Source organism: Aeromonas sp. FDAARGOS 1409 (genome assembly GCF_019048705.1).
Lineage (GTDB): Bacteria > Pseudomonadota > Gammaproteobacteria > Enterobacterales > Aeromonadaceae > Aeromonas > Aeromonas sanarellii.
The window spans coordinates 509,330-560,000 of sequence record NZ_CP077395.1; the positions used below are offsets into that span (position 1 = coordinate 509,330).

The following is a 50,671-nucleotide window of genomic DNA, read 5'->3' on the forward strand; positions in this document are numbered from 1 at the left end:
AGGGCGTCGAATCCTATTACCCCATGGTCGAGATCGAGAAACTGAAACGGGGCAAACGGGTGCCGGTGCGGGAGCCCATGTTTCCCAACTACCTCTTCATCTATGTGGATCTGGAGGAGGTGACCCCGGTCACCCTGAAATCGACCCGCGGCATCAGCCGCATCATCCACTTCGGCAAGGAGTGGACCCCCGTCAGCAGCCAGCTGATCTACCAGTTGATGAGCCGGGACGACAGCGACGAGGCCCGCGCCAGCTATGCCCGTTTGCCGACCCAGGGAGACAAGGTGCTTATCGAATCCGGCCCCCTCGCCGGCTTCGAGGCCATCTATCTGGAGCCGGATGGAGAGAAACGGGCCATCCTTCTGGTCACCCTGCTCAATCAGGAGACTTGCAGCAGCTTTGAGAACCAGACCTTCCGCCGTCTGGAGTGACCGCGCAGCGTCTGATTCGCGGCGAGAAGCGCCCCCTTCGCCTTCTGGTCACCCTGCTCAATCAGGAGACTTGCAGCAGCTTTGAGAACCAGACCTTCCGCCGTCTGGAGTGACCGCGCAGCGTCTGATTCGTGGCGAGAAGCGCCCCCTTCGCCTGCTGGTCACCCACTCAATCAGGAGACCTGCAGCAGCGTCGAGAACTAGTCCTTCCGCCGTCTGGAGTGACCGCGTCCCACGGTGATCAACTTCTCCGCGGGTCACCCTGATCAATCAGGAGAACAGTGGCGGCATCGACCACCTGACATGCCGGCCTTGGGGCTGAAAAAAACGGGGCAGACCCGCCGGTCTGCCCCGTTTTGTTGCCGCCCGGTCGGCGTCAGGCATCCAGCGCGAAGCGGCTGATGGCCAAGGTCAGCCTGCCCGTCTCCCGCGTCAACCTGGCGGCGATCTGCTCCCCCTGCTGACTGTGTTCGCTGGACTGATGGCTGAGCCCGGCGATCTCCTCCACCGTGCCGGCGACCGACTGTGCCACCCTGGACTGCTGCTCGGTCGCCGCCGCGATGGCCGCGAGCCGGCCGCTGAGGTCCTGCACCAGCGCCGTCATCGCCTCCAGGGTCTCGGTTACCGAGGACAGGGCCCCCCGTCCCTGCGCCACCAGCCGGGTGCCGTCGCCCACGGTATCGGCGGTCTCCCGGGTCTGCTGCTGGATGCTGGCGATGGTCTGGTTGATCTCCATGGTCGATGCGCTGGTACGACTCGCCAGCTGCCTCACCTCATCGGCCACCACCGCAAAGCCGCGCCCCTGTTCACCGGCCCGCGCCGCCTCGATGGCAGCGTTGAGGGCCAGCAGGTTGGTCTGCTCTGCGATGGTGGCGATCACCTCGGTGACGCGCCCCACCTGTTCGCTCTGGCTGCTGAGCTTCGCCATCGCCTGATCCGCCTGGGTGATCATGGCGGCGATCTGCGCCATGGTGTCCCCCATGCGTCCCAGCACCTGCTCACCCTGCCTGGCCTGCTGTTCGGTCTGGCGGGCCGCCCCGGCGGCGTCGGCAATGTTGCCGGCCACATCCCGGGTGCTGACCGACATCTGCTCGATGGCGGCAGCCACCGAATCCAGCCTCTGGCTCTGGCTCGCCAGGTCGTCCACGATGGCGTTGGTGGTCTGGCCGACCTCGCGGCCAGCCCCCTCCACCTGGCCGACCGCCCCCTGGATCTCCCCCACCAGCTCGCGCAACTGGGCCGACATCCGGTTGATGGAGCCCGTCAGGCCGCCCAGTTCATCCTGGCGCAGCACCGGCAGGGGGGCGAGCGGCAGGCGGCCATCGGCCACCTGACCGGCCCGGTTCACCAGGCTGGCAATCTCCCGGGTCAGACGCCGGCTGAACAGCAGGGCCACCAGGGTGCCGAGCAGGATGACGCTGGTGGTCGCCAGCAGCAGGGTGCGATGAATGGTCTGGCCGGCCGCGGTCATCTCGCCGGCCATCTTGTCCACATCCCCCCGGGTATGGGTCACCTGGGCCGCCAGCTGGTCGGCGAGCCGGGTCAGGGCGGGCTCTATCTCGGTGGCCATCAGGTGGTTGGCCCTGTCCCAGTCCGGCGCCTGGCGCTTCTCGATCACCTGGCCGACCAGCTCGGCGAAGGGGGCGGACATCTCCTCGAACAGCGTCCACAGCCCCTTCTGCGCCTCGGTGAAGCTGGCCTGTTGCTGCTTGATCTCGGCCACCCGCTGCAGATGGAACTGGTAGTAGTCCTGGTACTTGTCGCGATACGCCTTCTCCCCCGAGATGAGAAAATCCCGCAGGGCGGAGAGGGCATTGGCCAGGCCGTTGTAGGCATCCCCCACCTGCTTGAGCAACAGGCGGCGATCCCCCGGCAGCTGATCCTGCGGGGTCGCCACCTCTTCGTTGGCAATGGATTGCAGCTGGTCCAGGGCGGCCTCCGCCAGGGGGCCCGCCTCCAGCAGCATCAGGGTGTGGGCAGGCAGGTTATCCTCGGTATGGGCCAGGGCCCAGACCTTCTCCTGCGCCTCCTTGAAGCCTCTCAGGGAGCGGGTCAGATCCGGGGTGAACGACTGCCGCTCGATGAGCCGCCAGGCCCCTTCCCACTCCTGTTTCAGGCGCGCCGACTGGGCTGGGTCCTTGCCGAGGATGAGGTAGCCACGCAGGGAGGAGACGGTGGCGATCAGCGCCTTCTGGCTCGCCTCGTCCCGCTGCAAGGCGGGCAGGGCCTGGGCCAGCAAGACATCCTGCGAGCCCTCAATCCGGCCGAGCTGATGGTAGACGAGGGTCGACGAGAGAATGATGAGCAGATTGATAAAACAGAAGCTCAACAACAGCTTGCTTGATAGTTTCATGGCCATCCTTGTGTGACTGCGGGCATCCTGCCCTGAATTAGCGCCTGATCAGCGTGGGTAGCCGTGCCAGCCAGCTCTCATGCCAGACGCTCAGCTCCTCGCGGGGCATGGGACGGGCGGAGAAGAACCCCTGGCACTGATCGCATCCGAGCCTCGCCAGCAGTTGCCAGGTGGCCTCGTCCTCGACCCCTTCGGCCACCGATTTCAACCCCAGCTTGCGCGCCAGCTCGATGCTGGATTCGATGATGGCAAGGCGGGAGGGATCCTCGTAGCAGCGATCGACGAAGGATCTGTCCAGCTTCAACTCGGTGAAGGGCAGCAGGGCGAGCTGCTGCATGGAGGAGTAGCCTGTGCCGAAGTCATCGATGGAGAGGCCAAAGCCGTGCATGCGCAGGCGCGTCAGCACCTCCAGCGACTTGCCGAGATCCTTGACGAAGGCGCTCTCGGTCACCTCCAGGGTGATGAGCTCGGGGTTGATGCTCCAGCGCTGGCAGTGGCTGAGCAGGGTGTTGCACAGATCCCCCTCGATCAGCGAGGTGGTGGAGAGGTTCATCGACAGGTTCAGCGAGAGCCCGGTCTGCTCCCAGAGGTGACCATCGCGCAGCGCCTTGCCGATGATCACCTCGGTGAGCGGGTCGATGAGCCCGTTGTGTTCCGCCAGCGGAATGAAACGGGCCGGGGAGATGAGGCCGTAGAGGGGGTGCTGCCAGCGGGCGAGCGCCTCCATGCCGGTCCAGCGCCCGTTGTCGAAGCTCACCTTGGGCTGATACCAGGGCAGCAGCTGATCCTGCTCCAGGGCGCGGCACAGATCGTCCAGGGTGAGCTGGAAGCCGTCCTCCTCCTGACTGCGCACCTGCTGGGGGCGCCAGGCGCCAATCATCTGCGCGATCTGCTGATCGGAGGCGGGCTTGTCGATGCGCCCCAGCACCTGCAGGCCATAGGCCCGGCTCATGCGCAGCACCGCATCCACCACGTCATCCTCTAGGGCGCTGCACAGCACTATGCCGCCGCGAAACCCGCCGAGGGAGAGGCGACGCAGCAGGGCCATGCCATCCATGCCGGGCATGCGCAGATCGCAGAACAGGATGTCCACCTGGTGATGCTGGCACTGGGCCAGCGCCTCCTCCCCGTCCTGGGCCTCCAGCAGGTGGTGGTAGCCAAGCCCGCGGATCTGGTGCATCAGGGCCTTGCGCTGGAAGTTGTGATCTTCCACCACCATGATCACCCACTCATGCCGTGCACTATTCATCGAGCCATAACCCCGTTTCACCTCTGATCCCGTTCATCAATGCCTGTACTGCCAGGGCCAGCTCGTCGAGTCTGTCCCACTGCTTCAACCTGGCCGCCGCCTCCAGCCGGGCGGCCTCCTCTGCCAATGCCTGCTGCCCCACCATGCGGGCGGCGCCCTTGATGCGATGGGCCGTCTCCACCAGCGCCTGGCTATCCTGCCTGGCCAGGGCCTGCCTCATGTCCTCGCTGTCCTGCTCATTGGCTTCCAGGTATTCGGCAGCCATGCTGCGGGCCACCTCCTCGTCCCCGAACAGGGTCAACCAGCTTATGCCCGGCACCTGAACCCAGGCTTGCCGGGAGGCCATTGGCCGGGGCTCGCGGGCCGGCAGCCAGCGCACCAGGATCTGGCGCAACGCATCCAGGCTGTAGGGCTTGAACAGCATATCGTTCATGCCCGCCTCCCGCATCTGCTGGCTGGCCTCCTCCGACGTATCGGCGGTGACGCCTATGATGGGCGTCTGGTCACCAGCTTCGCGCAAGGAGCGTGCCAATGCATAGCCATCCATCACCGGCATGTGGCAGTCCGTCAGCAGCAGGGCAAACCCCTGCCCCTGCCAGGCGAGCAGCGCCTGCTCCCCGTCCTCCACCACCTCGGACTCGAGCCCCAGGATGGCGAGCTGGCGGGTCAGCAGCGCCCGGTTGACGGGGTGATCGTCCGCCACCAGCACCCGTCCCCTGAGCGCCTCCCCCTGAACCCTGGCCGCCTCGCTGGGCCGCTGGCTCGACAGCTGATGGCAGGTCTCCAGCAGCAGGTCGGGATAGAGGGGAGACTGGCCGAGTCGCCACCAGGCGTCGCTCCCCATGCGTCCGCGCAGCGCCTCATGGTGCGAGAGTACTATGCCCTTGAGCGAAGAGCGCTGCAAATGCGCCAGCCAGTCGCTGCCCAGGGCCTGCTCCAGCGTGCGTTCCTGGGCCAGCAGGTAGCCCTCGAGGGGCTGCTGCCACTGGCTGGCCGTCAGCCGGTGCAGCCGGGCACCGAAGCGCTCCATCATGGCCGGCAGCGCCTCGTCCTCACCGAACCACCACCACGCCTGCTCGGCCAGCGGCGGCGCGTCCCACTGGCAGTCGACCAGCGGAATGGCAAAGGTCACCGTGGTCCCCACCCCGGGCTCGCTCTCCAGGGTCAGGCTGCCCCCCATCTTCTGGGTCAGCTGATGACAGATGGCGAGTCCGAGCCCGGTCCCGCCGAAGCGCCGGTTGATGTCTGACTCCACCTGCCTGAACGGGATGAAGAGGTTGTCCTGCTTCTCCCCCGCGATGCCGATCCCCGTGTCCCGCACCCTCAGGGTCAGCCTGTGATCCTGGTAGGCCACCTGGATGGCCACCCCTCCCGCCTCGGTGAACTTCACCGCATTGCTCAGCAGGTTGGAGACAACCTGCCCCACCCGCACCCCATCGATGCTGGCCTGATCCGGCACCTCCCGCCCCCATGCCAGCGTCACATTGAGCCCCTTGCCATAGGCATGGGCGGCATGCCCCCGGATGACGTCGCAGATCACCGAGGTCAGCCGGCAGCGATGGGGATGCAGCTGCAACTGCCCCGCCTCCATCTTGGAGAAGTCCAGGATATCGTTGACCAAGTAGAGCAGGTGGTTGGTGGAGGTCGAGATGTTGCGCAGCATGTAGCGCTGGTCGTCGTCGAGGGCGCTCATCTGCAGCAGCTCCAGCATGCCGTGCATGCCGGAGATGGGGGTACGCAGCTCATGGCTCATGGTGGCGAGGAAGCGGCTGCGCGCCTGGGTCGCCTCCTCCGCCACCCGCCTGGCCTGGCGCAGCTCCAGCTCCTGACGCTTCAACTTGGTGATGTCCTGCACCACCCCGTTCAGCACCACCCCTTCGAGCCCCTCCTGGTGCACGAAGTGCCCCCGGATCTGCAGATAGCCCGATTGTCCCTGGCGCTGGATCTCCACCTCGAGATCCAGCGGCTCCATGACCCTGGCATGGCGCTCCACTGTGGCCACGAACTCCTGATGGGCCTGCCCCGTCAACCCCAGGATGGCGGCCCCGGTCACCTTCTCCCCGACGGGATCCATGTCATAACCCACCATCTCCTTCAGCCCCTGCGAGGTGTAGAGGAAGCGCCCGTTGCCCGGTCCCAGCCAGTGGTATTGGTAGACCAGCCCCGGCATGCTGTCGGTGATCTGGGTGAGCCGGGTCTGCGCCTCCTGGGCCGCGAACCGCGCCTGCTCCAGCTCGGTCACATCGGTCAGCACGGTCAGGATCCCGAGCCGCTTGCCGTCCGGCCCCACGAACAGCCGCTTGGTGTAGATCATCTGGTGCAGGCTGCCGTCATCGCGCAGGAGCTCACCACGGCCATGAAACTCCTCCCCGCTCTCCCACACCCTGGCATCTTCCTCCACGACCCGGGCCCGGATCGCCTCCGGCAGCCGATCCTTGAGCAGCCGCTCATAGGAGCCCATCAGGTTTTCCCCGCCCAGGAACATCTGCCGGTATGCCCGGTTCGTCATCGCGACCTCGTAGTGCTCGTTGGTCAGCACCACCAGGTTTGGCAGGGCGTCGAGCATCATCTGGACGAACGCAAGCTGCTCCTCGAGCCGCCGCTCCACCTCCCGTCGCTGGCTGACCTGACGGCGCAGCGTCCGGTTCCACCCCAGGAACAACAGGAGGCTGAGCAGGAAGAGTCCACCACCGAGGGAAGACCAGAGCAGCACCTTCTGCGGATCCAGCCCCGTCTGTATGGTCAGGGAGAGCCACTTCTTCTCCAGGGCGGTCAGCTCCTCCGGGGGGATGGCGAGCAGCACCTTGGTCAGGATCTGCTGCAGCATGGGATCCTGCCGCTGGGTCGCCATGGCGACGGGCACCCGCAGATCGTTGCCGGAATACACCACCTGATAGCGATCGCTGAATCCCTTCTTCAACGACTGCTCCAGGGTGGTCATCCCCATCAGCACATAGTCGACCTGTTGCCGATCCAGCAGCGGCAGCAGCTCGGGATCGCTGGCCACCGGGACGGAGACGGCCCCCACCTCGGTCAGCAGCATTTTTTCCACCGAGCCCCCCACCATGCCCACGGGGTGCCCTTTCAAATCCTTGGGGCTGGTCAACTCTTCCATCCCCTTCCTGGCCACAACCACCCGGTTGAGGGAGGCATAATTGGGGGTGAAGCGGGCAAACTGCTGACGCTCAGCGGTCGGCGTCATGGCCGGGATGAGATCCAGCTTGCGGGCCTGGAACAGCGCCAGGCTCTGGGTCCAGCTTTCGGTCGGCACCAGGGTAAACTGGAGCCCGGCACGCTGACTCATCATCGCCAGCAGCTCGGCAATGAACCCCTTGAGACGCCCCCGCTCGTCGATCTCGCTCATGCCGGGCCAGTTGGGGGCGACCCCGTACCGGATCACCGGGTGCGCCTGCAACCACGCCTGCTCCTGCGGGCTGAAGACGATCTCCCTGTTTCCTTTGACCAGGGCGTAATCCAGGATGCCTCCCGCCTCCAGGATGCTGCGCCGCTCCAGTGCAGAGATGTCGTCGAGGGCCCGCTCCAGCAATCCCTGCAGGACGTCTCCCTCCGGCGCGACCGCCATGGCGAGGGAGGTATCCCTCATCCAGTCCACCGTGACCAGCGTCATGCCCGCCATGACCTGCAGACGGCTCAGCATGGGCAACTCGGCCAGATAGGCGTCCGCCTTTCCCTCCTTGAGCAGGAAGACCGCCTCGTCCCGGCTGTCGACCGTGACCAGATTCGAGATGCCGAGGCGCTGCAACTCGTCGCAGGCGCTGACGCCGAAGACACAGACCCAGCGCACGCCGTAGGCCTCCTCCAGGGAGAGGCTCTCCCGCCCTCCCGTCAGCAGGATGGCGCGAGGCAGCGCCATCAGCTCGGAGGTGAACCGCATCCGCAGTGTGCGGGTCGGGCTAGGCGCCACGCCGATCAGCATGTCGACCTCGCCGTCCATCAAGGCCTGCTGGAGCCCCGCATTGTTGGCATAGGCCCGGTAGCGCACCCCCAGCCCCAGCCTGCCTGCAATCTGGGAGGCGAACTCATTCAGGGGGCCGGTGAAGTTGCCACGGCCATCGGTATAGACATAAGGGGGCCAGGCCGTCGCCGGCATGCCGATCACCAGCTCGTGGTGGGTTGCGAGCCAGGCCTGCTCCGCCGGCGTGAAGGCGCTTGCGTCCAGCTGCGACGAATGGGCCGTCGCCACCAGGCTCCAGCAGGTCAACCAGCACAACAGGATGAGGCGACAGCAGCGGCAGAACATAATCAGCTCCCTTACAGACTGGAGGGGGATCATAGAGTGTTTGGCCCTGTGTGCGACACATAATTTGAGGCCATTCACGGCAGAAAAGAAAAATGGCAGGCCCAGGCCTGCCATCCGCGGGGTCGGGGGCCGGGCCCCTCCCCTCAGGTTATTCGATTCCCGAGCCGGAAACCGGTTTGAAACTCCCGCTCACGGATGTGGGCGACCTGCACGTTTTGCCCCTCCAGCCCGATGTCTTTGAGCAGGGCCGGGGAGAGATGCAGATAGCTGACGCGACGCTCCAGCCGGGTGATCCGTTTTTGAACCAGGGTCTCGACGTGGCGCAGCAGGGTGAGTTCGATAGACATGATATTCTCCAGTTGAACGTGCGGTTCCCCCGGAGAGAGGTGATCACCCTGCGGGACAACCGCGGGTGATGGAAAAGCAGGTGTTACCTGTTCCCTCCACGCGGCGAATAAAGAGCACGAGTCTTCGCGCTGCCAGAGCAGCGATCGAACGCAACGTTGAACATGGAATGTTGCATATTCGTCTCCTTACCGTGTGAAAGTTGAACAAGTTGCCACAGTGTAAAAAAACACCGAATTTTACGCAATCTCTCCCCCACCCATATGGGTGGGGGGCCGTCCGGGCGAGGCCCCCTCATATCCCGGACAGCAGCCGGAACTCCTCCAGCGCATAGGTATCCGTCATGCCGCTCACATAGTCGAGCAGCAGCCGCACCCGGTAGTACCACTCCTGCTCGGCCCCCTCGTGAAAGCGCGGATCCCGGCTCGCCACCGCCAGCCGGTACGCCTTGAGGTGGCGGGCGGAGAGCCTGTGATACAGGCGGCGGGCGAAGAAGAGCTCGCTCCCGCCGTCGCCGGCCAGCAGCCGCTCGAACTGGCTGGCGGGCAGGGCCAGCAGGCAGGCATAGGTGGAGAGCACGCCGCGCAGGGCGGCATAGCCCTCCAGCTCCAGCTCCTCCACCTCGGGGCGCATAAACACCTGCGCCTTCGCGACTTGTTTGAGCACATCCAGCACCCTGGCCGCCGGGGCCTGGCCGTGCAGCAGCGCCCTGGGGTAGGCACCGCTCAGGATCTCGTCGTGCTCGCTCACATAGGTGTGGGCAGCCAGCGCCACCAGATCCCGGGTCAGCCGATGGCGGAAATGGGGGAAGAAGCCGCGGCCAGAGGCGAGGGCCTCATCGAGCAGGGTGGTCATGTAGTCGCTCTCATCCGCTGCCCTCAGCGCCGCCAGCAGCTCGCCCTGGGTGAGGATGCGCCTGTCCAGCGCATCCTCCAGATCGGCGATGCAGTAGGAGATGTCGTCCGCCGCCTCCATGATGTAGACCAGCGGATGGCGGCATCCCGGCGCCAGCCCCAGACTCTCGCCCAGGGCCCGGTAGAGGGGCTGCTCGCTGAAGAAGATGCCGCGTTTGCTGGCCCAGCCGTGATGCTGGCCATAGCCCTGGGGGCTGTGCAGCCCGGGTTGGGGTTGCTGCGGGTATTTGCACAGGGCCGCCAGCTGGCCCAGGGTGAGGTTCAGCTCGTGCAGGCTGTGCACCAGCCGCAGGCTCTGGGCGTTGCCGTCAAACACCAGCAGATCCTGGCGAAGCGTTGCCCACTGGGCACTCGGCAACTGGTCGTGGGCTCGGGCAAAGAGACTGTCCAGCTCCTGCGCCAGCCACTGGCTCATCACCTGCTCCCCGAAGTGGCCAAACGGCGGGTTGCCGACGTCGTGCAGCAGGCAGGACATCTCCACCAGATTGATGAAGGCCCCCTCGCAAACCGACCCCGAGGGCAGGGCCGCCAGGATGCGCCGGCTGATCTGGCGGCCGGTCTCCTGCACCTCCAGGGAGTGGGTGAGGCGGCTGCGCACCGAGGCCTTCACGTCGAGGGGGAAGACCTGGGTCTTCTGCTGCAGCCGGCGCACCGGTGCCGCCTGCACGATGCGGGCGCGATCCTGCTCGGTCGCCTCCAGCAGGTCGTCATCGCCCCAGGGGTGGATCCGCTCCGGGGTAATCAAACGGCTATACATCTTGTGGCTCCTTGCCCGGTTTTTTTGCCCGCCTCACGACAGCAACCAGCGCCGCAGGCGGGCGATGTCGCCCGGGTATTCCCGGCGCAGCGTCTCAATCCAGTCTTCCACATTCTCCCACCAGGCCGGGTGATCCGGGCTCTGGATCAGCTGGGCCGTCTGCTGCAGCCGGCGCAGGCCGATGGAGCCCGCCGCCCCTTTTATCTTGTGCGCCTCCTCCACCACGCCGGCCTGATCCCGGGCAATCATGTTGGAGTCGAGCACCGCCATGTAGTCCGGCATCATCTTCTCGAACAGATCCACGCTGGAGATCAGCACCGGTTTGCCGACCGTGCTGGCGTAATCGGTGAGGAAGGGCAGGTCCAGCAGCGCATCCTGGTGGTGGGCATCGTCCTGCTCGTCCGCCTCGTCGTCGGCGAGATCCGCAAACAGGTGGCCTATCACCTCCCGCACCGCCCTGGAGCCGAGCGGCTTGTTGATCACGTCCTGCATGCCGTGATCCCGGTAGTACTGACGATCCCCGGTGGCGTTGGCGGTGAGTGCCACCATGGGGGGCAGGCTGTCGCCGTAGCGCGCCAGCAGCTGCTCCGCCACGTCGAATCCGGTCATGTCCGGCAGCTGGATGTCGAGCAGGATGAGGTCGAAGTCATCGGGATTGGCCATGGCCAGCGCCTGGGCGCCGTCCCGCGCCACCTTGACCTGATGGCCGAGCTTGTTCAGCAGGGCGCAGGCCACGGTCACGTTGAGCTCCACATCCTCCACCAGCAGGATGTCGAGGGAGGGCATCTCCGGCTCCGCGGCCGCTGCCTGGGGCTCGACGCACTCCACCTCCAGCTCGGCGGTGAAGCAGGCGCCTTCGCCCGGATCGCTGTCCACATAGAGCTGCCCCCCCATGGCCTGCACCAGCTGGCGGGAGACCGCGAGGCCGATGCCGGTGCCGGTGGCGTGCTTCTTGCCCTGCACCTGATAGTACATGGCGAAGATCTTCTCCTGCTGGGCGCGCGGGATGCCCACCCCGGTGTCCTCCACCTCGAAGTGCAGCGCCAGCTTGCCCGGCACCTCGGCGGCGTGGGCGAGGCAGCGTATGGTCACCCCCCCCTCGTCGGTGAACTTGACCGCGTTGCCCACCAGGTTCCACAGCACCTGGCGCAACCGGGTGCCGTCCGCCATCACGAATTGCGGCATGTCGCCATCCCGGTCGAAGTGCAGATAGAGCCCCTTCTGCTCCGCCTGGATGCGCGACAGCGTCTCCAGCTCATCGAGGAAGGCGGGCAGATCCAGGGGGGCCGGCGCGATTTCCAGCCGGCGCCGGTCGAGCTTGTCGAGATCGATGATGTCGTTGAAGATGTTGCCGAGCGTCACCGCGCTCAGGTGGATGGTCTTGAGCTGCTGTTGCTGTTTCGCATCCAGCGGCGTGTCCATCAGCATCCGGCTCAATCCCACTATGCCGTTGAGGGGGGTGCGCAGCTCGTGGCTGATGGTGGAGATGAAGGTGGTCTTGTCCCGGCTCGCCTTCTCCAGCTTGTCCTGGTACTGCTTGCGCTCTGTGATGTCGCGGCCAAAGCCGAGCAGGCCGAGGCGCTTGCCGAAGCGATCGAAGAAAGGCACCTTGCGCAGCTCGAAGTAGGCCTTGCGGCCGTCCGGGTACTCCAGCCACTGCTCATAGGTGAGCGGCTCGTTGCTGGCGAAGACCTGCTTGTCGGTCTCCACCACCTTGCTGGCGATGTCGTGCTTGTAGACGTCGAACGGGGTCAGCCCGATGAGCTCCGCCTCCACCTTGCCGGTCAGCTCCTCCATGGCCCGGTTGCAGCCGGAGAACTGCTCGTCCTCGTTGCGGTAGTAGACCAGATCCGGCGAGCAGTCGATGAAGGAGCGCAGCAGGGCGGTGCGCTCCCCCAGGTGCAGCTGGGCCTTCTCCCGCTGGAACACCTCGTTCTCCAGATCCTCTATGGCTTGCTGGCGCAGGGTCTCGGCCCGGTTGGTCTCGGCGATCTGGGCGTTGAGGCGGCTGATGTTCTCCTGCAGCTGGCTGTTGAGCTCGAGGTCCCGCTCGCGCATGTCCTGCAGCTTGCGCACCATGCGGGTCAGCCGCTGACGGGAGTCCTCCAGCTGATCCACCACGATGGAGAGGAAGTAGACGGCCCAGGGGGTTACCAGCAGACCGAAGAAGACCGAACGCACCAGGTCGACAACGTCCACCGTGCCGCGCAGAAACAGGGTCACCCCCATCTGGATGGAGACCGCCAGCACTATGATGGCGGTCGCCAGGAACATGCTGAAGCGCACCAGTCCCAGCTTGGTCATCAGGTCGACGTAATATTGCGCCCAGGATTTGATCTGCTTCATCTCGTTGCTTTCCCCTCTCGATTGCGCAAACAGAATACCAGTACGGCGCCCTGAACTCTTGCCCGCCGCATCTTAAATTATTGATTAACGTCACACTCCGGCTGGGGTAGCATGCCTGCCATGAGTCAGTCAGCTCCGGTTCAGCCAACCAGGCCGGACCCCGCTGCCACCCATGTCATCCGTTATGTCAGGAGCACTCCCGATGCGCAATCATGTTCTGTTGAGTCTTGGCCTGCTGGTCGCCAACGTCGCCCACGCCGATCTGGGGGAGATCCCCCGCCAATCCGGCTGGTCCGGTTTCCTGCTGGGCGGGGTCAATGTCGGCAGCCACAAGTCCAACTTCTACGCCGGCGATGACAGCGACAGCCGCATCCAGGATCTCGGCTCCCCTGACAGCGAGAGCGGCCTGAGCCCGCTCATCAACGCCGACATCCGCTACACCTTCGCCGACACCCGCACCCAGGTGTTCCTCGGCAACCTGATCCAGGACGCGGTGCGCTTCGACTTCACCCAGCAGCTCGGCCTGCGCCAGGAGATGGGCGACAAGGGCATAGTCGCCACTTCCCTGGTGTTCAACGTCATGCCGGTGGAGCTGTGGAGCGATCCCTTCGCCACCGGGGTGGATCGCAGCTCCACCGATCTCGAGTCGAAAGGAGTGCGATTCGCCTGGGACAGGATCTGGGGCAGCAACTTCTACGGCAGCCTCACCAGCCGGGAAGTGGAGCTCGACCAGGAACGCAGCGGCCAGCAATACGACCAGACCCACGGCACCCAGTATGCCCCCATGCTGGATCGCAACGGCAAGGTCCACGCCATGGAGCTCTCCTACCAGTTCCATTTCGCCGACAACCAGCTGCTGGAGCCCGCGCTCCTCTACCGGCAGGCCGACCTCGATGGCAGCGCCGAGAGTTTCAAGAACACCGGCCTGCAACTGACCTACGCCAGGCGCGCGTCCCAGTGGTCCATCGTGAGCAACCTCTATGCCGGCAAGCGCAAGTATGACGAGGCGAACCCCCTGTTCGGCCGGCATGCCGACGCCAGCGAGTTCGCCCTCAACGGCACCTTCTTCTGGCACAACCTGTTCGGGGTCAAGCCGCTCTCCGCCACCTTCACCCTGGCCTATTCCAGCGCCGACTCCGACATCGACTTCTACGACAGCCAGGCCAGCCGCTTCAGCACCGGCCTGCTCTACAACTTCTAACGCGGTCCCCCGCAAACAAGGAGGCCACCCCGGGGGTGGCCTCTTCATTCGTGGTGCCCGTCGCCATCAGATGCCGAGGGAGTCCAGCAGATCGTCGTGCTCGTTGCTCGCCGGGGCGATGGCCTGGGCCGGCTTGGCTGCCAGCTTGGCCTGGGCGATCAGCTCGTCCGGATCCACCTCCTCCTGCACGCCGCCATCATGAATCCGGATGAACTCCGTCTTGTCCATGGCCAGCTCCAGATAGAAGATGTTGTTGCTGGCGGTGAAGAAGGTGACCCTGCGGGTCTCGGGGTTGTCCAGGTTGGTATCGACGCTCAGCATCACCTGCTTGTTCAGGGCCAGCATCTTGGGCTGGTTCTGGGTGATGTGGGTCTGCAACTCGCGCCCCACCTTGGTGGTGAAGCTGCCGACGATCTGGTTCATCAGCTCGCCCATGACGTTGCTCACCTCGTCCGAGGTGTGGGAGATGGCGAGATCCTCCTTGGAGAGCCCCATGCTCAGCATGTAGCGCTCGTAGAGCTCCATGGCCGCGGCGGCGGAGAAGTTGATCACCACCAGCCCGGAGAAGCCGCCGTCAAACAGCACGAAGCAGCCGATGTCCGGCTTGAGGCAGGTCTTGCTGATCCGTTGCACCATGCCGGAGAAGCGCACCTGGGTCTGGGTCGCCGCACTCAATACGCTCGTCACCGAATTGCACAGGCTCAGCAGCACATCCTCTGTGGTCAATACGGCATCATCCTCGGATCTTGTCACTATCATGGAACCTTCCTGCTGATCGAAAAAAATAGACGGGTCTGTCTCAGCGCCCATGTCATCACGCACGGGCGCGAGACGCTAACAGATTGCGCTATCCCTGTGCGCAAAGCGCGAGCCACCTCTCACTTGACTGGATTATCAGTCAGCCAGGGCTGGAATCCATCCAGGGTGGCCAAGCGGGCACGCCAGTTATCAGCCGCCGCTTGCAATGCTTGCGCCTCATGGGGAATGGCGGGACAGGCTCCCCAGATGGGGCCGGGCCAGGCGGCATCGGAGCTGAAACGGGCCACGTGATGCAGATGCAGCTGGGGCACCAAGTTGCCGAGCGCCGCCACGTTGATCTTGTCCGGGCGCAGCACCTGCTCCATCAGGGTGGCGACGGCGCAGGACTCCTGCATCAGCTGTTGCTGCTGTTCGGGGAGCAGGTGGTGGATCTCCCGCAGGTTGGCGACCCTGGGCACCAGGATCAGCCAGGGATACTGGCTGTCTTTGGCAAGCAGGACGCGGCACAGGGGCAGATCCCCGAGAATTCGGGTATCCGCCTGCAGGCGGGGATGCAATTCGAACATGGGGGCCTCGCTGGTCAACTTGGGCACTCGGGAGATGAGAGTGCCCACGTTACTGCAACCAGGGACAAACTTAAAGACGGGGCACGGCCCAGCCGATGAAGCGCTTGCGAAGTTCGGGGTCCGCCTTCAGGAAGAGTTGCTGCAACTGCCCCTCCAGCTCGCTGGCGGGAAGGGCCTGAGCCGGCGTCGCCGCAGCCGTGGCCGCCACCGCACCGGCCGCCAGCACCGCCTGTCCGGCGCCGCGGTTGTATTCCGCCAGCCTGGCATGCCAGTCCATGCCGATCTGCATCCCCTGCACCACCAGCGGCTCCTGCCGCACCTCGAGGGGCTGCCCTCCCGCCAGCAGGCTCAGGGTGGGCGCCTTGGCATAACGCTCCATGCCTGCCTCATCGGTGGGTACGGCGGCCTGCAGGCGGACCGACTGCCCGCGGGCCTCATAGCGGATCACCTGGGGCTCGGAGCGAACCAGGCGATCGTTGTCGCTGCTGCTGCGGCTCGGGATCACCCCCTCATAACGCACCAGCAGTTGCTGCTCCCCGTCCGCCAGCAGGGCGTGCTGCTCGTCCTGCACCTTGCCGGCGCTCACCGCCAAGATCTGGAAATCCCGGGGCACCTCGACCCTGACCTCGGCCTGCACCGAGCCGGCACACAACAAGCCGGCACACAACGACATGACTCCGACCCAACCCTGATGACCCTTCATTCCCTGCCTCTCTTGCGTTCGCGATGATGGGGCAGGGTAGCAGCCCCAGATGACAGAAAAATAACGGGACTCTGGCTCACCGCAGCAGATAATGGGGCCGCTCGGCGAACCACTGGGCCAGCACCTGCTTGAACAGCCGGATCTTGCGCGGCACCCGCCGCTGCTGGGCGTGCAGCACGTGCAGCGGATGCAGCCCCGTTTGCCACTCGTCCAGCACGGCCACCAGCTCTCCCCTGGCCAGGCTGGCCTCCACCAGCATCAGCGGGCACTTGGCAAAGCCCATGCCAGCTCTGGCCAGCTGCAGCACTGTGCTGTAGTGATTGGCCCGCACCCTGCCCTGCACCAGGATGTGCGCCTCCTCCTCTCCCCTGCGAAAATGCCACTGCTCCCAGGCCGGGTTGTGGCCCTGCAGCAGGCAGGGGCGCCCCCCCAGCTCATAGGGGGTGGCGGGGCTCCCCTCCCGGGCCAGCAGGGTTGGGCTGGCCACCACCACGTCCTTCAATCGCCCGAGGGGCAGCGCCACCAGGTTGTCGGGGATCTGGCTCATGGCCCGCAGGGCGATGTCATGCTCCCCCTGGCTCATGTCGATCGTGGCGTTGGTGAAGTTGAGCTCCACCTGGACACCGGGACAGAGCTCGGCAAAGTGGGCGAGCAGCTCGCTCACCATGCGGTCTCCCGTGCTGACCGGGCAGGTGAACCTCAGCCGGCCGCTGTCCTCCTCGGTCAGGGCCTGGATGTCCTGCTCCGCCTGGAGGGCCAGGGCGAAGATCTCCCCCGCCTGCTGATAGAGGGTCTTGCCCGCCTCGGTCAGACTGAGGCGGCGGGTCGTGCGCTGCAGCAGCTGGGCGTTGAGGGACGATTCCAGGGCGCCGACGTGGCGGCTCAGCATCCCCTTGCTCACCCCCAGGGCATCGGCGGCGGCGGAGAAACTGCCCCGCAGCACCACCTCGTAGAAACTGGCCAGATGGGCGATGTTCATTCATTAGCTCCAAAACGGAAACAATGGGTTCATCATAAGCGCTTTTTCTCCTGTCGGAGACGACTAGAATCATCAATATCCCAAACAGGAGTGACCAAGATGAAAATCGTGATCGTGGGTGCCTCCGGCACCATAGGTTCCGCCGTCAGCGACCTGCTCGCCCAGGACCACCAGGTGATCCGGGTCGGCCATAGCCGGGGGGACGCCAGGGTCGACATGCGGCACAAGGCCTCCATCGAGGCGCTGTTCGCCCAGATCGGGCCCTTCGACGCCCTGGTGGTCGCCAGCGGCAGCGTCGCCTTCAACGCCCTGACCGAGATGAGCGACGAGCAGTGGCAGCTGGGGCTCCAGAGCAAGCTGATGGGCCAGATCAACCTGACCCGGGCCGCCATCCCCCACCTGAGCGATCGGGGCTCCATCACCCTCATCAGCGGCATCCTGAGCGAGGAGCCCATCAACTGGGGGGTGAGCGCCAGCACCATCAACGGCGCCATCGAGCACTTCGTGAAGGCGGCCGCCTGCGAGCTGCCCAGAGGACTTCGCATCAACGTGGTGAGCCCCACCGTGCTGGCTGAGTCCATGGACAAGTACGCCGACTTCTTCCCGGGCTTCGTGCCGGTACCCGCCGCCCGGGTGGCGCAGGCCTACAGGAAGTCGGTGCTGGGGGTGCAGACCGGCCAGGTATTCAGGGTCAACGGCTGATCCCGGCAGACAGAGCAATAAAAAGCGGGCCCCGTCATGGGGCCCGCGTCTTTGTCGGTCTGCGGTTTTCACCGCCGGCAAACGTTTGTTCCTGGGCGGCAAAAAAAGGCGGTCAGCCTCAGTCGATCAGACCGTACTGCTCGCGCAGCACCTCGATGATCTCCTGCTTCGGGTTGGCGCTGCGTACCAACGGTTGGCCGATGATCTTCTCGGCGATCCCCACATAGGTGTGGGAGATGTCCATCATCACCTCGGTGGGCAGCTTGTTGTCCCGGGCCAGGGCGAAACGCTCAGGCATGCGGTTCTTGTTGAGCAGGATGTCCGGATCCGGGAAGTGGTTCAGCAGCCACTGGCGGAAGCCCTCTTTGGACTTCTCGACGATCTCGCCACGGCGCAGGGCGGCACCGTCCCAGATGCGGGAGCTGTCGGGGGTGCCGACCTCATCCATGTAGATGAGCTTCTCGCGGCCGGCGGCGTCGGTCACGTAACCGAACTCGAACTTGGTGTCGACGAAGACCTGATCCAGCGCGGCCAGCGCCTCGCTGATGACGTTGAAGCCTTCCTTGAGCAGCGTCTCGTAGCGGTCGATGTCCGCCGCGGAGCGGAAGCCGAAGGCCTGATGGTGGCGCGCGATGTCGTCGCGGGAGACATTGACGTCATCCGCCTCCGGCACGCCGTCCAGCCCCTTGAGGATCCCCTTGGTGGACGGGGTGATGAGGATCTCAGGCAGCTTCTGATCCTTCTTCAGCCCTTCCGGCAAGGTGATGCCGCAGAACTCGCGCTCGCCGTCCTTGTAGGCACGCCACATGGAGCCAGTGATGTATTGACGGGCGATGGCCTCGATCATCACGGGACGGGCTTTTTGCACTATCCAGACGAAGGGGTGCGGGATGTCCAGGATGTGGCTGTCCGCCAGCCCCTTCTCCTTGAACAACTTGAACCAGTGGCTGGAGATGGCGTTGAGCGCCGCCCCCTTGCCGGGGACGCCGTTCAGGCCGTCCACCCCTTGCCAGATGCAGTCGAAGGCCGAGATGCGATCACTGATCACCATGAGGGCGAGCGGCGTGTCGGCCGGCACATCATAGCCTTTCTCTCTGATGAGCCGGGCACTGTCTGCCGGGGTCAACCAGTAGACGCTGCGCACTTTGCCGGAATGGACAGGTTTATCGGTACGGATCGGCAAATCGTCGTTCACCGCCAATACTTGATCTGCAAGACTCATGGCTAATAACACTTCCTGTTGTGGGACTAGTTGGACAGGCGCACAGGCCCCTGTCTGTGGGGATTCAGCTCGCCAGACACCCGTGCTGCCGGGCCGACAGGGGCAGCGGCGGGTCGGGCATAACAAAACAGGGGCACGAGGCCCCTGTTTCTATTCTGTTTTTGCAGCTTGGTCAGCCAGACCCTTGGCGAATGCCTCGGACAGGCTGATGTACATCTGGGAAATGACGCCGGATGAGACAGGCTTTTTGTCCTTGTCAAACAGGGTGATGGAGGTCTTGCCTCCCGCCATCTCGCCGAGCTGGAAGCGGTACTGCTCTTCCTCCAGCTTGAACGGCTCGGCCCCCTTGGCCTTCCAGAATTCGGCATCCGGCTCGTCGTACTCCACGTCGATCCAGCCCAGGGACTGCTGGGTGTCCTTGATGGTGAAGCCGTAGGCCGGCAGCACCTGGTTGAGGCGGCGCCAGACTTGGTCAAACGACCCCTCGGCAATCCAGGCGCTCAGCTCGTTGTTGTCCAGCCCCAGTTCCAGCCCCATGCCATCGCTGGACTTGTGCTGCTCGCGGGCCTTGAGCTGCTTGTCGTAATAGAGGGAGAACTGGTTCAGGGCACGGGTCGCGTAGCGCTGGGCATCGGCCGGCGTCAGCGCCGTGCTGGTCTCGCCGTCGATGGTCTCTTCGTGCTCCAGCACCCGGACCGACATCATGGTGGCGTGGCGCTGCACATCATTCTTCAAGACGAACTGGTAACGCTGACGGATCTTGAAGTCATCGTCTTCTTCCGCCCAGCCATCGAGCACTGCGGTGTTGTCAAACCAGCCGGTCTGCAATACCCCGGCCTGCTGATCCAGCTTCTCGGTGGTCACCTTGTGCTCGGCCAGGAAGTTCATCAGGAAGGCCCAGGTGTCGCGCTCCACGCTCTGGCTGGTGCTCAGGGCATAGAAGGCGATGGTCGGCTCCTCGGCGTTGGCCACCACCTGGCTGCCCGGGACCACGGTCAGCAGCTGGGCGGGCGGACGCACATCCACCTTGGCGCCGATGGCGCCCTCGCGGCTGCTCTCTGGCAGGGCCGGAATGTCGAAACCGTTGTTAAAGGCGGGGGTACTCAACCCGGCGGGCACAAGGAAGGCACGGCCTTCGAGGCGGCTCTCTTCATACTCGAAGCCACGGTTGGCCATCTTGCGATCCTGGGGTGAGCTGCAGGCTGCCAGCACGGCAACCGTCGCGACACTCAGCACCAGGCGCCCTGCATTTCCCTTTCCATTTGCTTTAAACACTCGCCATCAACTCCGCAGTCGTCAGTGCTCGCGCCATCGCCTGCTCTCCCTCTGGGGTGAGGTCGGTCAGGGGCAGGCGCAAGGTCGCCGTCGCCATCAGTCCCAGCCGGGCACAGGCCCACTTCACCGGGATGGGACTCGGTTCACAGAACAGAGTCTGATGCAACGGCATCAATCGATTGTTGATGTCATGCGCCCGTCCGGCATCTCCGGCCAGCGCAGCACGACACATGTCGGCCATCTGGGGCGCCGCAATATTGGTGGTGACCGAAATGACACCATCACCCCCTTGCAGCATGAAATCACATCCGCTGGCGTCATCGCCACTATAAAGCGCAAAATCCGGCCCGCACAGCTCGCGCAGCAGCGGGGTGCGGCCGAGATCGCCGGTTGCCTCTTTCAAACCGATAATGCCGGGCACCTTGGCCAGACGGGCCACCGTCTCCGGTTTGAGGTCACAGCAGGTGCGACCGGGCACATTATAGAGAATTTGAGGCAGACCACTAGCCTCGGCGATCGCACAATAGTGACGATAGAGGCCTTCCTGGGTGGGTTTGTTGTAATAGGGGGTGACCGAGAGACCCGCCACCACGCCGGTGCTGGCGAGACGCCGGGAGAGGGCGATGGCGTGCGCCGTGTTGTTGGAGCCGCACCCCGCGATGACCGGGATGCGCCCTGCGGCATATTCCACCGTTTTTTCGACGACGGCGATATGTTCCTGCTCGCTCAGGGTGACCGACTCCCCCGTGGTGCCCACCGCGACGATGGCGCTGGTGCCGGCATCCACATGATACTCGACCAGCTCAGCCAGACTGCTCCAATCGATGTCACCCGAGGCCAGCATGGGGGTAACGAGCGCAACAATACTACCGCGTAACATGGATAATTCTCCCGATTTTCAGGGGCGTAATGGTAAAGCTGCCCCTTTTGAAAAACAAGGGAGGCAAGGGACAAGCCGTGTTACCATCCGCCACAAAACGTATGGATGCACCAGGGTAGGACAGGGCCCGAAGCAGGGCGCCATGCCCGTCAGCGGCGCCCGCTGTCACCGCATTCGCAATAATGGACGAGAGACGATTTATGACTCACTACCTGGTCGTAACGGCCATCGGCACGGACAGGCCTGGCATCGTCAATGAGGTGACCCGTCACGTCAGTGGCTGCGGTTGCAACATTGTCGACAGCCGTCTTGGCATTTTCGGCAACGAATTCACCTTCATCATGCTGCTGTCCGGTGACTGGAACAGCCTGATGCAGCTTGAAATCAGCCTCCCCCTGCGCAGTCAGGAGTGGGATCTCATCACCATGATGAAGCGCACCGAGCGCCACCAGTCGCTGCAATATGACATCAGCGCCAGCGCAGAGGTGCTGATCCGGGATCAGCCCGGCATCGTAAGCCAGTGTACCCAGTTCTTCAGCGATCACGGCTGGGACATCCAGGCCATGCAGACCATGACCCTGGAACAACAGCCGTTCAACCTGCTCAAGGCAAACTTCCAGTTGAATCTTTCCAAGCAGGGAGAAGAGAGTGGCTCCAAGGCCGCCTTCGCCGGCTTCTGTCGCGAGCTGGGCGCAGAGTCCTTCGAATTCATCGTCAATCACAAGTACGCCTGATGGCGTTTGGAGACCCCATGTCACCACTAGAAGCTGGTACCCAGGCCCCCGATTTTTCCCTCTCCGACCAGGATGGCAACCAGGTGCGCCTCGCCGATTTGCGCGGCAAGAAGGTGCTCGTCTACTTCTACCCCAAGGCGATGACCCCGGGCTGCACCACCCAGGCCTGCGGCCTGCGCGATGTCAACGCCGAACTGGCGGCTCTGAACGTGGTGGTGCTCGGCATCAGCCCGGACAGCGCCAAGCGCCTGAAGAAGTTCGAGGAGCGCGACAGCCTCAACTTCCGCCTGCTGGCCGATGAGGATCACGCGGTGGCCGATGCGTTCGGCGTCTGGGGCCCGAAGAAGTTCATGGGCAAGGAGTATGACGGCATCCACCGCCTGAGCTTCCTTATCGACGAGGAGGGCAAGGTGGCCCATCGCTTCGACAAGTTCAAGACCAGCGATCACCATCAGGTGGTGCTCGACCTCGTCAAGGGGTAACGCCGTCACCTCGACGCTGCAGCAGGGCCCGCCATCGCGGGCCCTGCCCGTCTCGGCGCGGCATCGGGTGGCCATCCAGGACGGCTTGCCAGCATGTCTCCCCCTCCATTTTCTCGCCAACCTCCCCTGCCAGATCAAAAAATTCATCCTGGATATGGGTTAACGTGACCCCAGTTTCATTTTCCAGTGAGAAAGCCCATGAACATGAGCCACACCGAACGCCTGATCCTGAGCAACCAGTACGAGATCCTGGCCAAACTCAATCCGGAGAAGGCGGCGTTTTACCAGCGGGCCAGCACCATAGTCGAGCGCGGCTACTGCCTGCAGATCCTCGAGCTGGAGAAGAGCTTCGGCCACCTGGATCTCGCCACCTGCCAGGAGGTGATAGACACCCTGGAGATGCACCACGCGCTGGCCATCTCCTGGGGCAATCTGGATGCCGGCGCCCGGGCCGAGGTGAATGAAAGCCGTCTGGCCTTCAACGGCTACAGCCGCAGTCAGGAGCGGGAGCTGGCGGACTATGTCTGCTTCCTGCTGGAGGTGGACAAGCGTTTCCCCGAACTGCCCTGCCCTTGCGACGAGCTCTCCAGCGACATCGCCATGCGCGACAAGTACCAGCGCATGCTGGCGATCTGGCGCCAGTGCCCCCGTCAGTACAAGCTCTCCATCCAGGAGATCAGCAAGGTGCTGGCGGCCTGACCATGAAAAAGGCGCCCCGGGGCGCCTTTGTCGAATGAGCAACCAGGGTCACTCGTAGAGGAAGGATTTGTCCAGCTGCTTGAAGGCGGCGTTGAGGGTATCGGCCAGCTCCTCGTAACGGGGACGAGCCACCAGCTGACGCTGGCCACCCTGCTCGTTCATCTTGCCGTTGATCTCCCGGTACCAGTTTGCGAGGGAAGGGGGCAACCGGGTGTCGGCGCGCTGGCCGAGCCAGTAATAGCCCTGCAGCGGCAGGCTGAGCAGGAAGAGGACGGACGCCATGACGGAGGGCCAGTAATGCAGTTCGCCGAACTGGAACTGCACCATGACGCTGAGCACGGCCAGGGCCGGGATCACCTTGAGGGCGAACTCGGTCGCCCTGATCACCCGGTTTTCCGGGAACATGGAATTAAGCTCGGGACGGCGCGGCCAAAGAGTCATATAATGACGGCCTTGCTGTAATTTAGTTCCAAAAATGTTCATGCTCATGCTACCTCCGAGCTCTTTTCGAACGCATTAACGGCAAAACCTCGACAATATTTGAGAGGCAATAACAAAGGTTGAGGATGACTTTGTTATTTTTCAACAATCAGGTTATCCTTTGTACGCCCATTTTTACGCTGGCGCATCGCCGCCGGCCAGTCAGGGACGTCTGAGTTTCGGGTCTTGTATCACTATACAAGGGGCAAGCAACAGATTGCCAACCCTCATAAGGATAAGTTGATTGTTTTTGGACGCACCGCGTCCGGCGCATCCTCCAACCCAACCCAATCTGCGATAGGATTTATTCATGAGTAAGCTGGTTCTTGTTCTTAACTGTGGCAGCTCGTCCCTGAAGTTTGCTGTCATTGACGCAACCACCGGTGATGATCTGCTGTCTGGCCTGGCCGAATGCTTCAACCTCGACGATGCCCGCATCAAGTGGAAGCTGAACGGTGAGAAAGGCAACGCCGATCTGGGTGCCGGTGCCGCTCACCAGGAAGCGCTGGACTTCATCGTCCACAAGATCCTGCCGCTCAACCCTGAATTGTCCAAGAACCTGATCGCCATCGGTCACCGCGTGGTACACGGCGGCGAGCGCTTCACCTCTTCCGTGCGGATCTGCGACGACGTGATCGCCGGCATCGAAGCCGCCATTCCTTACGCACCGCTGCACAACCCGGCTCACCTGATCGGCATCCGTGCCGCCCTGAAGGTCTTCCCGGAGCTGGCCGAGAAGAACGTGGCCGTGTTCGACACCGCCTTCCACCAGACCATGCCGGAAGAAGCCTTCCTGTACGCCCTGCCGTACAAGCTCTACAAGGAGAACGGCATCCGTCGCTACGGCGCCCACGGCACCAGCCACTACTACATCAGCCTGGAGGCCGCCAAGCAGCTGAACAAGCCGGTTTCCGAGCTGAACATCATCAACTGCCACCTGGGCAACGGCGGCTCCGTTTGCGCCATCAAGAACGGCCAGTCCGTCGACACCTCCATGGGCCTGACCCCGCTGGAAGGCCTGGTGATGGGGACCCGTTCCGGTGACATCGATCCGGCCATCATCTTCTTCCTGCACGACAAGCTGGGCATGAGCGTCGCCGAGATCAACACCATGCTGACCAAGGAATCCGGCCTGCAGGGTCTGACCGAAGTCACCTCTGACTGCCGTTTCGTTGAAGACAACTACGACAGCAAGGAAGAAGCCAAGCGCGCCATGGACGTATACTGCTACCGTCTGGCCAAGTACATCGGCGCCTACGCCGCCGCCATGGACGGTCGTCTGGATGCCGTGGTCTTCACCGGCGGCATCGGCGAGAACTCCGCCCCGATCCGCGAGATCACCCTGGGCAAGCTGGGCCTGCTGGGCTTTGACGTCGACCACGACGCCAACCTGAAGGCTCGCTTCGGCAAGGGCGGCGAGATCACCAAGGCTGGTTCCACCAAGGCCCTGGTTATCCCGACCAACGAAGAGTGGGTCATCGCCCACGACGCGCTGGAACTGGTCGGCGCATAAATTAGCTGTAGAGCAAGGCCGCCCCAGGGCGGCCTTTTCCTGATCCCAAAAAATGAACAAGGGGTAATAAGTGGCACGCACTATTATGCTCATCCCGGTCGGCACTGGTGTCGGCGTAACTTCCGTGAGTCTTGGCGTCGTTCGCGCCATGGAACGTCACGGTGTCAATGTCAGCTTCTTCAAACCGGTCGCTCAGCCGCGTCCGGGTGAAACCGGTACCGAGCGCTCCACCGCCGTGATCCGCGCCGCCGCCAACATCAACCCGCCCGAGCCGTTCGCCCTCTCCTACGCCGAGAACATGATCACCTCCAGCAACACCGACATCCTGCTGGAAGAGATCGTGGCCCGCTTCGAAGAGCACGTGAAGAGCAGCGGTGCCGAAGTGGTGGTGATCGAGGGCCTGGTGCCGACCGACAAGCAACCCTTTGCCAACAAGCTGAACTACGACGTCGCCAAGGCGCTGGACGCCGACATGGTGTTCGTGACTCATCCGGGCAACGACTCCAGCCAGAAGCTCAAAGAGCGCATCGAGCTGGCCTGCTCCAACTTCGGTGGCGTCAGCAACCCGCGCATCGTGGGCTGCGTCATCAACAAGGTGGGCGCCCCGGTTGACGAGCACGGCGTGACCCGTCCCGACCTGACCGAGATGTTCGAAGCGCACCACCACGGCGCCGACACCGGCCACAACCTGGAAGTGCTGCAGGTGTTCGGCAAGAGCCCGCTGCGCATCCTGGGCTGCATCCCCTGGAACACCCAGCTGATCGCCCCGCGCGCCAAGGATCTCGCCAAGCACCTGGCCGCCAAGATCATCAACAAGGGCGAGCTGGAGAGCCGCCGCCTGCAGACCGTGACCTTCTGCGCCCGCTCCATCCACAACATGATCGAGCACTTCCGTCCGGGCAGCCTGCTGGTCACCTCCGGCGACCGTTCCGACGTCATCGTCTCCGCCTGCCTGTCCGCCATGAACGGCGTCAAGCTGGGAGCCCTGCTGCTGACCGGCAACTATCATCCGGAACCCCAGGTGATGGCCCTGTGCCAGCAGGCCATGGCCACCGGCCTGCCGATCATGATCACCGGCACCAACACCTGGCAGACCGCCGTCAGCCTGCAGAACTTCAACGTCGATATCCCGGAAGATGACCGCGAGCGTATCGAGCTGGTGCAGGACTACGTGGCTGGCCACATCGACAAGCACTGGATCGAGTCCCTGACTGCCAAGTCCACCCGCTCCCGTCGCCTGAGCCCGCCGGCCTTCCGTTACCAGCTGACCGAACTGGCCCGCCAGGCCAACAAGCGCGTCGTGCTGCCGGAAGGGGAAGAGCCGCGCACCATCAAGGCCGCCGCCATCTGTGCCGAGCGCGGCATCGCCCGTCCGGTGCTGCTGGGCAATCCGGACGAGATCCGCCGCGTCGCCGAACAGCAGGGCGTGGTGCTGACCGATCGTGTCGAGATCATCGATCCGGTGGCCGTGCGCGAGCGCTATGTGGCCCGCCTGGTCGAGCTGCGCAAGAACAAGGGCATGACCGAAGTGGTGGCCCGCGAGCAGCTGGAAGACAACGTGGTGCTGGGCACCATGATGCTGGAGCGCAACGAAGTCGACGGTCTGGTCTCCGGCGCGGTTCACACCACCGCCAACACCATCCGTCCGCCGATGCAGATCATCAAGACAGCACCGGGCTCGTCCCTGATCTCCTCCATCTTCTTCATGCTGCTGCCGGACCAGGTGCTGGTCTACGGTGACTGCGCCATCAACCCGGATCCCACTGCCGAGCAGCTGGCCGAGATCGCCATCCAGTCCGCCGACTCCGCCGCCGCCTTCGGCATCGAGCCGCGCGTGGCCATGATCTCCTACTCCACCGGCACCTCCGGCGCCGGCGCGGACGTGGAGAAGGTGCGTGAAGCGACCGAGCTGGCCAAGGCCAAGCGTCCCGACCTCATCATCGACGGTCCGCTGCAGTACGATGCGGCCATCATGGAGAACGTGGCCAAGTCCAAGGCCCCGAACTCCCCGGTTGCCGGCAAGGCCACCGTGTTCGTGTTCCCGGACCTGAACACCGGCAACACCACCTACAAGGCGGTACAGCGCTCCGCCGAGCTGGTCTCCATCGGCCCCATGCTGCAAGGCATGCGCAAGCCGGTCAACGACCTCTCCCGCGGTGCCCTGGTGGACGACATCGTCTACACCATCGCCCTGACCGGTATCCAGGCAGCCCAGGCCGAGTAATCGCCTTTTCTGCCTGTCCCGTGAAAAACCCGCCGAGAGGCGGGTTTTTTTATGTCTGGTGGAAGATCTGTTGATCGGCAAGATCAGGACAGGATCCCGCCGGGATCCAGGGGCGGATCCCCATAGCCCCTGCCGCAAGGCGCGGACGATAAGCAAACACTCACACCCTCGCCAGAGGATTGCGCAAATGCGATCCAGCCGGGATCAACTTGAAATACCTCTTTAAGATCAAGCTACTAACGCCAGAAACACCGCTAATCTACAGAGTTTTCCACAGCTTTTGTGGATAGTTTACCGATCATTTGAAAGAAAATGACAGATTCGCTCAGCCCCCTCTTGGGCATGACGCCGAGGCATGCCCCTCTCGGGCAACAGGGAGGACTCGCCAGGCCGAAGGATACGCCCGGGGCAGACATGACAAAGGGCTCCGAGGAGCCCTTTGGAATACTATCGGACCGGATTCCCGATCAGGGGCGCAGTGACTTGTCCGCCCGGGAGATGCCGCAGACGCCGGAGCGCACCACTTCGATGATCTCGTTGGTCTGGGCGGCGGTCTTGATGAAGGCGTCCAGCTTCTCGCTGGTTCCGACGAGCTGCACCGTGTAGAGCTCGGGGGTAACGTCCACGATCTGGCCGCGGAAGATGTCCGCCAGCCGTTTCAGCTCGTCACGGGCCCCGCCGGCGGCGCGGGCTTTCACCAGGGCGATCTCCCGCTCGATGTGCTCCCCTTCGCTCAAGTCGCACACCTTGAGCACGTCCACCAGCTTGTGCAACTGCTTCTGGATCTGCTCCAGCACCCGCTCGTCCCCCATGGTGACGATGGTCATGCGAGACAGGGTGGGATCCTCGGTGGGGGCCACCGTCAGGGTCTCGATGTTGTAGCCGCGCTGGGAGAAGAGGCCCACCACGCGGCTCAGGGCGCCGGATTCGTTCTCCAGCAGTACTGAAATGATGTGTCTCATCAGGTTCTCTCCGTCTTGCTCAGCCACATCTCGTCCATGGCACCAAACTTGATTTGCATCGGATAGACGTGCTCGTCCGGGTCAACCGAGATGTCCATGAACACCAGCCTGTCCTTCATGGCGAAGGCCTTCTCCATGGCGCTCTCCAGCTCGGCGGGATCGCTCACCGCCATGCCGACGTGACCATAGGCTTCCGCCAGCTTGACGAAGTCCGGCAGGGATTCCATGTAGGAGTGGCTGTGACGGCCGCCGTAGAACATCTTCTGCCACTGCTTGACCATGCCCAGCGCACGGTTGTTGATGGAGATGATCTTGATGGGCACCCCGTACTGCATGCAGGTGGAGAGCTCCTGGATGTTCATCTGCACCGAGCCGTCGCCGGTGACGCAGCAGACCACCGCATCCGGATTGGCAAACTGGGCGCCCATGGCGGCCGGGATGCCGAAGCCCATGGTGCCGAGACCGCCGGAGTTGATCCACTGGCGCGGCTTGGCAAACGGGTAGTAGAGGGCGGCGAACATCTGGTGCTGGCCCACGTCGGAGGCGACGAAGGCCTCCCCCTTGGTCACCTTGTAGAGCGCCTCGATGACCTGCTGCGGCTTGATCAGGGTGGGATGGGTCTCGTAGGCCAGGCAGTGGCGGGAACGCCACTGTTCGATCTGGCTCCACCAGTCCGCCAGCACCTGCTTGTCGTTGTCGAAGCCGCACTCGCGGATCACTTCCAGCATCTGCTCCAGCACGGTATCCACCGAGCCGACGATGGGCACGTGGGCCTGCACCGTCTTGGAGATGGAGGTGGGATCGATGTCGATGTGCACCACGGTGGCATTGGGGCAGAACTTGGCCACGTTGTTGGTAACGCGGTCGTCGAAGCGGGCTCCCACGGCGAAGATGAGGTCTGCGTTGTGCATGCTCTTGTTCGCTTCGAAGGTGCCGTGCATGCCGAGCATGCCGATGAACTGCGGGTGGGTGCCGGGGAAGGCGCCAAGCCCCATCAGGGTGGTGGTCACCGGCAGGTTCAGCTGCTCCGCCAGCTTGGTCACCAGGTGATCCGCATTGGCGTTGATGGCGCCGCCGCCCACGTACATCACCGGACGGCTCGCCTCGGTCAGCAGCTTGGCGGCACGCTTGATCTGGCCCTTGTGTCCGGCCTTGGTCGGGTTGTAGGAGCGCAGGGAAACGGACTCGGGATACTGATAGGGGAACTTCTCTTTCGGATTCTGCACGTCTTTGGGCAGATCCACCACCACGGGCCCCGGGCGGCCACTGGCGGCGATATAGTAGGCCTTCTTGATGGCCTCGGGAATGTCGCTGGCTTTCTTGCACAGGAAGCTGTGCTTCACCACCGGGCGGGAGATCCCGATCATGTCGGTCTCCTGGAACGCATCCTCCCCGATCATGCTGGTCGGCACCTGGCCGGACAGGATCACCAGAGGAATGGAGTCCATGTAGGCGGTCGCGATGCCTGTGATGCAGTTGGTGGCGCCGGGACCCGAGGTCACCAGCACAGTGCCCACCTTGCCGGTGGAGCGGGCGTAACCGTCCGCCATGTGTACCGCGGCCTGCTCGTGCCGCACCAGGACGTGTTCCATCTTGCCGTTTTCGAAGAGAGCGTCATAGATGTCGAGCACTGAGCCACCAGGGTAGCCGAAGACGTGCTCAACTCCCTGATCTTCCAGCGCTCTAACCACCATCTGGGCGCCTGATAACATCTCCATGATAAAGCCCTCCAGGCTTTGCTCCGTTAAGCGAAAGCTATCGACAGTCCGCTGCTTCCCGGCAGCGCCGATCCGAGTCTTGTTGTTGTCTACAGGCAGATCTGGCGAGTTCGGAGCCGTCGATAGTAGAAAAGTAGGGGTTTTCCATCATTCACCCGAAAAGCGGGTGAAAAACCAACTTAACCCGCCCGTGAACGCTTGTCCACGGCTTTGTCTGGCGAGAACAGTCAGAAATTTCAAACAGCCATTAACATTCAGTGACTTGGTCAGACGACCTGCAACAAAGAGGGGTGTATGGGGAACAAACCAGAGGATCATGCTGCCAATCTGCGAAGAGACCAAAAGAAACGGCCCACCCCCTGGGGGGTGGGCCGTCAAAGACAGGTCAGTTTCACTGCTCGTCTTCGGGCTCCGCCAGCCAGATCTGCTGATCCGGGTCCGTCTCTTCGCAGACCGAGATGCTGACCCCCATGTCGATCAGCTCGTGCAGCGTCAGATTGTCCGCCAGGGTCATGGTGTCGCCGTTTTCATTGGTAAAGCGCATGTTGTCCGTCCTCTCCGTGATGGGATCAACTCAGTTTAGTCAAAGGCGCTGAGTTGGGATAACCAGGGTCGCGCCAGGGGGTTGCCCGCCAATTCGCTGAGCCGATCGCACACCTCCTCCGGGAAGAGGGTGCGAGCCCACAACCGGCGGGAGAGTGACTCGGTTTCTTCCATCGCCCCTGCGGCCAGCCAGTCCGCCAGCTCACCCGCCACATCGGGGTAGCACACCCTGCCGGGGGCTGGCGCATCCAGCCAGGCTCTCACCCCATTGGCATCCAGCGCCTCCATCAGCTGGGCCAGCCCCATCAGTTCCAGGGTCCTGCCGTTGGTCAACTGCTCGAACTGGCCGACCAGGGGTTTGACCAGCAGTTTCTTGCCCAGCGACAAGGCTTCGGACGCCAGCTCGAACCCCGCATTGCTGATGACGCCGCGGCAACCCGCCAGCGCCTGCTTGAACCCCTCCCTCGCCTGGGGTTCGAAGTAGATGTTGCGCCACTGGCTGGCACTGCGAATGGCCGGATGAAAGCAGATGAAGCGCTGCTGGCTGAAACGCGACAGCAGGGCCGCGATGGCCTCGGTCTGCTCGAACGGCAGATAGACCAGGATCTGCTGGTTGTCTGGGGTCGGCGCCAGAGGATCTATGATGGGCGGCAGCAGGGGCTGGCCGAAGTGAAACCAGTGCAGGCCAAGTGACCGGCTCACCGGCGCGAAATGACGCATCAGCTGGTGATTGAAGCGGCTCTCTCCCCAACGCGGAATGGGCCAGTCGAAACTGGCCTGATGGCTGATGGTGAGGCTGGGCTTGCCCCAACGCCGGGCGGCATGGGCCGTGATCGGCTCGAAGTCGCTGATGACGAGATCGTAGTCGCGGCAGTCGAGGGCGCGCAGATCCTGCCAGAAACGCAGGGGCGAGAGACCCTTGAGGGTGCGCCAGCCCGAGATTTTCCCCTGATGGCTGGTGAAGGTGATACCGGGAAAGGTGCGATAGTCCCCGAATTCCCCCATCTCGAAGTAGCCGTCGGCGGCACGGCCGCTGAACAGGTAGTCGACCTCGATCCCCCTGGCTTTCAGCGCCCTGGCCAGCGTACGGCTGCGACTGATGTGGCCGTTGCCGGTCCCCTGCACCCCGAACAGTATCCTCATCCCTGGCTCCAGCCGAGTGCCCAGAGGGCGCAACCGCCGCCGAGCAGGGCGCCGGCCACCAGATCGCTGAGATAATGCACCCCGAGCAGCAGGCGGGAGGCGCCCACCAGCGTCGCCCAGACGAACAGCCATGGAGCCCAGCCTGGGAAACCCGCGGCCAGCACGGTCGCCATCAGGAAGGCCGCCGCCGTGTGACCGGATGGCAGGCTGTAGCGATCGGAGGGAGTGATGAAGACAGGCAGGCCCGCCGGGCGCTGGCGCCTCAGGGCATTCTTGAGCAGCAGGTAGAGCGGCAGCTCGAGGGCAAAGGCCCACAGCGCCGTCTGCACCACGGCTCGCCCGCTCTCTCCCTGCCACCAGAGCAGGGCCGCCAGTACCCCATAGAGGGGACCGTCGCCGGTACGGGAGACGAACCGGCTGATACTGGCCTGCGGCCGGTTGTAGGGATGGAGCAGGCAGACACGGCACACCCGCAGGTCCCATTGCTGGATCTTGTTCATCACGCCCCCTTCCCTTGAGTCTTGGATGCAGACTAGGGGAGCGGCGTGACACTTCGTTGACGTTCAAATAACAGATCGATGAAAAAAGGGCCCTGCGGCCCTGTTTTCATCGATTTCCGGCACACCTCAGTTCAGGGAACCGCGCAGACCGTTCTCCATCAACTGGCAGTTGTGGGCCGCCAAGCGGCTCATGAAGCTCTCGTCCACGGTCAGACCGAACACCTGCTCGTAGAGATCCTTCATCACGAACGGCTGCCACATCATGCTGAGGAAGGAGATTTTCAGCATCTCGGGATCCAGGTTGTCCGCCAGCTGGCCGTTGGAACGCATGGTATCGAGCAGGGCATCGAACTGGGGAAGCTGGCGTTCCAGTAGACGGTTCAGCACAAAATCCCGCCCCGGGCTCTTCTCGGTCGACAATGCGCTGGAGATGGCGGAGGTCAGCTCGCTGTTCGGCGCCATCACCTGGTAGTAGGTGTTGAGCAGATCGGTCAGGCTGCGATTGCTGCTCTCGTCGTGCCAGGCCTGCTCCAGCGGCTCGGCCACATCCCCCAGCACCGCCTTGTAGAGGCCTTCCTTGCTGCCGAAGTAGTAGTGGATCATAGCCAGATTGGAACCGGCCAACTCGGCAATCTCGCGGGTCGTCACCTTGCTGTAGGGGGTGTTGAGAAAACGTTCGCGTGCGGCGGCAAGCAGCTTGTCACGAATGTCGGAACGTCCGACCGGACGGCCAGGTCTGCGTTTTTCCATGGAATACCTCAGATAATTCAGCAAGGGCTGATAAGTCGATCTGATTGTGCGGGTGATCGAGTACAGCAGGAATGACCAGATAATCAGGCATGAACCGAATATGGGACAAGAGAATTTGCACTCCTTTACAATCCGATTAAATAACCCAGTGAATTGAACCTGTCCGTTCAGGTTGACACAGCATAAAAATCTCGATATTGGTAGTAGCGTTATCGACTGGAAGGATTGAGTCATCATGCGTATTGCCGCCCCGCTACTACTGCTCTCCCTAATCGCGACTCCTCGCGCGGGATCCTTGTAGCCGGGCTAAGGCATAGCCGGAATTTACAGAAACCCGTGCACCCCGCACGGGTTTTTTTATGCCATGCAGGATGCACGCACCGAACTTAGGAAGAGGGAAGTCACATGTCAGATCGAGTCATCATATTCGATACCACCTTGCGTGATGGCGAGCAGGCGCTGTCGGCCAGCTTGACGGTCAAGGAGAAGCTGCAGATTGCCCAGGCGCTGGAACGGCTCGGAGTCGACATCATGGAAGTGGGTTTCCCCGTCTCCTCCCCCGGCGATTTTCAATCGGTGCAGACCATAGCCCGCCACATCAAGAACAGCCGGGTCTGCGCCCTGGCTCGCGCCCTGCAAAAAGACATCGACGCCGCCGGCGAGGCCTTGAAAGTGGCCGAGGCGTTTCGCATCCACACCTTTATCTCCACCTCATCGATTCATGTGGAGAGCAAGCTGAAGAAGAGCTTCGAAGACGTGCTGGAGATGGGGGTCGGCGCCATCAAGCACGCCCTGCGCTACACCGACGACGTGGAGTTCTCCTGCGAGGATGCGGGTCGTACACCGATTGACAACCTCTGCCGCATGGTGGAGGCCGCCATCAAGGCCGGCGCCCGCACCATCAACATTCCGGACACCGTGGGCTACACGGTGCCGACCGAATTTTCCGGCATCATCCACACCCTGTTCAACCGGGTGCCGAACATCGACAAGGCCATCATCTCGGTGCACTGCCACGACGATCTGGGCCTCTCGGTGGCGAACTCCATCGGCGCCGTGCAGATGGGGGCCCGCCAGATCGAGTGCACCATCAACGGCATCGGCGAGCGGGCGGGCAACTGCTCCCTGGAAGAGGTGGCGATGATCCTGAAAACCCGCGCCGACCTGCTCGGGGTGCACACCAACATCCGCCACCACGAGATCCACCGCACCAGCACCCTCGTCAGCCAGCTCTGCAACATGCCGGTGCAGCCCAACAAGGCGATCGTCGGGGCCAACGCCTTCTCCCACAGCTCCGGCATCCATCAGGATGGGGTGCTCAAGGCAAAGAACACCTACGAAATCATCACCCCCGAGAGCATCGGCCTCACCCAGAACAACCTCAACATGACCTCCCGCTCCGGTCGCCACGTGATCAAGCACCGGATGGAGTCCATGGGCTACGCCGAGAGCAGCTACGACCTCGACGATCTCTACGCCAAGTTCCTGGTGCTGGCGGACAAGAAGGGCCAGGTATTCGACTACGACCTCGAGGCCCTCGCCTTCTTCAGCCAGATCCACGAGGAGCCCGAGCACTTCAAGCTGGAGTACCTCGGTGTGCAGAGCGGCAGTTCGGTGCTCGCCACCGCCTCGGTGAAGCTGAAGGTAGGCCAGGATCTGGTGTGCGAGGCGGCCACCGGCAACGGCCCGGTGGATGCGGTCTACCAGTGCATCAATCGCATCACCGGCTACGAGATCCGCATCGACAAATACGAACTCAAGGGCAAGGGCGAGGGCAAGAACGCCCTCGGCCAGGTGGACATAGTCGCCGAGTACAAGGGGCGCAAGTTCCACGGCATGGGGCTGGCCACCGACATCATCGAATCCTCGGCCCAGGCCCTGGTCCACGTGATCAACAGCATCTGGCGCGCGGATCAGGTGGCCGAGCAGATGGAGCGCAACCACACCATCAGATCGGAAACCGTCTGAGCCCGCCGCCGGACGAGATGACAGCACAACATCGGGGGCAAGGGTCAGGGCGAAGGCCCGGACCTACCTCCCGGATAAAACGGAATAACACTATCAAGACGGAGAGAGTATGAGCAGTTATCGGATCGCGGTATTGCCGGGTGACGGCATTGGCCCGGAAGTGATGGCAGAGGCCATCAAGGTACTGGAAAAGGTGCAGACCAAATTCGGCTTCTCCCTCGACTATGACCGTCACGACGTGGGTGGCATCGCCATCGACAATCACGGCACCCCGCTGCCCCAGAGCACGATCAAAGGCTGCGAAGCGGCCGATGCGGTGCTGTTCGGATCGGTCGGTGGCCCCAAGTGGGAGCACCTGCCCCCCAACGATCAGCCGGAGCGCGGTGCCCTGCTGCCCCTGCGTGCCCACTTCAAACTGTTCTGCAACCTGCGTCCGGCCCGCATCTACACCGGTCTGGAGCAGTTCTCTCCCCTGCGTGCCGACATCTCGGATCGCGGCTTCGACATCGCCTGCGTGCGCGAGCTGACCGGCGGCATCTACTTCGGTCAGCCCAAGGGGCGCGAGGGTGAAGGGGCCACCGAGAAAGCCTTCGACACCGAGGTGTACCACCGCTTCGAGATCGAGCGCATCGCCAAGATAGCGTTCGAGTCGGCCCGGGTGCGCAAGGCCAGGGTCACCTCCATCGACAAGGCCAACGTGCTCGCCTCCTCCATCCTGTGGCGCGAGGTGGTAAACGAGGTCGCCAAATCCTACCCGGATGTGGCCCTGAACCACATGTACATCGACAACGCCACCATGCAGCTCATCAAGGATCCGTCCCAGTTCGACGTGCTGCTCTGCTCCAACCTGTTCGGTGACATCCTCTCCGACGAATGCGCCATGATCACCGGCTCCATGGGCCTGCTCCCCTCCGCCAGCCTGAACGAATCCGGCTTCGGCCTGTTCGAGCCGGCCGGCGGCTCCGCCCCGGACATCGCCGGCAAGGGGATCGCAAACCCCATCGCCCAGATCCTCTCCGCCGCCCTGATGCTGCGCTACAGCCTCGGCCAGGAAGCCGCCGCCCAGGCCATCGAGCAGGCCGTGGCCCAGACGCTGGCAGAAGGTTACTTCACCGCCGACCTGCACCAGGCGAGCGCCAAGCACCCGGTACAGAGCACCGCCGACATGGGCAGCCAGATCGCCGCACGCATCTGACGCCACCAGATAACAAGGAAGAGAGCAATGTCCAAGACCCTCTATCAGAAAGTGTTCGACGCCCACGTGGTGCGGGAAGTGGAAGGGGAAACCCCCCTCATCTACATCGACCGCCACCTGGTGCATGAAGTGACCAGCCCCCAGGCGTTCGACGGCCTGCGGGCCATGAACCGCCAGTTGCGTCGCCCGGATCTGACCTGGGCCACCATGGATCACAACGTCTCCACCACCACCAAGGACATCGCCGCCTCCGGCGAGATGGCCCGCATCCAGATGGAGACGCTCGCCGCCAACTGCAAGGAGTTCGGGGTCCGGCTCTATGACTTGAACCACAAATACCAGGGCATAGTCCACGTGATGGGTCCCGAGCTCGGCATCACCCTGCCCGGCACCACCATCGTCTGCGGCGACTCCCACACCGCCACCCACGGCGCCTTCGGCGCCCTGGCATTCGGTATCGGCACCTCCGAGGTGGAGCACGTGATGGCCACCCAGACCCTGAAGCAGGGCCGCGCCAAGACCATGCGCATCAGCGTCAACGGCAAGCTGAGCGAGGGGATCAGCGCCAAGGACGTGGTGCTCGCCATCATCGGCAAGGTCGGCCACGCCGGTGGTACCGGCTATGTGGTGGAATTCGCCGGTGAGGCCATCGAAGGGCTCACCATGGAAGGGCGCATGACGGTGTGCAACATGGCCATCGAGCTCGGCGCCAAGGCAGGGATGATTGCCCCCGACCAGACCACCATCGACTACATCCGCGGCAAGGAGTTCGCTCCCAAGGGCGAGGTGCTGGAGCAGGCCATCGCCTACTGGCAAACCCTCAAGAGCGATGCCGATGCTAAGTTCGACGCCGAAGTGGTGCTGGACGCCGCCGACATCGCCCCTCAGGTCACCTGGGGCACCAACCCGGGCCAGGTCATCGCCGTCAATGAGCCCATCCCGGCGCCGGAATCCTTCACCGACCCGGTAGAGCAGCAGTCCGCCCGCAAGGCCCTCGCCTACATGGACCTGCAACCGGGCCAGAAGCTCTCCGACGTCGCCATCGACAAGGTGTTCATCGGTTCGTGCACCAACAGTCGCATCGAGGATCTGCGCGCTGCCGCCGCCATCGCCCGTGGCCGCAAGGTCGCCGCCGGGGTACAGGCCCTGGTGGTGCCGGGCTCCGAGCAGGTAAAGGCCCAGGCCGAAGCCGAGGGGCTGGACAAGATCTTCATCGAGGCAGGCTTTGAGTGGCGTTTGCCCGGCTGCTCCATGTGTCTGGCCATGAACAACGACCGGCTGCAACCGGGGGAGCGCTGCGCCTCCACCAGCAACCGCAACTTCGAAGGGCGCCAGGGCCGCGCCGGCCGCACCCACCTGGTGAGCCCGGCCATGGCTGCCGCCGCCGCCGTCACCGGCCGTTTCGCCGACATTCGCGCGCTGTAAGAGGGGTTGAGGATGAAAGCATTCAAACAACACGGACGGCCCTTCGCCGTCACCGACATCATCTTCGCCGACATTCGTGCACTGTAAGAGGGAACGTACATGACAGGTTTCAAACAGCATAAAGGGATCGTCGTCCCCCTCGACAGCGCCAACGTCGACACCGACGCCATCATTCCCAAGCAGTTCCTGCAGAAGGTGAACCGCATCGGCTTTGGCAAGCACCTGTTCCACGACTGGCGCTTCCTGGACGATGCAGGGGAGCAGCCCAACCCCGAGTTCGTGCTGAACCAGCCACAATTCGCCGGTGCCAGCATCCTGCTGGCCCGCGAGAACTTCGGCTGCGGCTCGAGTCGCGAGCACGCCCCCTGGGCGCTGGCGGACTACGGCTTCAAGACCATGATTGCCCCAAGCTTTGCCGACATCTTCTACGGCAACGCCATCAACAACGGCATGGTGCCGGTTCGTCTGAAGGAGGAGGAGGTCGAGGCCCTGTTCCAGCTGGTCGCCGCCCAGCCGGGCATCGAGATCGAAGTGGATCTGGAGGCCAACCAGGTGCGGGCCGGTGCGCTCACGTTCGGCTTCGAAATCGACGAGTTCCGTCGTTACTGCCTGCTCAACGGGTTGGATGCCATCGGTCTGACCCTGCAGCACGAGACTGCCATCAGTGCCTTCGAGGCGAAGCAGCCGAGCTGGATCTGACGGGCTCAAGGCCGGCATAAGTGCCTTCGTGACAAGGTGAGACAACCGAACGGGATCTGACGCACCCGGTGCCATAAAACGAGTAGAATCCACAGGGAGCCCAGGCTCCCTGTTCTATTTTCCACCCCGCCACTGGGGTTCACCGCTCAGGAAGGCATGATGAAGAGACGCCCCCTCCCCCTGCTGCTCAGCCTGCTGCTTGCCCTGCCGGCCAGTGCAGGACAGACCCATTTTGGCAACAATGGGGGCCTGCTCAGCGTCGACTGGCAGGACAGGGAGGGCCAGGCGCAGCAGCTCGGTTACCGGCTGGAGCCGGGCAAGCTGCCACCCCTCATCGCCTATCGCCCGGCCCGCATGCAGGAGGAGGTGTTGCAGCGCCTGCTGCAACAGGCCGCCACCGAGTTTCCCGAGGTGCAGTTCTCCCTCGTCCGCCCCGGCATGACCCTGAGCCTCAAGAGCCGCAACGCCGACAAGGCGAGGGAAGCCTCCCAATGGGTCAAGCCGGAGCAGGCCAGGCTGGAGCAGGAGTGGCTCAAGCAACACTATTTCCAGCCGTTCACCACTCCCGACGGCACCCCCGCCATCAAGCAGGATCATGTGCGCATCGCCCTGGAGAGCCGGTCCGAGCTGGCGCCGCTCGCCGATCAGCTCAAGCAGCAGGGCACCACGGAGACCGAGGCGCGCCAGAAGACGGTGGTGTACATCCTCGACTTCATCCAGACCATTCCCTATCAGCTGCTCGACAGCCAGTCGGGGCGCTCGGGCAAGGGCTTTTTAAGCCCGCGCCAGGTGCTGGAGCAGAACCGGGGGGATTGCGACAGCAAGGTGACCCTGATGGCCGCCCTGCTTGCCCAGCTCTTCCCCGAACTGAAGCAGGCCATGGTGTTCGTGCCGGGTCATGCCCTGCTGGGGGTGGCCCTGCCGGCCGGGCCGGGGGATGCCACCCTGAGCCACGAGGGTGAAACCTATCTGCTGATGGAGCCGACCGGCCCGGCCCAGCTCCCCATGGGCCAGCTCGCCCCCGCCAGCCGGGTTCTGGTCGACAGCAGGCAGCTGAGCGTACAGCCGGTGCTGGCCAGCCAGTGAGGCATCTGCCCGCGGGCATTGACGTTAACAGGGGAAACCGGCCAGCACGGGGTTGGCCGATGACGGGGGCAGGATGAGGCAGGCGCCTCAGGCCAGGGATTGGAACTCCAGGGCCAGCAGGAGGCCATCCTCCTCCTCCAGCACCCGCACTATGCGGGCCTGGGCCTCGAAGGGCGGCAGCAGGTTGCTTCTGGTGGCCAGGCTCACCCGGATGGGCTGCTCCGGATCGAACCCGTGTTCATTCACCTCGACGCCCATGCCGTTGGCGCTGAGATCCCGGCAGATCCCCTCCAGCACCTGTTCATGCTGGAACAGGGTGACGGGGGCATTGATGACCATGCGCTGGAAGGCTCGTCTTTCCTTGGTGCTGGTAATCACTTGGGGCTTCCTCCTCGGTGGTGGCGCGCACGATGCGGCCCGTGAAACATAGTGCTGGCCTCCCCCCAGGAACGCCAATACAATGCGGAGCGTTGCTCAAACGGGGTGCGGTTTACCGCTGAGATTATACCCGTGAACCTGATCCAGATAATGCTGGCGGAGGAATTTGAGGCATGGCGCGCGTTTTTGCGCCCTCATCCGCTGGCCCTCACCACACGAGACGTGCCATCGATGAGCAGCCCGCTGCCCATGGCACCTCAGGACCCACAGGAGTGCCATTGATGAAGACCCTGCTGTTGCTCGCCACCGGCCTGCTCTCTGCCCAGGCGTTTGCCGCCGACACCCTCACCGTCTACACCTACGGCTCCTTCGCCGCCGAATGGGGACCGGGTCCCAAGATCAAGCCAGCGTTCGAGAAGGAGTGCGGCTGTGCCCTCAACCTGGTGGCGCTGGAAGACGGCGTCGCCATCCTCAACCGGCTGCGGCTGGAAGGGCAGCACAGCAAGGCTGACCTGGTGCTGGGGCTGGACGATGCCCTCATCAGCGAAGCCAAGCAGAGCGGCCTGTTCGCCCCCCACAAGACCGAACTCGCCACTCTCAAGGTGCCCGGTGGCTGGCAGGACGACACCTTCGTCCCCTATGACTACGGCTACTTCGCCTTCGTCTACGACGGCGGCAAGCTCAAGCAGCCTCCCAAGAGCCTGAAGGAGCTGGTGGAGCGCCCCGATCTCAAGGTGATCTACCAGGATCCCCGCACCTCCACCCCGGGTCAGGGGCTGATGCTGTGGATGAAGTCCGTCTATGGCGACCAGGCACCCGCCGCCTGGGCGCAGCTGGCCAAGAAGACAGTCACCGTCACCAAGGGGTGGTCCGAGGCCTACGGCATGTTCCTCGATGGCGAGGCGGACATGGTGCTCTCCTACACCACCTCCCCCGCCTATCACCTGATCGCCGAGAACAAGCCCCAGTACCGGGCTGCCGCGTTCGAGGAGGGGCACTACCGCCAGGTGGAGGTAGCCGCCAAGCTCAAGGGCACCAAGCAGGACAAGCTGGCGGACCAGTTCCTGCAGTTCATGGTCAGCCCCGCCTTCCAGAACGAGATCCCAGCCGGCAACTGGATGTATCCGGTGACAGACGTGGCGCTGCCCAAGGGTTTCGAGCAGATGATCACCGTCACCAGGCCGCTCGCCTTCACTGCCGATGAGGTGGCCGCCAACCGCAAGGGGTGGATCCGCGAATGGCTGCAAGCCGTCACCCAGTGAGACCTCACGCTCGCCCGCTCTGGTGGCTGCCCGGCAGTGCGGCCACCAGCCTGATCCTGCTGTTGTCCCTGGGGCCGCTCGTGGCCCTGTTGTGGCAGGCCGGCACCCTGTCGCCCCGCACCCTGATGGCCGATCCCTACCTGCGCCACGTGCTGGGCTTCAGCCTCTGGCAGGCCCTGCTCTCCACCCTGCTGAGCTTAGCTATCGCCATCCCGGTGGCGCGAGCCCTGGCGCGGCGCCGTTTTCGCGGCCGCCGCCTGCTGCTGAAATTGTTCGGCCTCTCCCTGGTGCTGCCCGTCATCATCGCCATCTTCGGCATGGTGGCGGTACACGGCCGCCAGGGGTGGCTGCCGCAACTGCTGCACGGCCTGGGCCTGGACCCCGGCAACTATCTGTACGGCCTGTTCGGCATACTGCTGGCCCACGTCTTCTTCAACATGCCGCTGGCCGCACGTCTCATCCTGCAGAGCATAGAGAGCATCCCCGAGTCCTCCTGGCGCCTCGCCAGCCAGCTCGGCATGCGTTCCTCCCATATCTTCCGCCTGCTGGAGTGGCCGCTCATCCGCGCCATACTGCCGGGGCTGGCCAGCCTCATCTTCATGCTCTGTTTCACCAGCTTCACCACAGTGCTGGCGCTCGGTGGCGGCCCCAAGTCCACCACCCTGGAGGTGGCCGTCTACCAGGCCCTGCGCTTCGACTTCGATCTCGCCACCGCCGGCGGACTCGCCCTGGTGCAACTGCTGCTGACCCTGGTCCTGCTCCTGCTGCAACACAAGCTGCAGACCACCCCGGCCAGCCGGATCGAGAGTCGCCGCCCCTGTCTGAGGCCGGATCGCCACCAGGCGGGCACCCTCTGGGTGGATCTGGCCGCGCTCGGCCTCGGCCTTGCCATCTTCCTGCCGCCGCTGCTGGCCATCGTCGTCGCCGGGTTCAATCCCGGCCTGCTGACGGCGCTGGGGTCACACCAGCTGTGGCAGGCTGGCGGCCAGTCGCTCATGCTCGCCCTCGCCGCCGGCTCCCTGGCGACCCTGCTCGGCGCCGGCCTGCTGCTCACCAGCCGTCACCTGAGGGTGCGGGATCGCAAGCGGCGGGCCGCCGCCCTGTGGGAGGCCAGCGGCTCCATGATCCTGATGATCCCGGCGGTGGTGCTCTCCACGGGCCTCTTTATCCTGTTTATGCCGTTCGCCGATGTCTTCGCCCTGGGGCCCTGGCTGGTGGTGCTGGTCAACGCCCTGATGGCGCTGCCCTATGTGCTGCGTACCCTCAGCGCCCCCATGCAGCTGGTGGTGCGCCAGTACGATCGGCTGGCGGACAGCCTGGGGGTGCGCGGCCTGCATCGCCTGCGTCTGGTGGAGTGGCCCCTGCTGCGCCGTCCGCTGGCGCTCGCCATGGCCCTCTCGATGATACTGTCCCTCGGGGATCTAGGCGCCATCGCCATGTTCGGCAGCCAGACCCTCACCACCCTGCCCTGGCTGCTCTACCAGCAGCTCGGCAGCTACCGGCTGACCGAGGCAGCCGCCACCGCCCTGCTGCTGCTCACCCTCTGCTTCTCCCTGTTCTGGCTGGTGGAGCGGGGGCTAGGAGGAAGAAATGTCGATCATTGATACCCAGTCCCGTGTTCCCATGTCTTACGTTCTGGCTGGTGGAACGAAAGACGGGAGGAAAGCATGCTGATCATTGACGAGCTGATCACCAGCTACCCGGATTGGCGGGTGGAACGAAAGACGGGAGGAAAGCATGCTGATCATTGACGAGCTGATCACCAGCTACCCGGATTGGCGGGTCAGCTTTACCGCCACCCTGCCCAGGGGAGAGATCACCGCCCTCATCGGTCCGAGCGGCGCGGGCAAGTCCACCCTGCTCGGGATGATAGCGGGCTTCGTCCCGGTGGAGTCCGGCACCCTCGCCTTCGACGGTCAGGATCTGCTGCCGCTCGGCCCCGCCGAGCGCCCGGTCACCACCCTGTTCCAGGATCACAACCTCTTCCTGCACCTGTCGGTGCTCGACAATATCGCCATCGGCCTGCACCCCGGCCTGCGGCTGAGTGCCGCCCAGCGGGCACAGGTGATCGATGCGGCCGGACGGGTCGGTCTTGGCGAGATGCTGAGCCGCCTGCCTGAGCAACTCTCCGGTGGCCAGCAACAGCGGGTCGGGCTCGCCCGCGCCCTGGTGCGGGGCAAGCCCCTGCTGCTGCTGGACGAGCCCTTCTCGGCGCTCGATCCCGCCCTGCGCCGGGAGATGCTGGCGGAAGTCGCCCGTCTCGCCTGCGAGCAGGGCATCACGGTGCTGATGGTGTCCCACAACCCTGAGGATGCCCAGCTAATTGCCGATCAGGTGCTGTTCGTGGACGAGGGGCGCATCGCCTTGCAGGGGACTCCAGACATACTGCAAAACAGCGATCACCCGGGGCTGCTGCGCTACCTGGGTCGCGCGCAGGGATAACGAGGCCAAGGGGATCAAAAAAGGGGAAGCCGGACGGCTTCCCCTTTCTCATGCAGAGATTACGTTAAATCAGAGATTTTCCTCGGCGAAGGAGGCGAGCCGGCTGCGCACCACCCCGTTCAGGAAGATGTTGGCACTGCCGTCGAAGTCCTTGAAACGCTCGACTATGTAGGTCAGCCCCGAGGTCACCGGGCTCAGGTAGTTGGAGTCGATCTGGGCCAGGTTGCCGGAGCAGACGATCTTGGTCCCCTCGCCGCAGCGGGTGATGATGGTCTTGATCTGGGAGGCGGTCAGGTTCTGGCACTCGTCCAGCAGCACGAAGGTGTTCTGGATGCTGCGCCCGCGCATGAAGTTGACCGATTTGAACTGGATATTGGCCTTCTCCATGATGTAACTCAGGGACCCGCTCATGTTCTCGTCCTGCTTGTGCAGCACTTCCAGGGTGTCGGTCACCGCCGCCAGCCAGGGCATCATCTTCTCCTCCTCGGTGCCGGGCAGGAAGCCGATACTCTCGGCGATCTCCGGGGTATTTCGGGTGACGATCACCTTCTCGTAGATCCCCTTCTCGATCACCAGCTCCAACGCGGCCGCCATGGCGAGCAGGGTCTTGCCGCAGCCGGCCGGGCCGGTCAGGATCACCAGGTCGATGTGCGGATCCAGCAGGGCATCCAGCGCCATGCCCTGATAGACGTTCTTGGGATGCACACCCCAGGCCTTGCGCGACATCAGCCGCTCGCGGCCGAGATCTTTCAGGCGGATCTTGTTGCCGTCGTGGCTCAGCACCCTGGCTGCAAAGAAGTTCTCCTCGTCCAGCAGGTACTGGTTGACGTGCACGCCCTCCAGCAGATTGGCGTCGATGACGTGGACCGTATCGCGACCATGGGTCTCGCTGTCGCACTCGCCGACCCGCTCCCAGAAGCTGCCGGGCACCACCTGGAAGCCCTTGGCCAGCAGACGGATGTCATCGATCAGCTGGTCGCTGCGATAGTCCTCCACATGGGCAAGTCCCGCCCCCTTGGCCTTGAGGCGCATGTTGATGTCTTTGGTGACCAGCACCACCTGGCGCTTCATCTCGTGTTTTTGCAGGTAGAGGGCGGCGTTGATGATGCGGTTGTCCGCCTCCTTGTCGGTGAACACCTCGGCATCCTGGGGCAGATGGTGATCGCTGAAGATGGAGATATGGCCGCTCGCCTCACCGGCCAGCGCCACCCCTTGCACTATTTGCTCGGGGGTCGCGTCACGGAATACGTCCTCCAGCGCGCGGATGGCGATGCGGGCATCGCGGCTGACGTCCTTGTGGCGATCCTTTATGTTGTCGAGCTCTTCCAGCACCGTCATGGGGATGAGCACGTCGTGCTCTTTGAAGGAGTAGATGGCGAGGGGTTCGTGAAGCAGAACGTTGGTATCCAGGATAAACAGCTTTCGGTCCGTGTTGTCCATAAGCATCCTCCTTGGCACTGAAGGTGCCACGTGTGTGAATCTCAGATGTCATTGAAACCACACGGCCGTGACAGTTTTATTACCCCCAACGCTACGCCCGAATTTACCAGCACGCAACAAATCGCTGCCGCCATAGGCGTCGTTCGAACATAAAAGCGGCAATGAAAAGGCCGGCATTGCGCCGGCCTTCTCTCGCTGTCAGCGGCTCAACCGCACTTGGAATCGCCGCAGTTGAGGCAGGTCATGCAGCCATCCTTCAGCACCAGCGCCTTGGTGTGGCACTTGTAGCAGAGCGCCGCACCGGGCGGGAAACCGCTGCCCGCCTGCTGTTCTTCTGCCTGTTGCTGTGCCTGCAGTTCCGCCTGCTTCTCGGCCAGAAACGCCTGCTGGTGCTCGTCCAGCCCGGGCACCTTGAGCATGCCGATCTCGGTGAGATGGGTCTCGATCACGTTGCCAATCTCGGCAATCAGCGACGGCACGTACTTACCCTTGTTCCAGTAGCCCCCCTTGGGATCGAACACGGACCTCAGCTCCTCCACCAGGAAGGTGACATCCCCTCCTTTGCGAAACACAGCCGAGATGATGCGGGTCAGCGCCACTATCCACTGGTAGTGTTCCAGGCTCTTGGAGTTGATGAAGATCTCGAACGGGCGGCGCGTCTCGTGCACCGTGCCCTCGTTGAGAATGATGTCGTTGATGGTGATAAACAGCGAGTGCTCGGAGACATGCTCCGGCGTCTTCAGCTTGTAGGTGGTGCCCATCAGCCGCTCAGGGCGCAGCACCGTCTCGTGCATATGCACCACGTCATCCTCGGGGGCCTGCGCTTCTTGCGGCTCATCCCTGGTTTTCACCTTGTAGGCGACGATTTTCCTGTCGATCTTCTTGACCATGATCTGTTCTCAGAATTTGCCGTAATAGCCTTCTTTCAAGGCGTCATAGAGGTTGGCGGCGGTGTGCAGCTCGCCATCGTATTCGATCTCTTCGTTCCCTTTCGCCGTGATGACGGAGCCATCCTCCAGGGTGAACTCGTACTGAGTGTTCTCCAGATCCTGCTCCTTCACCAGCACCCCCTGGAAGGCCTCGGGGTTGAAGCGGAAGGTGGTGCAGCCCTTGAGGCCCGAGTCCGAGGCATAGAGATAGATATCCTTGAACCGCTCGAACGGGAAATCGGTCGGCACGTTGGCGGTCTTGGAGATGGAGGAGTCAATCCAGCGCTGGGCGGCGGCCTGGATGTCCACGTGCCCGGTCGGGCTGATGTCGTCGGCGGTGATGAAGTAATCCGGCAACCGGCTCCCCTCATCCTCCCCATAGGGCATGGCCCCCGGGTTCACCAGCTCGCGATAGGCGAGCAGCTCGAAGGAGTAGACGTCCACGCTCTCCTTGCTCTTCTTGCCCGGCTTGATGACGTTGCGGCTGTAGTGGTGGGCGAAGCTCGGCTCTATGCCGTTGCTGGCGTTGTTGGCCAGCGACAGGGAAATGGTTCCGGTCGGCGCTATGCTGCTGTGGTGGGTGAAACGCCCGCCCACCTCGGCCAGCTCGGCCACCAGGGCGGGATCCACCTCGGCCACCTGCTGCATGTAGCGGCTGTAGCGGGCGTGCAGCACCTTGCCCTTCACCTTGTCGCCGAGCTTGATGCCGTCCGCCGCCATCTCGGGGCGCAGGCGCAGCATCTTGCCGGTCACCTCGAACTCCTGCTCCATGATGGGTGCCGGGCCCTTCTCCTTCGCCAGACGCAGAGACTCCTGCCAGCCGGTCATGGCCAGCTCCTGGGAGACCTGCTCGGTGAAGGCGATGGAGGCCGCGGAGCCGTATGTGAGCCGCAGCATGGTGAGGGTCGAGCCCAGGCCGAGGAAGCCCATGCCATGGCGGCGCTTGCTGAGGATCTCCTCGCGTTGCTGAGGCAAGGGCAGCTGGTTGATCTCCACCACGTTGTCGAGCATGCGGGTGAAGATGGCCACCACCTTGCGAAACGCGGGCCAGTCGAAGGCGGCCTGTTCGGTAAAGGGGTCACGCACGAAGGTAGTCAGATTGACCGAGCCGAGCAGGCAGGCGCCATAGGGCGGCAGGGGCTGTTCGCCGCAGGGGTTGGTGGCACGGATCTCCTCGCAGAACCAGTTGTTGTTCATCTGGTTCACCTTGTCGATCAGGATGAAGCCGGGCTCCGCATAGTCGTAGGTGGAGGTCATGATGACGTTCCAGAGCTTGCGCGCAGGCAGGGTCTTGTAGAGCTTGCAAGCCACCTGGCCCAGCTCGTTGATGACCACCCCCTCCTTGTTGGGCCAGTCCGCCCAGATCACCCTGGCGGGGTCATCCAGCGCTATGCCGTCCTGCTCCACCTCCTTGGCGGTGTAGGGGAAGATCAGTTGCCAGGGGGCATCTTCCTTCACCGCGTTCACGAACTCTTCGGTGATGAGCAGGGAGAGGTTGAACTGGCGCAGGCGACCATCCTCCCGCTTGGCCTGGATGAATTCGACGACATCGGGATGACGGATATCCATGGTGCCCATCTGGGCGCCACGACGACCACCGGCAGAGGAGACGGTGAAACACATCTTGTCGTAGATATCCATGAACGAGAGCGGCCCCGAGGTATAGGCCCCCGCTCCCGAGACGAAGGCTCCGCGCGGTCGCAGGGTCGAGAAGTCGTAACCGATGCCGCAACCCGCCTTCAGGGTCAGCCCCGCCTCGTGCACCTTGCCGAGGATATCGTCCATCGAATCTTCAATGGTGCCGGACACGGTGCAGTTGATGGTGGAGGTCGCCGGCTTGTGCTCGAAGGCGCCGGCGTTGGAGGTGATGCGGCCCGCCGGGATGGCGCCGTTGCGCAGGGCCCAGAGAAAGGGCTCATACCAGGCGTCAGGTTCACGCTCTTGCGCCGCCAAGGCACGGGCGACCCGCTGGTAGGTCTCGTCGATGGTACCGTCGATGGGCGTACCGTCCTTGCTCTTGAGGCGATACTTGCTGTCCCAGATCTCGAGGGACGTCTCCTGCAGGGGGATCTGGCGGGCGGCGGTGACACCCTCCAGCACAGGGATGGATTTGGCCATGTTCAATCAACCTCATATGAATGCAGCAGCATCTCGATGTCAAAAACACTACTAATAGTGAACATTTACACCACAAACACAATATATAGTAATTCTGTCGTGATAAGGGCGCAGATTCTATCCTAAAAAAATGCCCCGGCCAGCAGATTTCTGGGCCAGGGCATTCAACCGGTTCAATTTCCGAGAGATTTAACGCGAAGGGCTATCTCAGGGTTTCTTGACGTATACGCTCGGTGTCTCACCAGCCATATTCAGATAAAACTCGTAGACGCCATCCGCATCCGGTGAGAACTTCATGTCCTCATACTTGGAGCACGGGTTGACCGGTACAGGTTCCCCGCCGAGCACGGCAACGCCATCGCTCGGGCTCTTGTAACCAAAGTTGGTGCCGCAGCTCCAGCCGGAGTCGGCAAACTTGAACTTGTAAGGAGCCCACTCTTTCTTGAGTGTGCCCTTGGCCATGTAGAGCTTGTCGGCAACCTTGACCACCTTGCTCTCATCGGTCGCCATCCAGTCGTTCATCTCACCACGAAGGTAGATGGACTTGCCGCCGAAGTCGCTGTTGTCCGACGCTGCCTGCTCTGCACCACCATTGGATGCGCAACCGCCTAATACCAGGGTTCCCGCCGCCAGCATCATCGTTACTGTTCTTTTGAACATGTGTCCATTCCTCAAATTATTGTGATTCCTTGGCCCAATCGAATGTGGGCAGACGAATTAAAGCAGAGCGGGACCGGCAAGAAAGGTAGGGGTATCACATTCTGTGCTTTTTATATCCAGCACACGGCGCCGATGGATAAATATCGAACAGAAAACCAGGAAGGTTATTGAATCGCAGATGGTACGCAGCAAGAGTGATGGGGAGTGCGAAGGGCCAAGACCAGCCAATCTGGCTGATTCTGAAACAATAAAAAACCCCGCTCAAATGAGCGGGGTTTCTCGTGTTGGGTGCCTGGCAGTGTCCTACTCTCGCATGGCGAATGCCACACTACCATCGGCGCTACAGCGTTTCACTTCTGAGTTCGGCATGGGGTCAGGTGGTTCCACTGCGCTATTGCCGCCAGGCAAATTCTTCAATCCAGAAAGCTGACGTGAGTAGTGATGTTGCGCTTGGCTTGTCACTATCACTGAATTTGTTAGTAGTTCATGCACTTGCTACAAGGCCAGAAACACTTCTTGGGTGTTGTATGGTTAAGCCTCACGGGTAATTAGTATGGGTTAGCTCAACACGTCGCCGCGCTTACACACCCCACCTATCAACGTTGTGGTCTCCAACGGCCCTTTAGGACCCTCAAGGGGTCAGGGATGACTCATCTCAGGGCTCGCTTCCCGCTTAGATGCTTTCAGCGGTTATCGATTCCGAACTTAGCTACCGGGCAGTGCCACTGGCGTGACAACCCGAACACCAGAGGTTCGTTCACTCCGGTCCTCTCGTACTAGGAGCAACTCCCTTCAATCATCCAACGCCCACGGCAGATAGGGACCGAACTGTCTCACGACGTTCTGAACCCAGCTCGCGTACCACTTTAAATGGCGAACAGCCATACCCTTGGGACCGACTTCAGCCCCAGGATGTGATGAGCCGACATCGAGGTGCCAAACACCGCCGTCGATATGAACTCTTGGGCGGTATCAGCCTGTTATCCCCGGAGTACCTTTTATCCGTTGAGCGATGGCCCTTCCATTCAGAACCACCGGATCACTATGACCTACTTTCGTACCTGCTCGACCTGTCCGTCTCGCAGTTAAGCTGGCTTATGCCATTGCACTAACCTCCTGATGTCCGACCAGGATTAGCCAACCTTCGTGCTCCTCCGTTACTCTTTGGGAGGAGACCGCCCCAGTCAAACTACCCACCAGGCACTGTCCGCGAGCCCGATTCAGGGCCCTGCGTTAGAACATCAAACATACAAGGGTGGTATTTCAAGGACGGCTCCAGCGCAACTGGCGTCACGCCTTCAAAGCCTCCCACCTATCCTACACATGTAGGTTCAATGTTCAGTGCCAAGCTGTAGTAAAGGTTCACGGGGTCTTTCCGTCTAGCCGCGGGTACACCGCATCTTCACGGCGAATTCGATTTCACTGAGTCTCGGGTGGAGACAGCATGGCCATGGTTACACCATTCGTGCAGGTCGGAACTTACCCGACAAGGAATTTCGCTACCTTAGGACCGTTATAGTTACGGCCGCCGTTTACCGGGGCTTCGATCAAGAGCTTCGCTTGCGCTAACCCCATCAATTAACCTTCCGGCACCGGGCAGGTGTCACACCCTATACGTCCACTTTCGTGTTTGCAGAGTGCTGTGTTTTTGATAAACAGTCCCAGCCATCTGGTCACTGCGACTCCCGTCAGCTCCATCCGCAAGGGACTTCACCAACAAGAGCGAACCTTCTCCCGAAGTTACGGTTCTATTTTGCCTAGTTCCTTCACCCGAGTTCTCTCAAGCGCCTTGGTATTCTCTACCCGACCACCTGTGTCGGTTTGGGGTACGATGACTTGTAATCTGAAGCTTAGAGGCTTTTCCTGGAAGCAGGGCATCAATGGCTTCCGCACCGTGGTGCGTTCGTCTCGTGTCTCAGTGTTGTGTCTGCGGATTTGCCTACAAACACCACCTACGCACTTTCACCAGGACAACCGTCGCCTGGCCCACCTAGCCTTCTCCGTCCCCCCATCGCAATTACAAGTCGTGCAGGAATATTAACCTGCTTCCCATCGACTACGCCTTTCGGCCTCGCCTTAGGGGTCGACTCACCCTGCCCCGATTAACGTTGGACAGGAACCCTTGGTCTTCCGGCGAGGAGGCTTTTCACCCCCTTTATCGTTACTTACGTCAGCATTCGCACTTCTGATATCTCCAGCATGCCTCTCGACACACCTTCGCAGACTTACAGAACGCTCCCCTACCACTCACGCTTAGCGTGAATCCGCGGCTTCGGTGCCTGGTTTGAGCCCCGTTACATCTTCCGCGCAGGCCGACTCGACTAGTGAGCTATTACGCTTTCTTTAAATGATGGCTGCTTCTAAGCCAACATCCTAGC

Annotated in this window: 41 protein-coding genes, 2 rRNA genes, 1 pseudogene and 1 riboswitch (2 of these 45 cut by a window edge); of the genes and pseudogenes, 17 read left to right on the plus strand and 27 right to left on the minus strand. The window is 63.0% G+C overall.

Annotation, left to right across the window (positions count from 1 at the left end):
- Window positions 1-431: the 3' portion of a transcription/translation regulatory transformer protein RfaH gene (gene rfaH / locus I6L39_RS02355; protein WP_202211660.1), read on the plus strand. 70 nt of this gene lie to the left of the window's left edge; only the last 431 of its 501 coding nucleotides appear in the window; its start codon lies off the left edge, out of view; the stop codon is at window positions 429-431.
- A gap of 20 nt (window positions 432-451) precedes the next feature.
- Window positions 452-544: pseudogene (locus I6L39_RS20370) on the plus strand (transcription/translation regulatory transformer protein RfaH); the annotation flags it as partial.
- 263 nt (window positions 545-807) lie between these two features.
- Here the strand turns inward: I6L39_RS20370 and I6L39_RS02360 are convergent.
- The 6 genes from I6L39_RS02360 to arcB form a co-directional block, all read right to left on the minus strand.
- Window positions 808-2,784, minus strand: coding sequence for a methyl-accepting chemotaxis protein (locus I6L39_RS02360; protein WP_216990921.1), 1,977 nt, complete (start codon window positions 2,782-2,784; stop codon window positions 808-810).
- 37 nt (window positions 2,785-2,821) lie between these two features.
- On the minus strand, window positions 2,822-4,033 hold the full coding sequence (locus tag I6L39_RS02365; RefSeq protein WP_216990922.1) for an EAL domain-containing protein: 1,212 nt from the start codon (window positions 4,031-4,033) through the stop codon (window positions 2,822-2,824).
- On the minus strand, window positions 4,026-8,294 hold the full coding sequence (locus I6L39_RS02370; RefSeq protein WP_216990923.1) for a transporter substrate-binding domain-containing protein: 4,269 nt from the start codon (window positions 8,292-8,294) through the stop codon (window positions 4,026-4,028). The genes I6L39_RS02365 and I6L39_RS02370 overlap by 8 nt, the downstream gene beginning before the upstream one ends.
- A 143-nt stretch (window positions 8,295-8,437) precedes the next feature.
- Window positions 8,438-8,641, minus strand: coding sequence for a hypothetical protein (locus I6L39_RS02375; protein WP_216990924.1), 204 nt, complete (start codon window positions 8,639-8,641; stop codon window positions 8,438-8,440).
- A 292-nt stretch (window positions 8,642-8,933) separates the two neighbouring features.
- Window positions 8,934-10,310, minus strand: coding sequence for a dGTPase (gene dgt, locus I6L39_RS02380; protein ID WP_216990925.1), 1,377 nt, complete (start codon window positions 10,308-10,310; stop codon window positions 8,934-8,936).
- 33 nt (window positions 10,311-10,343) lie between these two features.
- The gene (gene arcB / locus I6L39_RS02385) at window positions 10,344-12,656 is read right to left on the minus strand and encodes an aerobic respiration two-component sensor histidine kinase ArcB (RefSeq protein ID WP_042078304.1); all 2,313 of its coding nucleotides are present in this window, start codon (window positions 12,654-12,656) and stop codon (window positions 10,344-10,346) included.
- A gap of 202 nt (window positions 12,657-12,858) precedes the next feature.
- Here arcB and I6L39_RS02390 point away from each other — a divergent pair, with 202 nt between their 5' ends.
- Window positions 12,859-13,857, plus strand: coding sequence for a DUF2860 family protein (locus tag I6L39_RS02390; RefSeq protein ID WP_042078302.1), 999 nt, complete (start codon window positions 12,859-12,861; stop codon window positions 13,855-13,857).
- Window positions 13,858-13,923: 66 nt separating this feature from the next.
- On the opposite strand, the gene I6L39_RS02395 is transcribed toward I6L39_RS02390, so the two are convergent.
- The 4 genes from I6L39_RS02395 to I6L39_RS02410 form a co-directional block, all read right to left on the minus strand.
- On the minus strand, window positions 13,924-14,616 hold the full coding sequence (locus I6L39_RS02395; protein WP_042078301.1) for a DUF3334 family protein: 693 nt from the start codon (window positions 14,614-14,616) through the stop codon (window positions 13,924-13,926).
- A 119-nt stretch (window positions 14,617-14,735) separates the two neighbouring features.
- Window positions 14,736-15,182, minus strand: a complete 447-nt coding sequence (locus I6L39_RS02400; protein ID WP_042078340.1) for an HIT domain-containing protein — start codon at window positions 15,180-15,182, stop codon at window positions 14,736-14,738.
- Window positions 15,183-15,252: 70 nt separating this feature from the next.
- On the minus strand, window positions 15,253-15,885 hold the full coding sequence (locus I6L39_RS02405) for a DUF2057 domain-containing protein (RefSeq protein WP_209794619.1): 633 nt from the start codon (window positions 15,883-15,885) through the stop codon (window positions 15,253-15,255).
- Between the two features lie 76 nt (window positions 15,886-15,961).
- Window positions 15,962-16,864 carry a LysR family transcriptional regulator gene (locus I6L39_RS02410; RefSeq protein WP_216990926.1) on the minus strand — a complete coding sequence of 301 codons (903 nt, stop codon included), beginning with the start codon at window positions 16,862-16,864 and terminating at the stop codon, window positions 15,962-15,964.
- A 99-nt stretch (window positions 16,865-16,963) separates the two neighbouring features.
- Between I6L39_RS02410 and I6L39_RS02415 the strand changes: the two genes are divergently transcribed.
- Window positions 16,964-17,566, plus strand: coding sequence for a short chain dehydrogenase (locus I6L39_RS02415; protein WP_216990927.1), 603 nt, complete (start codon window positions 16,964-16,966; stop codon window positions 17,564-17,566).
- A gap of 118 nt (window positions 17,567-17,684) precedes the next feature.
- On the opposite strand, the gene I6L39_RS02420 is transcribed toward I6L39_RS02415, so the two are convergent.
- From I6L39_RS02420 to dapA, 3 genes are all read right to left on the minus strand, one after another.
- Window positions 17,685-18,788: a phosphoribosylaminoimidazolesuccinocarboxamide synthase gene (locus I6L39_RS02420; RefSeq protein ID WP_216990928.1), complete on the minus strand. Its 1,104-nt coding sequence runs from the start codon at window positions 18,786-18,788 to the stop codon at window positions 17,685-17,687.
- A 150-nt stretch (window positions 18,789-18,938) separates the two neighbouring features.
- Window positions 18,939-20,063, minus strand: coding sequence for an outer membrane protein assembly factor BamC (bamC, locus tag I6L39_RS02425; protein ID WP_042078293.1), 1,125 nt, complete (start codon window positions 20,061-20,063; stop codon window positions 18,939-18,941).
- A complete protein-coding gene (gene dapA / locus I6L39_RS02430) occupies window positions 20,056-20,943 on the minus strand; it encodes a 4-hydroxy-tetrahydrodipicolinate synthase (RefSeq protein ID WP_042078292.1) in 888 nt (295 codons plus the stop codon). The genes bamC and dapA overlap by 8 nt, the downstream gene beginning before the upstream one ends.
- Window positions 20,944-21,143: 200 nt before the next feature.
- Between dapA and I6L39_RS02435 the strand changes: the two genes are divergently transcribed.
- The 3 genes from I6L39_RS02435 to I6L39_RS02445 all read left to right on the plus strand — a co-directional run bounded on the left by I6L39_RS02435 (window position 21,144) and on the right by I6L39_RS02445 (window position 22,858).
- A complete protein-coding gene (locus I6L39_RS02435) occupies window positions 21,144-21,677 on the plus strand; it encodes a glycine cleavage system protein R (RefSeq protein WP_042078290.1) in 534 nt (177 codons plus the stop codon).
- A 17-nt stretch (window positions 21,678-21,694) separates the two neighbouring features.
- Complete coding sequence (bcp, locus tag I6L39_RS02440; RefSeq protein WP_042078289.1) at window positions 21,695-22,159, plus strand: thioredoxin-dependent thiol peroxidase; 465 nt, start codon at window positions 21,695-21,697, stop codon at window positions 22,157-22,159.
- Window positions 22,160-22,357: 198 nt separating this feature from the next.
- A complete protein-coding gene (locus tag I6L39_RS02445; protein ID WP_042078288.1) occupies window positions 22,358-22,858 on the plus strand; it encodes a YfbU family protein in 501 nt (166 codons plus the stop codon).
- Between the two features lie 48 nt (window positions 22,859-22,906).
- On the opposite strand, the gene yfbV is transcribed toward I6L39_RS02445, so the two are convergent.
- Window positions 22,907-23,347 (minus strand): terminus macrodomain insulation protein YfbV, encoded by a 441-nt coding sequence (yfbV, locus tag I6L39_RS02450; protein ID WP_042078286.1) that lies wholly within the window; start codon window positions 23,345-23,347, stop codon window positions 22,907-22,909.
- 301 nt (window positions 23,348-23,648) lie between these two features.
- On the opposite strand from yfbV, the gene I6L39_RS02455 reads away from it, so the two are divergent.
- Together I6L39_RS02455 and pta are read left to right on the plus strand one after the other, a co-directional pair.
- Window positions 23,649-24,851, plus strand: a complete 1,203-nt coding sequence (locus I6L39_RS02455) for an acetate kinase (RefSeq protein ID WP_042078285.1) — start codon at window positions 23,649-23,651, stop codon at window positions 24,849-24,851.
- A gap of 70 nt (window positions 24,852-24,921) precedes the next feature.
- Entirely contained in the window at window positions 24,922-27,075 is a 2,154-nt protein-coding gene (gene pta, locus I6L39_RS02460; protein ID WP_254203722.1) for a phosphate acetyltransferase, read from the plus strand.
- Window positions 27,076-27,542: 467 nt separating this feature from the next.
- Here pta and ilvN read toward each other — a convergent pair whose 3' ends face one another.
- From ilvN to I6L39_RS02490, 6 genes are all read right to left on the minus strand, one after another.
- Window positions 27,543-28,037 (minus strand): acetolactate synthase small subunit, encoded by a 495-nt coding sequence (gene ilvN, locus I6L39_RS02465; RefSeq protein WP_010673160.1) that lies wholly within the window; start codon window positions 28,035-28,037, stop codon window positions 27,543-27,545.
- A complete protein-coding gene (locus I6L39_RS02470; protein ID WP_209794614.1) occupies window positions 28,037-29,755 on the minus strand; it encodes an acetolactate synthase 3 large subunit in 1,719 nt (572 codons plus the stop codon). Before I6L39_RS02470 ends, ilvN begins: the two co-directional genes overlap by 1 nt.
- 391 nt (window positions 29,756-30,146) lie before the next feature.
- A complete protein-coding gene (locus tag I6L39_RS02475; protein WP_084202933.1) occupies window positions 30,147-30,299 on the minus strand; it encodes a hypothetical protein in 153 nt (50 codons plus the stop codon).
- A gap of 35 nt (window positions 30,300-30,334) precedes the next feature.
- Window positions 30,335-31,441 (minus strand): MJ1255/VC2487 family glycosyltransferase, encoded by a 1,107-nt coding sequence (locus I6L39_RS02480; protein WP_216990929.1) that lies wholly within the window; start codon window positions 31,439-31,441, stop codon window positions 30,335-30,337.
- Window positions 31,438-31,941, minus strand: a complete 504-nt coding sequence (locus I6L39_RS02485) for a phosphatase PAP2 family protein (protein ID WP_042078280.1) — start codon at window positions 31,939-31,941, stop codon at window positions 31,438-31,440. The genes I6L39_RS02480 and I6L39_RS02485 overlap by 4 nt, the downstream gene beginning before the upstream one ends.
- 126 nt (window positions 31,942-32,067) lie before the next feature.
- A complete protein-coding gene (locus I6L39_RS02490) occupies window positions 32,068-32,691 on the minus strand; it encodes a TetR/AcrR family transcriptional regulator (protein WP_216990930.1) in 624 nt (207 codons plus the stop codon).
- 405 nt (window positions 32,692-33,096) lie between these two features.
- Here I6L39_RS02490 and leuA point away from each other — a divergent pair, with 405 nt between their 5' ends.
- The 5 genes from leuA to I6L39_RS02515 all read left to right on the plus strand — a co-directional run bounded on the left by leuA (window position 33,097) and on the right by I6L39_RS02515 (window position 39,064).
- The gene (leuA, locus tag I6L39_RS02495) at window positions 33,097-34,659 is read left to right on the plus strand and encodes a 2-isopropylmalate synthase (protein ID WP_042078278.1); all 1,563 of its coding nucleotides are present in this window, start codon (window positions 33,097-33,099) and stop codon (window positions 34,657-34,659) included.
- Window positions 34,660-34,768: 109 nt separating this feature from the next.
- The gene (gene leuB / locus I6L39_RS02500; protein WP_216990931.1) at window positions 34,769-35,854 is read left to right on the plus strand and encodes a 3-isopropylmalate dehydrogenase; all 1,086 of its coding nucleotides are present in this window, start codon (window positions 34,769-34,771) and stop codon (window positions 35,852-35,854) included.
- Window positions 35,855-35,881: 27 nt separating this feature from the next.
- Window positions 35,882-37,279: a 3-isopropylmalate dehydratase large subunit gene (gene leuC, locus I6L39_RS02505; protein ID WP_216990932.1), complete on the plus strand. Its 1,398-nt coding sequence runs from the start codon at window positions 35,882-35,884 to the stop codon at window positions 37,277-37,279.
- 99 nt (window positions 37,280-37,378) lie between these two features.
- Window positions 37,379-37,978: a 3-isopropylmalate dehydratase small subunit gene (gene leuD / locus I6L39_RS02510; RefSeq protein ID WP_216990933.1), complete on the plus strand. Its 600-nt coding sequence runs from the start codon at window positions 37,379-37,381 to the stop codon at window positions 37,976-37,978.
- 156 nt (window positions 37,979-38,134) lie between these two features.
- On the plus strand, window positions 38,135-39,064 hold the full coding sequence (locus I6L39_RS02515) for a transglutaminase-like domain-containing protein (protein ID WP_216990934.1): 930 nt from the start codon (window positions 38,135-38,137) through the stop codon (window positions 39,062-39,064).
- Between the two features lie 87 nt (window positions 39,065-39,151).
- On the opposite strand, the gene I6L39_RS02520 is transcribed toward I6L39_RS02515, so the two are convergent.
- A complete protein-coding gene (locus tag I6L39_RS02520) occupies window positions 39,152-39,442 on the minus strand; it encodes a PilZ domain-containing protein (protein WP_216990935.1) in 291 nt (96 codons plus the stop codon).
- A gap of 91 nt (window positions 39,443-39,533) precedes the next feature.
- A riboswitch (TPP riboswitch) is annotated at window positions 39,534-39,624 on the plus strand.
- 99 nt (window positions 39,625-39,723) lie between these two features.
- Here I6L39_RS02520 and thiB point away from each other — a divergent pair.
- The 3 genes from thiB (at window position 39,724) to thiQ (ending at window position 43,146) form a co-directional block, all read left to right on the plus strand.
- Window positions 39,724-40,704 carry a thiamine ABC transporter substrate binding subunit gene (gene thiB / locus I6L39_RS02525; RefSeq protein WP_216990936.1) on the plus strand — a complete coding sequence of 327 codons (981 nt, stop codon included), beginning with the start codon at window positions 39,724-39,726 and terminating at the stop codon, window positions 40,702-40,704.
- A complete protein-coding gene (thiP, locus tag I6L39_RS02530) occupies window positions 40,680-42,308 on the plus strand; it encodes a thiamine/thiamine pyrophosphate ABC transporter permease (RefSeq protein WP_216990937.1) in 1,629 nt (542 codons plus the stop codon). The genes thiB and thiP overlap by 25 nt, the downstream gene beginning before the upstream one ends.
- Before the next feature lie 133 nt (window positions 42,309-42,441).
- On the plus strand, window positions 42,442-43,146 hold the full coding sequence (gene thiQ, locus I6L39_RS02535; protein WP_216990938.1) for a thiamine ABC transporter ATP-binding protein: 705 nt from the start codon (window positions 42,442-42,444) through the stop codon (window positions 43,144-43,146).
- Between the two features lie 69 nt (window positions 43,147-43,215).
- Here thiQ and I6L39_RS02540 read toward each other — a convergent pair whose 3' ends face one another.
- The 6 genes from I6L39_RS02540 to I6L39_RS02565 form a co-directional block, all read right to left on the minus strand.
- Window positions 43,216-44,586, minus strand: coding sequence for a PhoH family protein (locus tag I6L39_RS02540; protein WP_042078269.1), 1,371 nt, complete (start codon window positions 44,584-44,586; stop codon window positions 43,216-43,218).
- Window positions 44,587-44,792: 206 nt separating this feature from the next.
- The gene (locus I6L39_RS02545) at window positions 44,793-45,476 is read right to left on the minus strand and encodes an NrdJb (protein WP_216990939.1); all 684 of its coding nucleotides are present in this window, start codon (window positions 45,474-45,476) and stop codon (window positions 44,793-44,795) included.
- A 9-nt stretch (window positions 45,477-45,485) separates the two neighbouring features.
- Window positions 45,486-47,633, minus strand: coding sequence for an adenosylcobalamin-dependent ribonucleoside-diphosphate reductase (locus I6L39_RS02550; protein WP_216990940.1), 2,148 nt, complete (start codon window positions 47,631-47,633; stop codon window positions 45,486-45,488).
- A gap of 207 nt (window positions 47,634-47,840) precedes the next feature.
- Window positions 47,841-48,293 (minus strand): pullulanase, encoded by a 453-nt coding sequence (locus I6L39_RS02555; protein ID WP_216990941.1) that lies wholly within the window; start codon window positions 48,291-48,293, stop codon window positions 47,841-47,843.
- A gap of 290 nt (window positions 48,294-48,583) precedes the next feature.
- A 5S ribosomal RNA gene (gene rrf, locus I6L39_RS02560) occupies window positions 48,584-48,698 on the minus strand.
- A 122-nt stretch (window positions 48,699-48,820) separates the two neighbouring features.
- A 23S ribosomal RNA gene (locus tag I6L39_RS02565) occupies window positions 48,821-50,671 on the minus strand; it runs 1,038 nt beyond the window's last position.

Bases quoted from the DNA above. Each gene is read 5' to 3' on its own strand.
- arcB (WP_042078304.1), bottom strand. From the start codon at position 12,656: ATGAAGCAGATCAAATCCTGGGCGCAATATTACGTCGACCTGATGACC.
- leuD (WP_216990933.1), top strand. From the start codon at position 37,379: ATGACAGGTTTCAAACAGCATAAAGGGATCGTCGTCCCCCTCGACAGC.
- I6L39_RS02370 (WP_216990923.1), bottom strand. From the start codon at position 8,294: ATGTTCTGCCGCTGCTGTCGCCTCATCCTGTTGTGCTGGTTGACCTGC.
- I6L39_RS02475 (WP_084202933.1), bottom strand. From the start codon at position 30,299: ATGCGCTTTACCAATGAAAACGGCGACACCATGACCCTGGCGGACAAT.
- ilvN (WP_010673160.1), bottom strand. From the start codon at position 28,037: ATGAGACACATCATTTCAGTACTGCTGGAGAACGAATCCGGCGCCCTG.
- I6L39_RS02395 (WP_042078301.1), bottom strand. From the start codon at position 14,616: ATGATAGTGACAAGATCCGAGGATGATGCCGTATTGACCACAGAGGAT.
- I6L39_RS02375 (WP_216990924.1), bottom strand. From the start codon at position 8,641: ATGTCTATCGAACTCACCCTGCTGCGCCACGTCGAGACCCTGGTTCAA.
- I6L39_RS02540 (WP_042078269.1), bottom strand. From the start codon at position 44,586: ATGGACAACACGGACCGAAAGCTGTTTATCCTGGATACCAACGTTCTG.
- I6L39_RS02435 (WP_042078290.1), top strand. From the start codon at position 21,144: ATGACTCACTACCTGGTCGTAACGGCCATCGGCACGGACAGGCCTGGC.
- yfbV (WP_042078286.1), bottom strand. From the start codon at position 23,347: ATGAGCATGAACATTTTTGGAACTAAATTACAGCAAGGCCGTCATTAT.
- I6L39_RS02420 (WP_216990928.1), bottom strand. From the start codon at position 18,788: ATGAGTCTTGCAGATCAAGTATTGGCGGTGAACGACGATTTGCCGATC.
- I6L39_RS02405 (WP_209794619.1), bottom strand. From the start codon at position 15,885: ATGAAGGGTCATCAGGGTTGGGTCGGAGTCATGTCGTTGTGTGCCGGC.
- I6L39_RS02550 (WP_216990940.1), bottom strand. From the start codon at position 47,633: ATGGCCAAATCCATCCCTGTGCTGGAGGGTGTCACCGCCGCCCGCCAG.
- I6L39_RS02555 (WP_216990941.1), bottom strand. From the start codon at position 48,293: ATGTTCAAAAGAACAGTAACGATGATGCTGGCGGCGGGAACCCTGGTA.
- thiB (WP_216990936.1), top strand. From the start codon at position 39,724: ATGAAGACCCTGCTGTTGCTCGCCACCGGCCTGCTCTCTGCCCAGGCG.
- thiP (WP_216990937.1), top strand. From the start codon at position 40,680: ATGGCTGCAAGCCGTCACCCAGTGAGACCTCACGCTCGCCCGCTCTGG.
- I6L39_RS02470 (WP_209794614.1), bottom strand. From the start codon at position 29,755: ATGGAGATGTTATCAGGCGCCCAGATGGTGGTTAGAGCGCTGGAAGAT.
- I6L39_RS02390 (WP_042078302.1), top strand. From the start codon at position 12,859: ATGCGCAATCATGTTCTGTTGAGTCTTGGCCTGCTGGTCGCCAACGTC.
- I6L39_RS02400 (WP_042078340.1), bottom strand. From the start codon at position 15,182: ATGTTCGAATTGCATCCCCGCCTGCAGGCGGATACCCGAATTCTCGGG.
- I6L39_RS02490 (WP_216990930.1), bottom strand. From the start codon at position 32,691: ATGGAAAAACGCAGACCTGGCCGTCCGGTCGGACGTTCCGACATTCGT.
- thiQ (WP_216990938.1), top strand. From the start codon at position 42,442: ATGCTGATCATTGACGAGCTGATCACCAGCTACCCGGATTGGCGGGTC.
- I6L39_RS02545 (WP_216990939.1), bottom strand. From the start codon at position 45,476: ATGGTCAAGAAGATCGACAGGAAAATCGTCGCCTACAAGGTGAAAACC.
- dgt (WP_216990925.1), bottom strand. From the start codon at position 10,310: ATGTATAGCCGTTTGATTACCCCGGAGCGGATCCACCCCTGGGGCGAT.
- I6L39_RS02485 (WP_042078280.1), bottom strand. From the start codon at position 31,941: ATGAACAAGATCCAGCAATGGGACCTGCGGGTGTGCCGTGTCTGCCTG.
- dapA (WP_042078292.1), bottom strand. From the start codon at position 20,943: ATGTTACGCGGTAGTATTGTTGCGCTCGTTACCCCCATGCTGGCCTCG.
- I6L39_RS02515 (WP_216990934.1), top strand. From the start codon at position 38,135: ATGATGAAGAGACGCCCCCTCCCCCTGCTGCTCAGCCTGCTGCTTGCC.
- leuB (WP_216990931.1), top strand. From the start codon at position 34,769: ATGAGCAGTTATCGGATCGCGGTATTGCCGGGTGACGGCATTGGCCCG.
- leuA (WP_042078278.1), top strand. From the start codon at position 33,097: ATGTCAGATCGAGTCATCATATTCGATACCACCTTGCGTGATGGCGAG.
- I6L39_RS02365 (WP_216990922.1), bottom strand. From the start codon at position 4,033: ATGAATAGTGCACGGCATGAGTGGGTGATCATGGTGGTGGAAGATCAC.
- I6L39_RS02360 (WP_216990921.1), bottom strand. From the start codon at position 2,784: ATGAAACTATCAAGCAAGCTGTTGTTGAGCTTCTGTTTTATCAATCTG.
- I6L39_RS02455 (WP_042078285.1), top strand. From the start codon at position 23,649: ATGAGTAAGCTGGTTCTTGTTCTTAACTGTGGCAGCTCGTCCCTGAAG.
- I6L39_RS02480 (WP_216990929.1), bottom strand. From the start codon at position 31,441: ATGAGGATACTGTTCGGGGTGCAGGGGACCGGCAACGGCCACATCAGT.
- I6L39_RS02410 (WP_216990926.1), bottom strand. From the start codon at position 16,864: ATGAACATCGCCCATCTGGCCAGTTTCTACGAGGTGGTGCTGCGGGGC.
- bcp (WP_042078289.1), top strand. From the start codon at position 21,695: ATGTCACCACTAGAAGCTGGTACCCAGGCCCCCGATTTTTCCCTCTCC.
- leuC (WP_216990932.1), top strand. From the start codon at position 35,882: ATGTCCAAGACCCTCTATCAGAAAGTGTTCGACGCCCACGTGGTGCGG.
- I6L39_RS02445 (WP_042078288.1), top strand. From the start codon at position 22,358: ATGAACATGAGCCACACCGAACGCCTGATCCTGAGCAACCAGTACGAG.
- I6L39_RS02415 (WP_216990927.1), top strand. From the start codon at position 16,964: ATGAAAATCGTGATCGTGGGTGCCTCCGGCACCATAGGTTCCGCCGTC.